This window comes from Wenzhouxiangella sp. XN201, from assembly GCF_011008905.1.
Classification (GTDB): Bacteria; Pseudomonadota; Gammaproteobacteria; order Xanthomonadales; family Wenzhouxiangellaceae; genus Wenzhouxiangella.
Genome location: NZ_JAAIVI010000021.1, coordinates 1 through 46112, shown reverse-complemented (window position 1 = coordinate 46112; position 46112 = coordinate 1). Strand labels below are relative to the sequence as shown.

Sequence of the window (46112 nt, the reverse complement as noted above, 5' to 3'; positions counted from 1 at the left end):
CAAGCTCTTTGGGCGAGTAACTTTTGTCAGTCGCGACAAAAGTCACCAAAAACGCTCTTAGAAGACGCGGTTGGTCCGCAGGACCAGAAGGCTCCTGGGCTTAACGGAGATACCGTTCGTGCCTTCGCTAGTGTTCGGTCGTGAAACATGGCGTTTTCGATAAGGCCCTGGCGTAGCCCGCACCCAGACAGCACGACCTCGATCGGGGTCGGCTTCGATTGATCGTGGAACAGTGGTTGGGGCTGGAACGCCACTCGAAGTCTTAGTGCCAGATGCGGGCCGCTGCAGGCGTCATCGCAAGCCAGCATGTTCCGCAGCCGGGCCCAAGCAAAGCCCCAGTCACAGTCCGTGAAGCCACTCCGCCTGAAGGATCTTGAGGCGCAACCGCCTGCTTTTAAGCGCGTTTTTTGGTGACTTTTTTCGCGCGGGAAAAAAGTTACCCGCCATCAGCCTGCGAAGCAGGCGGGCGGAACAGAAGTTGACTTGTCGAGGCCTCCACTGCGACAAGTGGCATCAGCCAGTCCAGTGCCCAACTTGCGAAGCAAGCCGGGCGAAACCGCCTTTGAAGTGTCGAGGCCCGCGCCGCGACCCGTGGCGTCAACCACCGATCAGGCATCGAGATCAGGAATCAACTGACTCTCATACCATGCAATCTGATCACGCAACCGCAATTTGCGCTTCTTGAGTCGCCGCAATTGCAGTTGATCGACGGAGGCGCTGTCGGCCATGCGCTCGATTGCCTGGTCGAGGTCGCGGTGCTCCTGGCGGAGCTCGTGCAGGCGAGCTGTCATTTCGGCGAAGTCTTTAGTCACTATTGCCGCTAGAATGAGATGCTTGGGAACAATTTCGGAGCGCCACCATGAACCGCGCCAGCCTGCCGCTGACCGTTGTCGACGACCAGCCGACCGACATACGCTCGCGCAAACGGCAATATAACACCAACAAGTTGATCAAGCGTCTGCGCCGCCAGGTCGGGCAGGCCGTGACTGACTACAACATGATTGCCGACGGCGACCGTGTCATGGTCTGCCTGTCCGGCGGCAAGGATTCCTTCGCGATGCTTGACCTGCTACTGGGACTCAAGCAAGCCGCACCGATTGATTTCGAGCTGACTGCCGTCAACCTCGACCAGAAGCAGCCGGGCTTTCCCGAGCACGTTCTGCCCGACTACCTCGAGTCGCTTGGCGTCGACTGGCACGTCATCGAGAAGGACACCTACTCGGTGGTCAAGCGCGTCGTGCCGGAGGGCAAGACCACCTGCGGACTGTGCTCGCGCCTGCGTCGGGGCACGCTTTATCAGTTTGCGCGCGATCACGGCATGACCAAGATCGCACTGGGTCACCACCTGGACGACATTGTCGAAACCTTCTTCCTCAACCTGTTCCACGGCGCCACGCTCAAGGCCATGCCGCCGAAGCTGCTCAGCGACGACGGCGACAACATGGTCATTCGCCCGCTCGCCTATTGCCTGGAAGCGGATCTGGAAAGGCTGGCCGAAGTACGGGAGTATCCGATCATTCCCTGCGACCTCTGCGGCAGCCAGCCCAATCTGCAGCGCCAGCAGATCAAGGCCATGCTGGCCGAGTGGGAACGTCAGCAGCCCGGACGGAAGATGTCCATATTCCGTGCCCTGGGAAAGGTGGCGCCGTCCCAGCTGTGTGACCGCGAGTTGTTCGACTTCGAGTCGCTGGCCCTGACGGGAGCATGACTTCAGGCACTGGCATGACAAGTGGTGTCAGTGCATGCTGGAGGGGTCAATTCAGGAGGTGCTTCATGCTCACACGACAACTGATTCCTTTTCTGGCGGCGGGACTGTTTGTTGCCGCCTGCGGGCCATTCAGCGAAGGCTTTGTACTCGAGGATGGCTCGGTCCTCAACAATGGCATTTCGGCGGTCAACGGCGCGGTGGAAATCGGCCGCGACTGCCGTGTGAACGGCGAGGTTTCGAGCGTCAACGGCAGCATCAGCATTGAAGGCGGATCAACTGTGGGGGGCATTGAAAACGTCAACGGCCGCATTCGACTGACCGAAGATGTGACTGTCGATGGCGGTATCGCGAACGTCAATGGACAGATTAACCTGGGGCCGGGCACTCATATCGAAGGCGATGTCGAAACCGTCAACGGCTCAGTCATGGCCGAAGAGAAGACCGTCATTACCGGACAAGTGGTCAGCGTCAACGGTCTGATCAGCCTCTCGGGCGTGCAGCTGGCGGGCATACAAAGTCAGAATGGCAGCATCCGGCTCGATGCCGGCACTGAGGTGAATGGCCCACTGACCATGAAGCGCTCGACGGGCTTCAGCCTGCAGATCGGCAGCCCGCCGGAAGTGATCATCGGCGCCGATGTGCGCGTCGAGGGGCCGCTGAACTTCGAGCGCGAAGTCCAGCTTTATGTGCACGAAAGCGCGACCATTGGCGAGGTGTCCGGCGCCGAGCCGGTAAGCTTCAGCGGCGACGAGCCTTAAGCGGAGCAGATCTTCCGCGGCGCGGGCCGCGTCAGTCGTAGAGCGTGCCGTTGTGGCGGATCCAGCCGCCGCCGCCAGGCTGCTCGGGATCATGATGCGTTCGAGCGAGCATGCCGCCGCGGCCGTTCCACTCGTAGCGGCCCTGGAATGCAACCGTGTCGCCCTGCTGCAGCGGAATCCGGTCGGAGGCCTCGACCGAGTGGCGGATGATCAGCGACAGGCCATCGCTGACACGCACGACCAGGCGCTGATGAATCTCGCCGTCGACGGTCTCATCGCCGATCAATTGGTTGACGGTGCCATGACCGCTGACCCAGATTCCCGTCCGCCCCTGTTCAAATGCCTCGATCAGGCGTTGGTTGTCGGGCAGGGCGTCACCGCCGCCGCAACCCGCGACCCCCAGGACGAGAAACATGACCAAGAGTACCCAATGCAGTCTTGTCATGAACTTCTCCTGTTTCCCTTTTCATGCAGAATACCAGATTTTCCTAATAGACCGCATCGAGGCAAAAAAATGCCCCGGTCCAGCCGGGGCATCCTGAAGATCAGCTATTCTGGGCCGGCGCGGCCGATTGATCAGCGCTTGAGCTGCTTGCGGAGCCGTTCCAGCGCTGCAAGCTGGGCCATCGCCTCGGCCAATTGCGCCTGGGCCTGTGCCACTTCCAGGTCCGCGGAGCGATCGGCAATGGCACGCTCGGCTTCTTCCTTGGCCTTCAATGCGGCCGCCTCGTCGAGGTCACTGGCTCGCAGGGCGGTATCCGACAGCACCGTCACCACGTGCGGCTGGATCTCGAGCATGCCGCCGGAGATGTAGTAGAACTCCTCACCACCCTCGGGCAGCATGACTCGCACCTGACCGGGCTTGAGCCGGGTCAGAAGCGGCGCGTGCCGGGGTGCGATGCCGAGCTCGCCTTCCTCGCCGGTGACCACCACCATGGTGACCTCGCCCGAAAAGATCTCGGCCTCGGCGCTGACGATGTCGCAATGAATCGTGGAGGCCATTCCTTAAGCCGCCTTCTCAGCCATCTTTTCGCCTTTCTCCACAGCCTCTTCGATGGTGCCGACCATGTAGAAGGCCTGCTCCGGCAGGTGGTCGTATTCGCCATCGACGATGCCCTTGAAGCCGCGGATCGTGTCCTTGAGCGACACGTAAACGCCCGGCGAACCGGTGAAGACTTCGGCAACGAAGAACGGCTGCGAGAAGAAGCGCTCGACCTTGCGTGCTCGCGCGACGGTCTGCTTGTCCTCTTCGCTCAGTTCATCCATGCCGAGAATGGCGATGATGTCCTTGAGCTCCTTGTAGCGCTGCAGCGTACCCTGCACCTTGCGGGCAACGTCATAGTGCTCCTGACCAACGACCAGCGGATCGAGCTGGCGCGAGGTCGAGTCGAGGGGATCGACGGCCGGGTAAATGCCCAGCTCTGCAATCTGGCGCGACAGCACGACGGTGGCATCGAGGTGAGCAAAGGTCGTGGCCGGCGACGGGTCGGTCAGGTCATCGGCCGGAACGTAGACGGCCTGGATCGAGGTGATCGAACCGGTCTTGGTGGAGGTGATGCGTTCCTGCAGCATCCCCATTTCCTCGGCCAGGGTCGGCTGGTAGCCCACCGCGGACGGCATGCGGCCGAGCAGGGCGGACACCTCGGTGCCGGCCAGGGTGTAACGGTAGATGTTGTCGATGAACATCAACACGTCGCGGCCTTCGTCGCGGAAGTACTCGGCCATCGTCAGGCCGGACAGGGCCACGCGCAGGCGGTTGCCCGGCGGCTCGTTCATCTGGCCGAACACCAGCGCCACCTTGTCGAGGACGTTGGAATCCTTCATCTCGTGGTAGAAGTCGTTGCCCTCGCGGGTTCGCTCGCCCACGCCGGCGAACACCGAGTAGCCGGAGTGCTCGATGGCGATGTTGCGGATCAGTTCCAGCATGTTGACGGTCTTGCCCACGCCGGCGCCGCCGAACAGGCCGACCTTGCCGCCCTTGGCGAACGGGCAGATCAGGTCGATGACCTTGATGCCGGTCTCGAGCAGCTCGTTACTGGCGGCCTGCTCGTCAAAGGCCGGCGCCTGGCGGTGGATCGACCAGCGCTCTTCTTCGCCGATCTCGCCGGCTTCGTCGATGGGATTGCCCATCACGTCCATGATCCGGCCCAGTGTCTGCTTGCCGACGGGCACGCTGATCGGCTTGCCGGTGTTGGTCACCGGAACGTGACGAGTCAGTCCGTCAGTCGAACCGAGTGCGATCGTGCGTACCACACCGTCACCGAGCTGCTGCTGGACTTCCAGCATCAGATCCTTGTCATCGACGGTCAGGGCATCGTAGACGTTGGGAACTTCGCCGCGGGGGTATTCCACGTCCACGACGGCACCGATAATCTGAACAATCTTTCCAGAACTCATGCTTCGACCTCAGTATATGTTTGGCGGCACTTGTTCGAGTACAGCCGGGTTTTCAATTCGTTTCACGTACCTTGAGCAGCCCATCAGACCGCGGCGGCACCGCCCACAATCTCGGAAATCTCCTGCGTAATCGAGGCCTGCCGTGCCTTGTTGTAGGCCAATTGCAGGTCGTCGATCAGGTCGCTGGCATTGTCCGAGGCGCTCTTCATGGCGACCATGCGCGCGGCCTGCTCGCTGGCCACGTTTTCCAGGGCGGCCTGGTAGATCAGCGACTCGACATAGCGCGTGAGCACGTCGTCGAGCAGCTGCTCGGCATCGGGCTCGTAGATGTAGTCCCAGTACTGCAGCATGGGCTCGTCTTCGGACGGCGGCAGCGGCAGAACCTGTTCAGCCACAGCCTGCTGGGTCATCGTGTTGATGAAGCGGTTGTAGCACAGGTAAACCCGATCGATCTTTTCTTCCCGGTAGCCGTCGAGCACCACCTTGATCGAGCCGATCAGATCCTCGAGGCGCGGCCTTTCACCCAGATCCTGGGTGGCCGCCGAGACTTCGATCTTCAGACGCCGGAAAAACTGTGCGGCCTTGCGCCCGATCAGCACGGTGGTGACCTCCACGCCCTGCTCCTGCCACTGCCGGAACTCGCCCAGCAGGGTACGGAAAAGGTTGGTGTTCAGCCCGCCGCACAGGCCACGGTCCGTCGCCAGCACGATGTAGGCGACGCGCTTGACTTCCTTGCGCTCGACCGTGAAGGGGTGGCGGTATTCGGGATTGGCGTGGGCCAGATGGCCGATCACCTGATGCATCATCCGCGCGTAAGGCCGCGAGGCTTCCATCCGGTCCTGCGCCTTGCGAATCTTGCTGGCCGAAACCATCTCGAGCGCACTCGTCACCTTGCGAGTGTTCTTGACGCTCTTTATCTGGCCGACGATCTCTCTTGATCCGCTCATATGCTTCTCAGTTTCGTGTTGGTTTCCTGGAACCGCAGATTTCGCAGATTGCCGCAGATTGGTACTTTCTCACTTGAATCGGCGTATATCTGCGTAATCTGCGGTTCCCAAAACTCCAGTTCGGTCAGTGACGCTTACCAGCTGCCGGTCTTCTTGAACTCGTCGCAGGCTTTTCGCAGCTCTTCCTTGAGCTCGTCGTTCCAGTCGCCGCTCTCGTTGATCTTTTTGATCAGATCTTCGTGTTCGGCATTCATGTGGTCGCGCAGCGCGGCCTCGAAGTCCGATACCTTGTTCAGCGGCAGATCGTCGAGGTAGCCCTCGTTACCCGCGAACAGGCTGACGGCCATTTCGGCGACCGACAGCGGCGAGTACTGCGGCTGCTTCATCAGCTCGGTAATGCGCTGGCCGCGCTCGAGCTGCTTGCGGGTCGACTCGTCCAGGTCGGAGGCGAACTGCGAGAACGCCGCCAGCTCGCGGTATTGGGCCAGCGCAAGGCGGACACCGCCGCCGAGCTTCTTGATGATCTTGGTCTGGGCCGAGCCGCCCACGCGCGAAACCGACAGGCCGGCATTGATGGCCGGACGAATGCCCGAATTGAACAGGTCGGTCTCGAGGAAGATCTGGCCGTCGGTAATCGAGATGACGTTGGTCGGCACGAAGGCGGACACGTCACCGGCCTGCGTTTCAATGATCGGCAGAGCGGTCAGCGAACCGGTCTTGCCCTTGACCTTGCCGCCGGTATTCTGCTCGACGAATTCGGCGTTCACGCGCGAGGCGCGCTCAAGCAGGCGCGAGTGGAGATAGAAGACGTCGCCGGGATAGGCTTCACGGCCCGGCGGACGACGCAGCAGCAGCGACACCTGGCGATAGGCCCAGGCCTGCTTGGTCAGATCGTCGTAGACGATCAGGGCATCTTCACCCTTGTCGCGGAAGTACTCGCCCATGGCACAGCCGGCGTACGGCGCGATGTACTGCAGCGCGGCCGAGTCGGAGGCATTGGCGGCGACCACGATGGTGTGTTCCATGGCGCCGTGCTCTTCGAGCTTGCGCACCACCGAAGCCACTGAAGAGGCCTTCTGGCCGATGGCGACGTAGACGCACTTGATGCCCTTGCCCTTCTGGTTGATGATCGCGTCGATCGCCACGGCCGACTTGCCGGTCTGGCGGTCGCCAATGATCAGTTCGCGCTGGCCGCGGCCGATCGGCACCATGGCGTCGATCGACTTCAGGCCGGTCTGAACCGGCTGGTCGACACTCTGGCGGTCGATCACGCCCGGGGCGATCTTCTCGATCGGCTCGGTGCGGTCGGTATCGATCGGACCACCGCCGTCGATCGGATTGCCCAGCGAGTCGACCACGCGACCCAGCAGCGCTTCACCCACCGGCACTTCCAGGATGCGGCCGGTGCAACGAACCGTGTCGCCTTCACTGATATGCGTGTAGTCGCCCATCACGACGGCGCCGACCGAATCGCGCTCGAGGTTGAGCGCCAGGCCGTAGGTATCGCCGGGGAATTCGATCATTTCCCCCTGCATGGCGTCGGCCAGCCCGTGCAGTCGGCAAATGCCGTCGGAGACGCTGACCACCGTGCCTTCGGTGCGTGCTTCGGAAGAGATTTCGAACTGCTCGACGCGCTTGCGGATCAGATCGGAAATTTCAGTCGGGTTGAGGGTCTGCTGCATCATTGCATCCTTGAACAATCAATTTATTTCGATCCGGCACTGGTGCCGGGACCGGTTCATCTATCCAGTCATCTGGCGGCCGAGCTGCTCGAGCCGACCGCGAACACTGCCATCGATCACCTGATCGCCGGCGCGAATGATCGCTCCGCCGATCAGGGATTCATCCACTTCGACGTCCATTTCGATCTCGCGGCCGAAGCGGGACTTGAGCCGGTCTGCGAGGCGATCGGTCTGCTCATCATCCATCGGCATCGCCGAGATGACCTGCACCTTGATTCGCGCATCCGCTTGACGGCGCTGCTCCTCGAACTGCTCGGAAATCTCCGGCAGCAACTCGAGCCGGCCATTGGCGATCGCGATACGCAGGAAATTGAGAAACGCCTCGTCGAAGCGATCCTTGCCCACTTCGATGAACACTTCCAGTACGCGCTCGCCGCCCATTCGCGGATCGCCCACCAGGTAATGCATTTCCTCGGTGCCCACCATGGTGGCGGCAAAGGTCAGTGCATCACTCCAGCGTTCGAGCGTATTGTCGGCGCTCGCCGCCTCGAAGGCGGCCCGGGCATACGGCCGCGCCAGTGTGGTTCGATTCAACATGGCTTAAACACCGTCAGAGGTCCGCCGCCAGCTTGTCGAGCATTTCGCGATGACGCTCGGTGTCGATTTCTTTCTCGATCACGCGGCTGGCGCCCGAGACTGCCAGGCCGGCAAGCTTTTCGCGCAGCTCTTCTCGCGCCTGATTGGTGGCCTGGCGGATCTCCGCCTCGGCTGCGGCAACCTGGCGATCGCGCTCGGCGATGGCATCCTGCTTGGCCTGCTCGACCAACTGATTCCCGCGCACGCTGGCCTGTTCGATGATTTCGCCAGCCTTGCGCCGCGCTTCACGAATGGCTTCGTCGGCTTCGGCATTCGCCTTCTCCAGGGCCCGCTCGGCTTCTTCCGACTGCGCCAGGCCGTCGGCAATCGCCTTGCGGCGTTCCTGCAAAGCGGCGGTGATGTGCGGCCAGACATAGGTCATCACGAACCACACGAACACCAGCATCGCGATGCTCTGGCCGATCAGGGTGAGATTAATGTTCATGCCCTTGCCTCCGTATCCAGTCGGTCGCGATCGGTCAGCCCGCCACCATGGCGACGAACGGGTTGGCGAAGGTGAAGTACAGCGCGATACCGACACCGATCATGGCCACGGCGTCGAGCAGGCCGATGGCAATGAAGAACTTGGTCTGAAGCATGGGCGCAAGCTCCGGCTGGCGAGCCGTGCCTTCCAGCAGTCGACCACCGAGGATGCCGACACCGATGCCTACACCGAGGGCACCCAGACCGATCAGAAGTGCAACTGCGATGGCAGTCATACCCACTACAAATTCCATAGTAATCTCCAGATAATTGTCAAAACGTACGGGTCAAGAAATTCCAGTTTTTCCGAACACCAGTCAGTGCTCCTGGCTCGCCAGGCTCAGATAAACCACAGTCAACATCATGAAAATGAACGCCTGCAGCGGCACCACAAGAATGTGGAAAATCGCCCAGACGAAATGCAACGGCAGCTGCCACAGCCCGACCAGCGCGATCAGGATGAAAATCAGTTCCGCGGCATACAGGTTGCCGAACAGTCGCAGCCCCAGCGAAAGCGGCTTGGCCAGCAAAGCCACGCCTTCCAGGATCAGATTGATCGGCATGAACAGAATCTTGATGATCGGGTTCTTCGCCGAAAACGGCTGCAGCGTCAGTTCGCCGACAAAGCCGGACACGCCCTTGAACTTGAGGCTGTAGAAAACGATCAGCACGAACACCGTCAGCGACATACCCATCGTGACGTTGACGTCGGTGGTCGGAACCACCTTCATGTAGACATGGTGCGGGTCGAGCCCGAGCACATTGGCGCCCAGCACCTGGGCGAGGACCGGCAGCCAGTCGACCGGCACCAGGTCCATCACGTTCATCAGCAGAATCCATACGAACAGGGTCAACGCCAGGGGCGCGATCAGCTTGCTCTTGCCGTGGAAGGACTCGCGCACGGTGTTGTCGGCAAATTCGACCACGGCCTCGACCGCGTTCTGTACGCCACCGGGCACGCCTGCAGTCGCCCGCCGGGCAACCCGCCAGAACAAGGCGATGAACAAGACGCCCAGCCCCACCGACCAGAACATGGAATCCACGTGAATGGCCCAGAATCCCATTTCCTTGGCTTCAGCGGCGCTATGCGCGAAGCCCCACGAACCGTCCGGATGACGCCCGTAGGTAAGGTTCTGCAGGTGGTGCTTGATGTATTCGCTAGTGGTCTGACCGGCTTCCGCCATAATCCATTCCAGACTGTCGTTCAGGCCGGGCGTCCTGCTTCCCGGACAATCAGGTTCAACGGTGTCGGGCGAGGACGGCCAGCGTGGTCAATTGCGCGGCTATGAAGCCGCCAATCAGCCACAAGACCATCACGTCCCGGTAACCAATAAAAACCGCCGCAAACAACGCGGCGGTCAGAATCCACTTGCCGGCGTGCCAGGCAAGCATGCGGCCGACGGTGACTTCCCGTCCGGCCAGCCGCCAGGCTCTGTATCGCCCGGTGGCAAGTAAAGTTGGAATCAGACAGATGCCGCTACCGATCAGAACCGCGATGACCGCTTCTGCCCCCGCAACCATCGCAGAGACCGTTCCGACTACAGCGAGCTGGCCAATTGAAGCGGCCCACAGCGTCCGGACATCGATCAGGCCGTCCGAACTCACGTGACCTACGCTCCGTCTCGTCCAAATCGCATCAATTATAGCAGGTGATTGCTTTTTGCGGCAAGACTGAGCCCGTTTCGATGACGCATGGGCCGGAGAAAAGGGGCCCGCCCGCGGAGCTGGCGGGCCCGGGTCGGCATTCGAGGGCTTAAAAGCCGGGCAGGAGGGTCTGCATCAGAGCCGATACCGCCTTCGGCTCGGGCAGATCGGCTTCGATCGTGATGCGCTCGCCGTCGCGCATGACTTCCAGCGTGACGGTCTCGCCGCCCTGGCCCAGCAGGGCCCGGCCAATTTCCACCGGACGCGAAACCGACTCGCCGTCGATGCTGAGCACGACGTCGCCGTCCTGAAGCTGGAGCGGGTTGTCCGCGTCGATGCGCAGCACAACCACGCCTTCGGCCGTGCCGAAATACGGTTCGAGGCCGGCGTGATTGCTGATCATGTCGCTGTGACGGCCCAGGCCAGCCAGGCGCCGTGGCAGCGGCGGTGCCGGACTCCGGGGGCCCTTGCCTTCCAGGACGATCACTTCCCGGTCAATGGCGGGCGCATCCGGGGCACCCGGCGCGTGTGGCGGCCCGTAAATGTTATGCGTAATCACGCGAAAATCGCGAGCCGGAGAAGAGAGTTCCACATCGAAGGTCATGCGACTGCCATCGCGCTCGATCTCGACGGGGACCGTGTCGCCCGGTTCAAGGCCCTCCATTGGCGCGCGGAGGGTCTCGGGGTTCTTGCCATCGACCACCTCGCCGTTGATCGAGATCAGCCGATCTCCTGCCTCGATGCCCGCCTTGTCGGCCCCGCTGCCGGGCGTGACGCCGGTGATTTCACTGGCGTCATCCCCGAGCAATACACCGAGGCGGGGCCGAGTCAAGCGCAGACCCCTGATGACTTCGCGATGGATGCGCTCTTCCATGCCGGCAAGCTCGCCTTCCAGGCCCTCGATAGCCTCGAGCCGTTCGGCGCGGATATCGAAGGCTTTGGTATCGGCCAGCTCACGCTGAATACGCGCCATTTTTCGGGCCGCTTCGGCCACCTCGCGGCGCGCCTGTTCGAGCTCCGCTCTCAGCGCTTCGTGCTCGACACGTTCTTCCTCGGCAACGGCCTGGGCATCTTCCTCCGTCTGGGCCATGAGGGCTTGTGGAACGCCCAACATCAGGGTAATCAATACAATTAAAAGTGTGCGCATTTTCAGGTACCTCTGTGGGTTGAATTCAGGTCGGTTCAGACGCTGGCCAGCAGCAGGTCGTGCCGCCAGTCGCCTTCGGCGTAGCGCCGGTTGAGCTCCTGCAGCAGCACGATCCGCTGCCGCCAGAGATCACGGTCGGCCGGCGAATCGGCCAGCTGCTCGTCGAGCCAGGCCAGTTCGGTCTCGAGCCAGAGCAGTGCTTCCAGCTCGATGCCCTCGACCACGCTCTGGCGCTGGTCGGCCAGCCGGGATTCGAGTTGCGCCGACGTCGCCTGCAGGTCGGCAAGCGTCACGCCCGCGGGCTGTGCGGTCGGGCCATCACCTGGCGCAGGTGGGGCAGGCATCTCCACCATCACCGTGGCCAGCACGACCACGGCGACCATCGCGGCCACCGCCGAGAAGCGCCGCAGGAAACGCTGTTTCCCGCGCCGGTCGAGATCCTCGGCAATCGCCGGCCAAAGGTCCTCGGGCGGACCGGTTTGCTGCATTCGGGTGAAGTCGATGCGCTCATCCATGTTCCATGCTCCTGACCGGCGCTTCGCCGGCCGTCAATTGCTTCCTGAGCTTTTCCCTTGCCCGCGCCAGCCGCGACTTGGACCAGGACACGGTCTGCCCGGCCAGCTCGGCGATCTCGGCGTGCTTCATGCCCTCGGCGTCGTGCAGCCAGACCACCTGGCGGTCGAGCGCGTCGAGTTCCGCGAGGGCCCGCTCCAGGTCCAGTGCCGAATCGTGATCGCGAAATGCGCCCGCCTCCTCGATTTCCGGCTGCTCGCTCGCCCGGCGTCGATGCTGATCCATGACCTGGTTGACAAGGATGCGGCGCAGCCAGAAGCCGAACTGCTCGGCGTTTCGAAGCTGGCCGACGCGTTCGAAGGCCAGCACGAAGGCCGACTGCACCGCATCCCAGGCCCGCGCCTCGCAGCCGCTGAGGCGGACCGCAAGCGTCCACGCCGGCCGTGAGTACTGGCGGTAGACCCGCTCCTGCGTGCGCCGACAGCGTCGCTTCAGGGCGGCCAGGGCCAGGTCGTCAATGGGGCTCGAGAGGCTCATGTCGGTGTATAGACGCCCGGGCGGGCGAAAAGGTCGCAAGAGAATCGAGTGTTGGCTGGTTAACGGGCCACTTCAGGGGCACCGCCTCGTTTCCAGAATTGACTATTTGAGCCGCTCGCCCGGCCCTTTGCCTACGCGGCCGGCCTGCTTCGCGAGCGAACAGTGAGAAATACCTTCTGCGCTCACCGATTTGAATGGTTCATCAACCCGGAAGCAGTCCCGGCCGGCGGCTTTGGCCCGGTACAGTGCCTGATCGGCGCGTCGGAGCCAGCTGTCGGCCGTTTCCCCAGGTTCGAGGCAGGCCGCCCCGGTCGAAACCGTCACAGACTGGCCCAGCTGTTCGAAGCCCCGGGCCAGTGCGGCGTGCAGCTTGGTCAGGGCTGCCGCGACGCCTTCGTGCGGCGTCCCCGGGAACACGATCGCGAACTCGTCTCCACCGAATCGATAGATGCGATCGCCCGAACGAAGGGCCTGACCGGCCATCTCGACCACACTGACCAGGACCCGGTCTCCAAATTCGTGCCCGAACGAATCGTTCAAGTGCTTGAAATTGTCGAGATCGAGCAACGCAATGGCACACGACTCTCCACGAGCACGGCTTGCCACCCGAACCTGAATATCCAGCTCCAGTGAGCGCCGGTTACCGGCACCGGTCAGCGCATCACGGCGCGCCAGTATGTCCAGCTGATAATGCTGACGATTCCAGTGCCACGAGAATAGGAGCGACAACAGGACAAGGCAGATTAATGCCATCACGAAGGCGATTTTTTCATTGCCCACCACCGCGGAAGGAGTGTCCAGTACCAGGAACACCACCATGATGGCTGCGAGCACGATAGCCAGCCGCGCATGGGTGACGAAGAAGTTGGCCATGATCACCGGAATGGCCAGAGCCCAGGCACCCGGCAGGCCGTTAGAATCGAGCGCAAGGGCTATGGTGACGGCTGCGCTGGCCACCACGGCCACAGCCATGCCCGTCAGATGGATACGGTTTGTCTGCCGCACGAAAACCGCGGCACCGGCAAAAAACAGCACCAGCAGGAGCATCCCGATCAGGATCCAATCGAGCCCACCCTGAGTCCACTTGATCGCCGCAAACGATGTAATGCCCAAAAGCGCGATCAGGCAACACCCCGTCAACAACAAGGCGTCGGATGACGGCCAAAATGACTGCAGCCGGTCAAAGGCCCGCTCCTCATTGAAGACCCTACTGAGAAGCCGCCGCCAGTACCGCCAATACCTACGGCAGCGCATTGGTTTGGTATTCACCGCAGGTTCGACCAAATTAACGAACTGATCTTTCTGGCATCACTCGCCAGTCTGTTAATCCTTTTGGTGCACCTGGACGACGTAGTCCACGGCGCGATCCTGCGGTCCGGAAAGTCGCAGTTCATAGTCACCCGAACTCAGCCCTTCCATTTCCAGCCGGCGTCGATTCCCGGTTTCAGCGGTCTCGATACGCTGGCCGTCTGCATCATGCAAGGCAATACCAATGTCTTGGTTGCCGGGATGGTAAGTCAGAATGGCCGAGAAACCGGCACAAGCCTGCTGGAACGGGATGGACGCCGAGGCGCCCGGCTCGATCAGGCCCGCCCAGCGCTCCTTGAAGCCCGCGGAACAATCCGCACCCACTGCGCCGTCGCCAGGATCGGCCTCGCTGTCGTCTCCTTCGTCCCGGGAGTCGGGGCCGGCCACGAAATCGCGCCCGGATGCCGAATCGGCATTGAGCAGCAACCCGCCGGTCAGGCTACTGCCGATCAGGATCTGGGCACTGGCCTCGGTGCTCGTCGCCGTCGTCCCGAAGACGTCGAAACCAACCGCTGCGCTGATGCGATCGAGCGCCAGTTCAACCACCAGGCGGTTGCCCGTGACGCGGCCGGCGTCGGCCGGACCCAGGTTGGTCTGGGTATTGACGCCGGTATCCGGGTCCGGCGCGATGGTGCCGTAGGTGTATTCGAGCTCACCGGTTTCGGTGACGTTCGACGATACAAATACCCGGGTATCGCCAAATTGCGCACTCTGGGTCCAACGCGAATTGGGCGTGCGCTCGGACAGGTCGCCCATCTCGAGTTCGAACAGCAACCGTTCGCTGCCATCGTCAAATCGGAAACGGCCATTGAGAATGTCCTGGGCCTGGGTGCCGATCTGGTCGTTGCGCGAATCGACGATCTCGGGAGTGTCGGGGCCGGGAATCAGGTTCGCCGGGGCTTCCACGGCTGAAAGGCCCATGGCGCTACGGACCGCATTGTGCGCATCGACATACCCGGCGCCGACCACGCGTTCTTCGAACGGCATCGGCATGGCGGTATCTCGCAGGATTTCCATGATCTCCTGTGGCGTGAGCATGGGATTGGCCTCGAGCATCAGGGCGACCACCCCGGCCACGTGGGGTGCGGCGAAGCTGGTGCCCTGCGAGGTGGTGTAGAACGGCAGGAATCCGGGCGGAATGTCATTGTCCTGTAGCAGGGCGGTACCGGCCAGGTTGGTGACGCCCGCGCCCTTCGAGCGGGTGCTCTTGATGTTCGCGCCGGGCGCGGTGATGTCGGGGCGCAGGTTGGGCGCCTGGTCCGGATCGGCAGGGTGCGGTGCCGAATCGACGCCGCTGCCGTTGTCCTCACCGCGCGAGGAGAAACTCGCCGGCGTGCCCAATCCTTCCTTTTCCCCGGCCGCCACGGAAATGACCCAGGGCGCCACAGCCAGCCGGTTGATCGCGCCGGGCACATCGCCGCTGTTTCCGGCGGCGAAGACAACGGCGATGAAACGGTCGTGCATCTCGCGCGTGCCGACGTTGATGGGGTCGTAGGGGTCGTAGTTCTCAGCACTTCCGAGATCGGAGCCGAACGAGTTGTTGACCACCCGGATGTTGTAGCGAAACTGGTTGACCAGAATCCAGTCGTAGGCAGTCACGATGGCAAAGGTGGAGAGCCCGGCATCGTTGCCGGCGACCAGACCGATCAGATCGGCACCGGGCGCGACGCCGCCGTAGAAATTGCCCGATGCGGCGCCGGTAGCGCCAACCGCGCCGCTGACGAAGGTGCCGTGGCCGCCCTCGATATCGGTCATTGGCTGATCCTCAAGGGCCGCCGGCGGAACCAGTCCGGAGGGCGGACTCAGCGGCACGTCGGCGAGCGGAAAGTAGACGTTCTGGACGACGTTGTTGCCCAGCTGCAGGTCCGGATGGGTGGCGTCCAGGCCGGTATCGACGACGGCCACGCCGACGCCGGCGCCGCTGACCGGCATGCCGCCGTTGTCGGCGGTGACCTCGCGGTCGCGCATCAAGGCCGCCTGGCCGATGAATTCCCGGCTGGCGTTGGTGTAGGGCTGATGAATGCGGTTGCCGTAGAGCGAGACCACGTCCGGATGATCACGCAACCACTCGTACTGGCTGGCGTTGATATGGGTGAGCACCATGGGTAGCTGTTCGAGCACGTAGCCATCGATGATGCCGCCCAGCTGCAGATCCAGCAGCGTGGCATCGCCGGGCTGGTGTTCGAAGGTGATCACGACAGGATGATGGTCGAGCGGCGATTGCTCGACGGCCGTGCGCAGTTCAGGGTCGATCGAGATCGCGGCCAGCGCTTTCGCACCGAGGAGCAACAGCAGCGGCAGCAACAGATAACGCTTCATGGTCGGGCCCTCCAAATGGATTCATGCATACCCCGAAAGGAGAACAGATCTGCATCGGGCCGGGAACCCGGGGGTTCCCTCATTCAGCTTGGGGGAAATCCCTCACAAAAAGGCCGGCCTCCGAGTGGAGGCCGGCCAACCGGCCGGGCTAGAGGGCACGACCCCCGGCCGATTAATTACCCTGGCGATAGCGGTCGAAGAAGTTGACCTTGGCGAAGGCGTAGCCGGCGCGGCTGACCGCATCAAGCGGTTCGAACCAGGCCTTGAGCGTCGGCTGCAGGTCAAACGGACCCTGCTCCAGCTCGAAGCGTGCGCCCATGACCTCCAGGTCGAGCGCCAGCTGCACATGGCCGCGGAAGCCCGCCGGAACCTCGGCATCGTCTTCCAGCGCGATGCGCTCGCCGTTGACTGCGACCGTGATCGGATCGTCGCCCAGCGCAGCCTCGACCTCGGCCGCTTCGGCCTGCAGACCGAGCGACTGGATCAGCCCGTAGGCCAGCTCGGCGCGTAGTACCGCGCCCTCGGGCTCGAACTGGCCGGAAGCGTCGGCCAGCACCACCGGGTCCTGCACCTGGACCCTGTCCTTGAGCGCAGCGCCGCGGGCCGCGCCGGACTCGGCGGTTGCCAGGTCCAGTCCGAACACATCGAAGAAGCTGTCGGTCCCGTCGGTGGGACGGATCTGGCGCATACCGGCACCCATGGTCAGGTACTCGGCCGTCTCGGCGCGGGTGATCGAATCATCCGGCTCGAACACGCCGCCGGCACGACTGTCGGCCAGGCGGTTGGCCACGGCGAACTCGATCATGCCCCGGGCGGGATGGCCGTCGACATCATCCAGACCGGTAAAGCCGTCGACGCGCATGAAGTCGACATCGGCATCGACCGTGCCCGGCACAGCCGTGCCGTTGGTCAGGCCCAGCGGATCGAGCACGACACCCGAGACCGCGCCGATGCCGCGCACTGTGATCGTCCACTCACCGGGGCGCGCCGGGGCGGTCACGGCAATCGACGGACCCAGCAGCGGCAGCGAGATGGCCGAACCGTAGCGGTTGCCGTCGGGGTCGGTCAGCACCAGGGCCACGGTGTTCTCCGAGACGTTGGCGCTGGCGATCACCGTCGACAGGCCCTCGGCGACCGTGAAGGTCTCTTCGTCGGACTCGAGCAGCGGATCGAAGTACAGCTCGAAGTCCGGACCTTCGATGCGGCTTTGCTGCACGTTGGCGTTGAACTCGCGCAGCATGTTGACCGTCTGGCCGTAGTCGTCGCGTGCGCCGGCGGCCATGGCCACGGCGGCGTGGGCGTTGACCATGCCGGCACCGACCTCCCAGTCCTCGCGGCCGGGGATGTTGGTGGCGGTCGCCTCGAGAATCTCGATCACTTCCGACCAGTGCAGGCGCGGGTTGGCTTCGAGTATCAGCGCCACGATCCCGGCCACGTGCGGGGCCGACATCGAGGTGCCGCTGAGCGAGGTGTAGCCCAGATTGCCGTCGGTGGTGGCCAGCGGGTCGGTCTTGGCCTGGGTCGATACGATGTCGACGCCCGGCGCGGTCACCGTGGGCCGGTCGAACCAGGTGAAGGTCTCGCCGTCGATTTCCACGGTGCCGCCGCCGTCGCGCTTGCCGCGCGAGGAAAAGTCAGCCAGGGTCGCGTTCTTGTTGGCGGCCGCAACGCGCACGATCCACGGCGCCTTCTTGAAGTTGCCGGTGATGGTGTTCTCGCCCGAGCCGGAGTTGCCGGCGGAGAAGACCACCACGATGTTGCGGTCAGCAAGCATCTTGGTGGCGATATTGGTCGGGTGATCCGGGTCGAAGTCGGTACCGGTGTCACTGGGGCTGCCGAACGAGTTGGTCACCACGCGGATGTTGTAGCGGAACTGGTTGACCAGGGCATAATCGAAGCCGCCCAGCGTGTCGAGAATGAACAGGCCGGCGCCCGAGCCGTAGCCGATGATGTCGGCGCCAACGGCCACGCCCGCGTGGTCGCCGCCTGAGAATGCACCTGTGCCGCCGACGGTTCCCGCAACATGGGTGCCGTGTCCGCCTGCGATATCCGTGTCGGGCACGCCCTCGAGATAGGTGATCGGCAGCATTTCGTCGGTGGCGTTCAGGTTGGTCTGGGCGGCGACGTTCTGCACCACCTTTTCACCGAACTGAAGGTCCGGATGGTTGCCGTCGACGCCGGAGTCGTTGACCAGCACGCCAATGCCCTTGCCGGAATAGGGCAAGCCTGTGGCGTTGCGCAGGTTGGCATCGGTACGCATCCGGTCGACCCCGGTCAGGTCGCGGGCGTCGGCGTTGTCATATTCCAGCCGTTCATTGAGCCACACCGACTGAACGCCGTCGAGATCGGCGATTGCCAGCACCTGTTCCGGGGTGGCCACCACGCCGGCCATGGGCAGAACCTGGAAGGCCAGACCGCTCACGCCGACCGGGGCGAGGGTGTCGACCATCCGTTGCGGTTCGCCGGCATGCGCGCGGTCGAAGCTGACGACGACCTCGATGCCGTCATTAAGCGAAGCGGAATCAAGCCGGTCAAGCAGGCTGTCACCGATGACCGCTGCCGTCACCGGGGTCGATGCCAGCACGGTGATCAGCAAGACGGCCAGCAGGCCTGAAATGGATCGTGGAAGGGGGTTCATGGATAACTCCTCTCAAGTGTCAGTTGACGTATCGTCATGAGACGTGATCGCGGATCGGGAAGCCATCCGGGACTTTCCTCATGGACTGGCGGGGAAAACCCCCAGCCCATCGTCGAGGCATGCCCTGGACGGCCGGAGCGGATGGCAGGAAGGCCCGGGCCGTGCCCGGGGCCTTCCAACGGGCCTCACTGGCCCTGGCGATAGCGGTCGAAGAAGTTGACCTTGGCGAAGGCGTAGCCGGCGCGGCTGACCGCATCAAGCGGATCGAACCAGGCCTTGAGCGTCGGCTGCAGGTCAAACGGACCCTGCTCCAGCTCGAAGCGTGCACCCATCACCTCCAGGTCGAGCGCCAGCTGCACATGGCCGCGGAAGCCCGCCGGCACCTCGGCATCGTCTTCGAGCGCGATGCGCTCGCCGTTGACCGCGACCGTGATCGGATCGCTGCCCAGCGCAGCCTCAACCTCGGCGGCTTCGGCCTGAAGACCGAGCGACTGGATCAGCCCGTAGGCCAGCTCGGCACGCAGCACCACGCCCTCGGGCGCGAACTGGCCGGAAGCGTCGGCCAGCACCACCGGATCCTGCACCTGGACCATGTCCTTGAGCGCACCGCCGCGGGCCGCACCGGCCTCGGCGCTTGCCAGGTCCAGACCGAACACGTCGAAGAAGCTGTCGGTCCCGTCGGTGGGACGGAACTGGCGCATGCCGGCACCCATGGTCAGGTACTCGGCCGTCTCGGCGCGGGTGATCGACGCATCCGGCTCGAACACACCGCCGGCACGACTGTCGGCCAGGCGGTTGGCCACGGCGAACTCGATCATGCCCCGGGCCGGGTGGCCGTCGACATCATCCAGACCGGTAAAACCGTCGACGCGCATGAAGTCGACATCGGCGTCGATCGTGCCGGGCACGGCAGTGCCGTTGGTCACGCCCAGGGGGTCGAGCGTGACACCCGAGACCGCACCGATACCGCGCACCGTAATGGTCCACTCACCGGGGCGAGCCGGGGCGGTCACGGCAATCGACGGACCCAGCAGCGGCAGCGAGATGGCCGAACCGAAGCGGTTGCCGTCGGGGTCGGTCAGCACCAGGGCCACGGTGTTCTCCGAGACGTTGGCACTGGCGATCACCGTCGACAGGCCTTCGGCGACCGTGAAGGTCTCTTCGTCAGACTCGAGCAGCGGATCGAAGTACAGCTCGAAGTCCGGACCTTCGATGCGGCTTTGCTGCACGTTGGCGTTGAACTCGCGCAGCATGTTGACCGTCTGGCCGTAGTCGTCGCGTGCGCCGGCGGCCATGGCCACGGCGGCGTGGGCGTTGACCATGCCGGCACCGACCTCCCAGTCCTCGCGGCCGGGGATGTTGGTGGCGGTCGCCTCGAGAATCTCGATCACTTCCGACCAGTGCAGGCGCGGATTGGCTTCAAGTATCAGCGCCACGATCCCGGCCACGTGCGGGGCCGCCATCGAGGTGCCGCTCATCAACCCGTAATCGAGCGTGACCGGATCGGCCAGGGCGTTGGTATTGGACATGGTCGAGAGAATGTCGACGCCCGGGGCGGCGACATTCGGACGGTCATGCCACTCGAACGTCTCGCCGTCGACCGCCACCGTGCCGCCACCGTCGCGCTTGCCGCGCGAGGAAAAGTCGGCCAGGGTCGCGTTCTTGTTGGCGGCGCCGACAGTGACCACCCACGGCGCCTTGATGAAGTTGCCGCCGATGGTGTCTTCGCCCGAACCGGAATTTCCGGCAGCGAATACGATGACCACGTTCCGGTCGGCCAGCATCTTGGTGGCGATATTGGTGGGATCATCCGGGTTGAAATCGGTACCGGTATCGCCGGGACTGCCCCAGGAATTGTTGATGACACGAATGTTGTAGCGGAACTGGTTGACCAGCGCATAATCGAAGGCACCCAGCGTGTCGAGGATGAACAACACGCCGCCGGAACCGTAGCCGATCAGGTGGGCACCCGGTGCCACGCCGGCATAGTCGCCGCCCGAAGCCGCGCCGGTGCCCGCGACCGTACCGGCCACATGCGTGCCGTGGCCGCTGCCGATATCGGTATCGGGCACGTCTTCCACCCAGGTGATCGGGAGCATGCCGTCGACCGCGTTCAGATTGGCCGTGGCGAACACGTTCTGTACCGTTTGCTCACCCAGCATCAGGTCCGGGTGCGTGGCATCGATCCCCGAGTCGTTGACCATGACGCCGATGCCCTTGCCCGAAAACGGGAAACCCATGTCATTGCGCAGATTGGCATTGGTGCGCGCCCGGTCGACGCCGGTGAGCGCCCGCGCTTCATCGTTGGTCAGCTCAAGGCGTTCATTGAGCCAGAGCGAGCGCACGTCCTCGACCTCGCTCAAAGCCAGGATCTGCTCGGGCGTGGCCAGCACTCCGGCCATCGGCAGGGCCTGGAAGTAGATGCCATCCAGGCCGTGCTGCGCCAGGGTCGCGACCTGCCCCGAATCCAGCGGGCCCTGGCCGTCGAAGCTGACAATGACCTCCAGGCGATCGTCGGCATCGCTGTGCTCGATCGAGTCGAGCAGGCTTTCGCCGATGGTCGCGGCAAGGCTGAACGGGGAGACTGCCAGCAAGGCCAGCAGCCCGAACGCTTGCAACGCGCGCCACGGGCTCTTTGGGTGATTTCGGCATGGATTGAACATGTTGATCCTCCGTCAGATGTCGAATCCTGACAGGAGAACCGATCGGGCGCCGCGGGGAAATCCGGGATTTCCCATTCATTCCAGTGGGAAAACCCTCAGGGATCCGGTGCGACGGCATCACGCCATGCAGATTTGCTCGGGGGGGGGGGGGCTTCCTAGTCGATCAGCCCCCGGCGGGCCGCGTAGCGCACCAGTTCGGCGGTATTCCTGACATCGAGCTTGTCGAGCACCCGGCCGCGATGGTTTTCCGCGGTCTTGACGCCAATCCCCAGCGTGCGCGCCACTTCCTTCGTACTCTTGCCCTCACACACCAGGTGCATGACCTCTCGCTCGCGCGCGGTCAGCGACTGATAGGGATCCTCGATCGCCTGGTCACGCGGCTCGCGCTGTGCGCGCGCCAGCGCTGCCGCGGCCTGCGGGCCAAACACGCTGCCCCCCGAGGCCACGCATTCGACCGCGCGGCGCAGTTCCTCGCCCGGCGTGTCCTTGACCAGATAGCCATGAGCACCGGCACGAACCAGCGGCAACACATACTCGGGTTCATGGTGATGGGTCAGAACCAGGATGCGCAACTCCGGCAGCGACTCGGCGAGCCGACGCACCACTTCCAGGCCATTGAGCCGAGGCATGCTCAAATCGACTATGGCCAGATCCAGCGGCAGCTCCTGCGCCTTGGCAATCGCCTCCATGCCGTCGCCGGCCTGGGCGATGACCCGGCACAAATCGTCTTGTTCGAGCAGCGCCTTGAGACCGTCACGGACGATGGTGTGATCGTCAGCCAGGAAAATTCGGATCGGTTTCATGGGCTGCCAGCGTCCATCGACGATTGTGAATCGAGACGCACCGTGACCGTAATGGCGGTGCCTCGCCCGGGGGCACTGCTGATCGCCAGTTGGCCGCCAAACAGCCGGACGCGGTCGCTCATGCCGGCCAGGCCGATGCCGCGTTCTTCGTCAACTTCCTTCCGGTCGGGTTCGAAGCCAACGCCGTCATCGCGAATTCGAAGCTCGAGGGAGTTGCCCGAGCGGGTCAGCGACAAACTGGCCTGGCTGGCGCGGGCGTGCTTGACGACGTTATTCAGGGCTTCCTGCGAGATGCGAAATAGCAGGGATTCCAGATCGGCGTCCCGGCTTTCCTCGGGCAGGCCTTCAACCGACACCGAGACTTCGATACCGGCGGTTTCTCCGGCGCGACGCCCCAGCCATTCGAGCGCGGCACCGAGCCCCAGGTCGTCCAGCACCTGGGGTCGCAGCACCCTCGACAGCTCGCGCGTGTCCTCCAGCGCCTTGCGCGCCAGTTCCACGCTTCGAGCCCGGTCTTCGGGCGAGCGCTCCAGGCTGTGCACCAGTGCGGTCAGCATCTGGCCGAGATGGTCGTGCAGCTCCCGCGCCAGATGACGACGCTCGTCCTCCTGGACTCGCCAGGTGCTTCGCGCCAAGTGCGAGAAATCCCGCTGCATGTCCTCCAGCTCGGAAAACAGGCGTTGGTTTTCGTGTGCCAGCGCTTCGACACGTTCCTGCAGGGAATCCTTGCGCCGACGCCTGCTGAATAGGCCGTGAAAGTGTGCCATGGGTCGATCATAAGCCATGCATCTCCCGGAAAGCCGTTTGTAACTCCGGTGGCATCTGACTGGCCAGCTCGAGCAGCAGGGTCCGGGACAGGGAATCGCCTTCCGACAACGCTTCCGACGGGCTTTCAGTCCGTTCCAGGATGGCATGAAGCTGCCAGTTACCCACCCAGGGGTCGAGCTCCAGCGGGGGCCGCAACGCCTGCGATACGGTTTGCTGCGCCTGCAACACGCTGCCGGACTCGAGCTGATTGTCCGCCAGCAACGTCAGCGCCTGAAGCTGCATCGGGCGGTGTCCGAGTTGCTCGGCACTGGTCGCCAATTCCTCGAAATCGGCCGGATTGCCGCCCAGTCGGCGCAGGCGGCTGATCCGGATCATGAGCGCCGTCGGTTCGCTGCCGCTGGAACGCGCCAGTTGCAGCGCTTCGTCAAAAACCGCGGCCGCCCCCGATGCATCCTCGGGCGCACGCAAGGCCGCTTCGATGCGCACCAACCTGGCACGCTGCGACAGGTTGGCCTGGTCGGCAAAGTATTCCTGGGCTCGCTGCCATTGCGGCCGGGCATGCGCCAACAAATCGAGCGACGCAAGCACCTCGGCCGTCCGCAAGTGGTACTCGGCCAGCCCGCGCCGGTCATCCAGCGGCTCGAGCAGTTCGATGGCGGTATCGAAAGCGTCCAGCGCCGCATCGATACGGCCCTGATAGCCTGCCAGCAAGCCGATCGAGCCGTGCGCCGTCGCCTCGCCGAACGGGTTGCCGAGCTCCCGCGCCATCTCCAGTGAGCGCAGCAGGCTGGCCTGTGCTGCGCTCCAGTCGCCGCGCGCCATTTCCAGTTCTCCGGAAACGTGCAGACTCGACATCAACCCCTGCGAGTCGCCCGCTTCGGCTTGCTGCTCCTTGGCGCGTTGCGCGAAGGCTTCGGCCGTTTCGTACTCACCCAGCATCAGGTGCATGAATGCCAGGCTGGTGCGAACGCCGGCGGTGGCGTGACCGCTTCCCAGTTGCTCGAATGTGCGCAATGCATCCCGATAGTGGCCGCGCGCTGCATCGTAGTGGCCGACCTCCTCTTCCAGCACGCCCAGTTCGTTGTAGGTTCGCGCCAGCCCCGCCAGGTCGCCGATCTCTTCACGGATGTCGAGCGCCCGGTCGATGGCATCCCGGGCCAGGTCATAACGGCCGCGAATCATGTTCAGACGACCGACGTTGGACAGGCTGGCGGCATGGCCGCGCCGATCGCCGGCCTGCTGGCGCAGCTCCGCCGCATCACCGTAGTAATCATTGGCGACATCGAGCTCACCGAGTCGTTCGTGGGCGATACCCAATCCGTTGAGCACCTCGGCCCGACCTTCGATATTGGCGAGCCGGTTCTGTATCACCAGCGCCTTGACGAAGTAGTCTTCCGCTGCGCGCTGCACATTGCCGGACATCACGGCAAACTTGCCCAACAGGAACCATGCGCGCGGGTGATTGGCGTCGATCTCCGAAACCTCTTCGGCCAGCCGGGCTGCCTCCTGGAGCTGGCCCTGATCGGCCAGGAGTTCGGCCAATGCCAGCTTGGCGTCCGTGTCGGACGGGTATTGTTCGACCAGGCGGGTGAAACGCTCAATCGCTCGCTCGGTCTGCCCAGCCAGCGCCGATAATCGGGCTCTTGCCCAGGCCTCGGCGCGACCACCCTGGCCTTCCAGCAGTTCGGCCGCGCGTTCAGCGGCATCCAGCGCCTCGTTGTAGTACCCGGCCGCAGCGCGCGCATCGGCCAGGCGCGCCCAGGCCATGCCAAACGCGTCGTCCATTTCCACGGCCCGCTCCAGGGCATCGAGGGCGCGCTGATGATCGCTGCGTGCCAGCGCGTCGATGCCGTCGTCGAACCGGGCCAGGGCGTCGAGATCGTTCGACATGGGCAATCGCTCTGCATCACCGCCCGCGGGCACCTCCAGCAAAGCGACGATACGCTGCACGGCCTGGTCCGCACCGTCCAGAATTGCATCGGGTTCCAGTTTGATCTGGAACTCTGAGCTATCTGCATCTGCCGAGTCGAATACATTGACCTGAAACCGCAATTCGGGTGCATTGCCGAGCAGTGCAGCCTGCACGATCCAGTCAGCACCCAGCAACTCGGCGAGCTGCGCCAGCCGGCCCTGGTCAAGCTCGGCGACGGTCAGGCGCAAATCGGCCAGTGTGCGTCGAACCCGTAACGGTTCCACCACCATCAGATTGCGATTTTCCGCCAGCCGCCCGGCGGTGATTTCGGCCAGGCTGTTTCTTGCCCAATCAAAGTCTTCGCTGCCGGTTCCGTTGACGATCGGGAGAATGGCCACACTGGGTGCTGCAGCGGGCATCGGAGTGTGGGAATCCAAGAAATCCGGCAAATACATTGCCGCCACACCGACCAGGCCAGCAATAAGTACCGCCCAGGCCGACCGGCGCACCGTGCGGCGCCAGTTCAGACGGGTCTGGCCCCGGGTAAGGTCATCGGCAAAGGCTTTTGCATCGGCGTAGCGGTTGTCCGGATTCGGCTCCAGCGCGCGACGCACGGTGCGCCTGAGGCTGCGCGGAACGGACTCCTCGCCGGGGAGGACAACCGGCGCGGCCGGATTCATGCGCCGGGCGATGGTTTCGTCTCGCGTTTCGCCTTTCAACGGGGTCTTGCCCGTGAGCATCTCCCACAGCACCAGGCCCAGGGCATATAGATCGGCGCGCGCATCCACAGCCTCTCCCCGAACCTGCTCGGGTGCCATGTAGGCGACCGTGCCGATGGTCTGGCCGGCTTCGGTCAATTGTTGTTGGTCGAGCGCCCGGGCAATGCCGAAATCGGTCAACCACGCCCTGCCGGAGTGGTCGACCAGGATGTTCGATGGCTTGATGTCGCGGTGGACGATACCGTGGCGGTGCGCTTCCGCAAGCGCTCCGGACAACTGGATCGCGATCCCGACGGCCTGGTCGGCACTCAGCGGGCCATCGGCAAGGTGCTCTACCAGAGTCCGGCCAGGCACCAGATCCATGGTCATGAAGACCAGGTCCCCATCGGTGCCGATATCGTGGATGCGAACGACGTTGGGATGACTGATCTGGCGCGCCAGCCTGATCTCGCGACGAAACCGCTCAAGCGCGACCGGATCGGCCGCCAGCTGCTCGGACAACAGCTTGAGCGCAACTTCTGTATCGAGCGAATCGTCGTGGGCGCGGTAGACGATCCCCATACCACCGACGCCCAGCACTTCGACAATCCGATAACGGCCGTCCAGAAGCGTGCCGGCAGGCAGCATTCGGCGCGTACCAGTCATGGTACGGGTTTCGGTTTGCCGGAGATCGTCCTTTTTGTCACTCATCGAGCGCAATCTCCGGTGCTCGCCCGCCCCTTTCCCCGACTGAGGATCACGTTACAGCCAAACGGCACGGCCGATCAAGCGGTACGGCCCGGCGGCACGCGTTTACAGGCTCCGCTGTATGGCGTGTATGTTGTCTCGTACCCATGCCGTATCCAGAAGCAGTTTCAGCTGCCTGATGACGGCCTCCAGCAGATCGGCGTCGTGCCGGGTAAAGAGCTTGCCGGGCTCGAGGCTGTCGGCGTAGGCAACGGCGATGACTTGCTCGCCCCGAAAAATCGGCATGGCCAACAGGGCCCGGATTCCTCCGGTCGAAATGCTCTCGCTACCGGCCAGCGCCCGGGCGCCGTCGGTATCGGAGCAAAATTCACTGATGCCCTCGATCGCCGCGCGGCGAATCGCTGTCATGCTCGGGGCCGGTTCGGCATCGCCCAGCTGCACGACAGGTCGACATCCGCCATCTTCCAAAACTTGCCAGAGACCGGCCCGCTCGCAGCCCGAAAGCCGGGCGAGTTCCCGTACGGTGTGATCGAGCGCGTCGGAATTCGACTTGCCCCAGTCGGGCCCGGGTTCGACACCGCCGTCGCCGTGACCGGAGCGTCCGGCATCGCCCGATTCTGCCGCCGCGGGCCTGACCAGCAAGGGAATACCACCGGCTTCGAGCCAGCCGGGTGACGAAATCACGGCCCGGTCTATGGGGCGGCCGTCCAGGCGGGTACCATTCTTGCTGACCTGGTCGGTTGCCAGCCAGCCGCTCCCGGCGTCCTCGAGCAGCAGGTGAATACGCGACACACTGGCGTGATCAAGACAGACGTCGGCGTCGGGCGAGCGGCCAACGGCATATCGACGGCCAGGCTCGAGCCAGTGCAACTGCCCGGGCTGCCCGGGCAGGAAAGCGGTCAGGCAGAGCCCGTCGTGATCGAAGCGCTCGTCCTTAGCCGGCAAGGCCGAGACTGTAGCGAAGCGTGCTGGCGCGAGCGCGCAGCATGCCCTCATGGTTGTCCAGGTCTCGAGCCGAGCGCCACACCTTGGGCACCAGTCCGGCATCGGCGGCCGACCGGACTGCGGCTTCGAACTGAACCAGTTTCTGAACCGCTCCCGAGACATCGTCGAGCAGCCAGGCAGCGTAGGCATCATCAACCAGGAGCTGCAAGTCACCGAAAGTGCCCGAATCGAGATCACCCGAGGCATCCGAAAGGGTGTCCTGCAGACCGTCGAACTTGTCCTCGATGGTCTGATCCAGCAGCCGTGTGTCGGCAAGGATCAGGAAGTCCGACCACTGGCCGCCACTGCCTCTGACCCGATAGCTGCCGGCCGCGGTTTCATCCGTGATGTCCCGAAACGGCGCGCCATTGCTGCTCTTGAAAAGCCGCAACGGTGTAGCAGGCGAGTAGTGCAGCGCGGTGGTGTAGATCTCGACCTCGGCGACGCCCTCGAAGCTCAGCCCGCCGTCCACCGGGGGATCGATGGTGATCATCAGGGGAAACCCGGACGGCACCGTGATCTCGGTGGCATTCGGCAGCCGGCCAAGCAAGGCCGGCGACAGCGGATTGACCTGGGAGACCGACAGGCCGAGGCTCTGCTCGCTCAACCCGACCACTTTCTCGAACCGGATGGTCAGATCGGCAGTCGCGACACCGACCAGCTCGATGCGCGCATGTGCCTCGTTACCGTCGATCGATAGATCAATCGTCTGGGCCGCAGCAAAGCTGCTCGAAAGGGCGGCGGCGACCGCGAAAATCAGCGTCAGAAGCCTTTTCATCTAGAAATCTCCCTGCAGTGGGGATAAATGAGCGTTCTCTAATCAACCTAATAAGCTAGCAGCATTCCGCGCGCGACGCAATCCGGAAACGTCCCCGGCTCGGGAACGCCGACAATCCCGGAACCCTACCGCCTGAATCGCTCGAGCAGGCCGTCGAGCTCGTCCAGGCTGGTGTAGCGAATGGTGACCTGGCCCTTGCCGGAAGCCGAGTGCTTGACGCTCACCGGTGCGCACAGGGTTTCGGTCAGCTCCTGCTCGAGCCGCTCGATATCGGCCGGCTTGTCGGACGTCGTCTTCTTTTTCGCCGGAGTGCCTTCGCGCAGGCGTCGCACCAGGGCCTCGGTCTGGCGCACCGACAGGTCCTTGTCGACCACCTCACGCGCGGCGCGAATCTGGTCGGAGCGTTCGAGGGTGAGCAGGGCGCGGGCGTGGCCCATGTCGATCTGCTTGCTGTCGACCAACTCGCGTACTTCCGGGGCCAGCTCCATCAGCCTGAGCAAGTTGGTCACCGAGGTACGCGAGCGGCCCACGCTCCTGGCCGCCTGTTCGTGGGTCAGGCCGAACTCGTCGATCAGGCGCCTGAGCGCGACGGCCTCTTCGAGCGGGTTGAGGTCCTCACGCTGGATGTTCTCGATCAGGGCCAGCGCCAGGGTGGCCTCGTCGGCAATCTCGCGCACCAGCGCCGGGATGGTCTCCATGCCGGCCATCCGGCAGGCGCGCCAGCGGCGTTCGCCGGCGATCAGCTCGTAGCGCCCCTGCTTCGCCAGGGGGCGCACCACGATGGGCTGCACCAGTCCCTGTTCCCTGATCGAATCAGCCAGCTCTTCCAGGCGATCCGGATCCATGGCCGATCGGGGCTGGTAGCGGCCGGGCTCGATCACGTCGAGCGGCAACTCCTTCAGCCCGGTCAGCTCGCCTTCGGGGCTGGCCTTCTCGGCCGCGGCCCGGGTCTTGCCCAGGAGGGCATCGAGGTTGCGGCCCAGGGGTTTCTTCTTGCGTGACGCTGCCATGTCTGAATCCTGTATCAGGCGCTGCCGCTTTCGGCAGCCAGGTCCTGCGGGGTGGATGACGGCGCCCCGCGCGCCGCCTCGCCCATGCGGCGCAGGTATTCGCCGGCCAGGCCGAGATAGGCCACGGCGCCGCGCGATTCACGGTCGTAGTGAATCACCGACTGGCCGTAGCTCGGCGCTTCGGCCACGCGCACGTTGCGTGGAATCACGGTGGCGTAGAGCTTGTCGCCGAAATGTTCCGAGAGCTGGCGCGAAACCGCGCCGGAGAGATTGTTGCGGACGTCGAACATGGTCCGAACCAGGCCTTCGATTTCGAGCTCGGGATTGACCGAGTCCTGGATCTGCTCGATGGTGCTCAAAAGGGCGGTCAGGCCCTCGAGCGCGTAGTACTCGCACTGCATCGGAATCAGCACCGAGTCGGCCGCGGTCAGGGCATTGAGCGTAAGTACGCTCAGCGACGGCGGGCAATCGATGATGATGTGGTGATAGCGCGAAGCCGCGTTGGCCAGGGCGGCACGCAATACAGTGGCGCGATCGTCTTCGTCCATCAGCGCGACTTCGGCGGCGGTCAGGTCGCCGTTGGCCGGCACCAGGTCAAAGCCCATGGCCTCGACGTGCACGGTCGCCTCCGTGACACTGCACTCACCGAGCAGCACCTCGCAGAGCGTGTTCTGCCCGTCCTCGAGTTCGACCCCCGAGCCGGTGGTGGCATTGCCCTGCGGATCGATATCGACCAGCAGGACGCGGCGCTCGAGCTCGGCCAGCCCGGCGGCGAGGTTGAGCGCCGTGGTGGTCTTGCCCACGCCGCCCTTCTGGTTGGTCACGGCCACGATGCGGGCCCGTCTTTGAGTCATTGGCGTTCCACGATGGCCAGGCTGCGGACACCGTCCGCTCCGGGCACCTTGAGTTCGATTCGATCGACATTGTACGCATCCCCGACGGCGGCGCACTCCTCCGGGGTCAGTCGGCCCTTCATCGCCAGCAGGCGCGCACCATCGTCGATGAAGCGTCCGAGCTGCGCGAGCAGCCGCGGCAGGGGCGCCAGGGCACGTGCCACGATCTCGTCCGGTACCGTTTCCGGCACGAATTCCTCGAGACGGGCCTGCACCGGCTCGATATTGTCCAGTCCGAGCTCGCGTCGCACCTGGCGCAGGAAGCGGACCTTCTTGCCGTTGCTGTCGACCAGCACGAAGTGCCGATCGGGACAGGCGATGGCCAGCGGCACCCCGGGCAGTCCGGCGCCGGTGCCGGCGTCGACAATGACTTCACCGGTGATCCACGGCAGGATGCTCAGGCTATCGAGCAGGTGACGATCGACCATCGCCGGCAGTTCGTCGACGGCGGTGAGATTATAGGCCCGATTCCAGCGCGCCAGCAGTTCGAGGTAGGCCAGCAGCTGCCCGACCTGGCCATCGTCTAGCTCGAGTCCGAGTTCACCCAGTCCGGCAATCAGGCGCTGGCCGATCCGCTCGTCGCTCACGACTCGGTCGAGGCCTCCGGCTCGGGCAGGTTGCCCTCGGGCAGTTCACGATGGTGATGGCAGGCGACCTGGTGACCGTCGTCGAGCGTTTCCAGCTCGGGTACTTCGCGCACGCAGCGCTCGGTGGCAAACGGGCAGCGCGTGCTGAACACACAGCCCTTGGGTGGATTGAGCGGCGAGGGCATGTCGCCCTTGAGCGCGCGCCGGGCACGGGCCCGTTCGCGCACCGGATCGGGAATCGGTACCGACTCGATCAGCGCCCGGGTATAGGGGTGGCGCGGCTGGTGATAGATGCTCTCGCGATCGGCCAGCTCCATCACCTTGCCCATGTACATCACCAGAACGCGGTCGGAAACATGGCGCACGATCGACAGGTCGTGGGCAATGAAGATCAGGGACAGTTGCAGCTTCTGCTGCAGATCCTTGAGGAGATTGACGATCTGCGCCTGGATGGACACGTCCAGCGCGCTGACCGGCTCGTCGCAGACGACCAGGCGCGGATTGACCACCAGCGCCCGGGCAATGCCGACGCGCTGGCACTGCCCGCCGGAGAACTCGTGCGGGTAGCGGTTGATCTGATTGCTGCTCAGACCGACCATCTTGAGGATGCCGCTGACCCGCTCACGAATCTGCAGCCGGGACATCGACGGGAAGAAGGTCTTGAGCGGTTCGGCGATGATGTCGCCGATGGTCATGCGCGGGTCGAGCGAGCCCTGCGGGTCCTGGAAGATCAACTGGATTTCACGGCGCTTGCGACGAAACGTCTCCTCGCTGGCCCGGGCCAGATCCTCGCCCAGCCACAGAATCTCGCCACTGTCGGAGCGCTGCAGGCCGAGCAGGGCACGGGCCAGGGTCGACTTGCCGCAGCCCGACTCGCCGACGATGCCCAGGGTTTCGGCCGGGTAGACATCGAAGCTCACGCCATCGACGGCACGGATCTGATGGTAGTCGTGGCGAAAGATCGAGCCGGTGTCGACCCGGAAACTGACCTTCAGATCGCGCACCTGCAGTACCGGATTGCGCATCAGCCGGCCTCCTTTTTCGACGGCAGGGCGTCGAGGTGGCAGCGCTTGAAGCGGCCTTCGACGACTTCCTCGAAAGGCGGCAATTCACGGCACTTGTCCCAGGCGTAGGAGCAACGATCGCGGAAGGGACAGCCCTCGGGCACTTCGAGCAGGTTGGGCGGGTTGCCCGGAATGGCGTGCAGGATGCCGGACTGGTCGCGGTCGAGGCGCGGCACCGACTCGAGCAGACCCTCGGTATAAGGATGGCGCGGATCGGCGAACAATTCATTGATGCCGGCCAGCTCCATTTCCTTGCCGGCATACATCACCAGCACGCGATCGCACAGGCCGGCAACGACGCCCAGGTCATGCGTGATCAGGAGAATCGCCGTCGACGACTGGGTCGAGAGTTCGCCCATCAGTGAATTGATCTGTGACTGCACGGTCACGTCCAGCGCCGTGGTCGGTTCGTCGGCGATCAGCAGGTCGGGTTGACACAGCAGCCCCATGGCAATCATCACGCGTTGGCACATGCCGCCGGAAAGCTCGTGCGGATATTGGCGCATGCGCTGCTCCGGATCGCTGATCTGCACCAGCCTGAGCATCTCGATGGCGCGCGCACGCGCTTCCTTGCGTTTGAGATTGCGATGATGCGTCAGCACCTCGACGAGCTGATCGCCGATGGTCAGATAGGGATTGAGCGAGGAAACCGGGTCCTGGAAGATCATCGAGATCTTCGAGCCACGCACGCGCGTCAACTCGGACAGGGACATACCCAGCAGTTCCTGGCCGCGGAACTTCACCGAACCGGTGGCGCGTCCGTTTTCCGCCAAAAGGCCCATCAGGGCCAGCGCCGTCTGCGTCTTGCCCGAACCGGATTCGCCCACCAGGCCCAGGGTCTCGCCGGGCTCGAGATCGAAACTGATGCCGTTGACCGCGTGCACCACGCCGTCGGGGGTGTCGAAGGAGACGGTCAGGTCGCGGACTTCAAGCAAGGCCATGGCACATTCCTTCGGATTTCGTATTTCGAATTTCGTGCTTCCTCATAGCCGATCCTTCGGATCCAGCGCATCCCTGAGTCCGTCGCCGAGGAAGTTGAAGGCAAACAGGGTCACCGCCAGGAACGTGGCCGGGTAGAGCAGCGACCAGGGGGCGGTTTCGAGTTCCTGGGCGCCTTCATTGACCAGTGCGCCCCAGGAGGTCAGCGGCTCCTGCACGCCCAGGCCGAGAAAGCTCAGGAAGGATTCGACCAGGATCACCTGGGGAATGGTCAGGGTGACGTAGACGATGACCACGCCGAGCAGGTTGGGCACGATGTGGCGCCGGATGATCTGCCATTCGGTCGCGCCGCAGGCGCGCGCGGCCTCGACAAAATCCTTGTTCTTGAGGCTCAGGGTCTGGCCGCGCACGATGCGCGCCATGTCGAGCCAGTTGATTGCGCCGATGGCGATGAAGATCAAGAAGATGTTGCGCCCGAACACCACCATCAACAGGATCACGAAGAACATGAAGGGCATGGCATAGACCGCGTCGACGATGCGCATCATCACGTTGTCGGCCCGTCCACCGACATAGCCGGCGAAGGCTCCCCAGGTGACACCGATGATCAACGACACCAGCGTGGCGACCAGGCCGACCAGCAGCGAAATCCGCCCGCCAATCAAGGTGCGCACGAACAGATCGCGTCCCAGCGCATCGGTCCCGAACAGGTGGCCCTTCTCCAGCGACGGTGGTGTCGAGTAATTGTCCCAGTCCGGGATCTCGTGGTCCCAGTTCGACAACATCGGACCGAAAGTGACCAGGGCGATAAGCACGATCAGGATGGCCAGGGCCGCCACCGCCGCCTTGTTCTTGAGCAGGCGGTGCCAGGCATCGACGTAGAGCGAGCGCCCGCGGACGTCGCGCGTGTCCAGCGCCTGATCGAAGGCATCGCGGGTGGTCTCATTCATGATTCGGTTTCACCGTCGTCGTAGCGAATGCGCGGGTCGAGCCAGGCATAGAGCAGATCAACCATGAAATTGAACAGGATGATCAGCACACCGTAGAGAATGACCACGCCCATGACCAGGGTGTAGTCGCGGTTGAGCGCACCCTGCACGAAATACGAGCCGATGCCGGGAATGGTGAAGATGCGCTCGACCACGACCGAACCGGTCAGGATGGCCGCCGCCGCCGGCCCGAGATAGGAGATGACCGGCAGCAGGGCCGGTTTGAGGGCATGGCGAAAGATCACTTCATTTTCCGGCATGCCCTTGGCGCGCACGGTCCGGATGAAACTCGAGTGCAGCACCTCGATCATCGATCCGCGCGTGATGCGGGCGATGTAGGCAATCATCGGCAGGGCCAGGGTCACGACCGGCAGTACCATGCGATCGAGACTGAACTCCCAGCCGCCGGCCGGCAGCCAGCCGAGCGTGATGGCAAACAGCAGGATCAGCAGCGGCGCCATGACGAAATTGGGCACCGATATTCCGATCATGGCGATGCTCATCACGGTGTAATCAGCCGGCCGGTTCTGCCTGAGCGCCGCCCAGGCGCCAATGGTCACACCGAACAGCAATGCCAGTACCAGCGCCGCCAGGCCAAGCGTGAACGAAACCGGCGCCCCCTGGATGACCAGGTCGTTGACGGTCCAGTCGCGGTAATGGAACGAAGGCCCGAGATCGCCGCGAACGATCTGCCAGAGATAGCGCCCGTATTGAAACACCAGCGGCTCGTCGAGATGGTACTTGGCCGCCAGGTTGGCCTCGATCTCCGGCGGCAGCGCCCGCTCCGAATCGAACGGCCCACCGGGAGCTACGCGAATCAGGAAGAACGCGAAAGTGATTAGCAGAAACAGCGTCGGAACCGCCGACCCCAAGCGCCTGAGCGAATACTTCAGCACAAGCGCCTCCATGGAGCGCTGACTTGCCTCACGCCAAGACGCGAAGGCGCCAAGTTCGCCAAGAAATCAAGATTCATCGAACTGGTTAACCACTCGGCTGATTCCGTGTTTCATGAGTTCCTCGGAGAAGTTCAGCAACAAGCCCACGCGCAACTCCGAGAGCTTGAGATAGGTGAGCAACTGCTTCTTATGCGCTCGAGTCAATTTCTCGACCGCCTTCAATTCAAGTATTACCTTCTCATTGACGACGATATCCGCTCGGAAAGCCTCCTTGAATTTGATTCCTTCATAGACGAGGGGGACGGAGACTTGCCTCTTTACCTGCATTCCCTGATCTGTAAGCCGCTTGGCCAATACAGCTTCATATACCGACTCAAGAAGGCCAGGCCCCAGATCGCGATGAATCTTCACAGCCTCATCGACTGCAGCACTCACTATTACATCTTCTTCAGGTCTTCTTGGCGACCCTGGCGCCTTCGCGCCCTGGCGTGAGGCAAACCTACTCCGCACGATCAGACTCCTCAGAAGCCTCTTCCGCCCCGACCTCTCGGGACCTCACCAGGTACATATAGCGCGTCAAATGGTAATCCATGACATTTTCTTCCCAGCCTTTCAGGCGCGGGTCGATCAGGCGCTTGGTGACGTAGTGGTAGACGGGAAGGATGACCTGCTCGGCCAGGATCATGCGCTCGGCTTCGGCCATCAGGTTGCGGCGGCTAGCCGGAATTCGCTCGGACGCGATGCGCTCGAGCAGGCGATCGTATCGTGCGTTGTCAAAGCCGGCGTCGTTGCGGCCGTGCTCGGAGTGGAACAGCTCGAGAAAGGTAAAGGCGTCCATGTAGTCGCCGATCCAGCCCGAGCGGAAGACTTCGGTGACGCGCCGCTGAGCGCGGTTCTGCAAAAAGACCCGGAATTCCTCGTTGACCAGCCGCGTTCGCACGCCCAGCACCTGCTTCCACATGGCCGACATCGCCACGGCAATGCGGCGGTGGTTCTCCGAGGTGTTGTAGCGCAGTTCGACCTCCAGCGGCCGATCCTCGCCGTAGCCGGCCTTGCGGTAGAGGCGGCGGGCCTCTTCCTCGCGTTCCTGCTGGGTCCAGTCGGCCCACTCGGGCTGTGGCGATTCGTAGTCGGGCAAACCCGGCGGAATCAGGTTGAAGGTCGGGATTTCGCCGTAGCGGCTGACCCGTTCGGTCAGAATCTCGCGGTCGATGGCCAGGGTCAGCGCTTGCCTGAGCGCCAGGTTTTCCTCGAAAGGTTCGCGCGTCAGATTGAACGAGAAGAAGTACGTGCCGAACCAGGGCGCGACCATCAGCGCCTCGGGCATTTCGCGCTTCAGCCATTCGAACTGCCCCGATGGCAACTGGTAGGTCCAGTGCAGGTCGCCGGCCCGAAAACGATTGAACTCGGTATTCTCGTCCTCGAAGGGATAGTAGACCACGCGCTCGACGATGACGTCGTCGACGGCCCGGAAATGGGGATTCTTCGTCAGTTCGATACGCGAGCGTACCTGCCACTCGGCCAGCTCGAAGGCGCCGTTGGAGACGAGATTGCCGGGGCGGACATGGCTGTCGCCATGGGCCTCGAGCGACGGCCGCCAGACCGGGTAGGTCGTGGGATGGGTCAGCAGGCCGAGAAAATAAGGCGTCGGATCCGATAGCTGTACCTGGAAGGTCGTTTCACTGAGCGCCGTCACGCCCAGCTCATCGGGCGGCAGTTCGCCGGAAAAAATCGCCTCGGCATTGCGCACGGGCGAGAGCATGCGGCTGTAGGACGCGCCGGTTTCCGGGTCGACCGCACGCTGCCATGACCAGACGAAATCCTCGGACGTGACCGGCTCGCCGTTGCTCCAGCGAGCGGCCGGGTCGAGAAAGAAGGTGTAGGTCAGACCGTCGCGGCTGATGTCCCAGTGCCGGGCCGCTCCGGGCACGACGCGGCCGTCCGGTGCGGTCGTGGTCAGGCCCTCGAACAGATCGCGCAGAATATTGGCGGAAGGGACGCCCTCGGCCAGGTGCGGATCGAGCGTCTGCGGTTCATCGCCGTTGCCGCGGTGTACCACCTGAATTTCTGCCAGCACTTCGGGCAACGGTTGACCCGATTCGTCGAAGACCACCTCGACCGGCTGCGACAGTTCCGGCGCCGGCAACGGCTCGGATTCACCGGATCCGCCGCTGCACGCAGCCAGCAGTAATAGCGAAAGCGCCGGCAACAGCCGCCTCACGGCAGCGTCATCCAGCGCGACAGGTGCACGTCCATCGGGTTGTCCTTGAATCCGCTCACTTCGGGTTTCACCAGATGCCTGGAGACATAGTAGTACAGGGGAATGATCGCCTGTTCCTCGAGCAGCCGGCTTTCTGCCGCGCGCAGCATCTCCAGCCTTTCGGGCCCACGCAGCCGGGTCGCCCGGCCCATCAGCTCGTCATAGCGCTGATCGTCGAAGAAGGTGTAGTTGCCCGGGTGATCACTGACGAACAACTGCAGGAAGTTGGCCGCGTCGCGCCAGTCGGCGATCCAGCCGCCGCGGAACACTTCGGTCAGGCGACCCTGGCGACGGTTGGTGACGAATACCTTCCATTCCTCGTTGACCAGGCGGGTCTGCACGCCCAGGTGCAGTTTCCACATCGCGGCGATGGCAGCCGCCATGCGCCGATGGGTGAGCGAGGTGTTGAAACGCAGTTCCACTTTCAGCGGCCGGTGCTCACCGTAGCCGGCGGCGCGATACAGACGCTCGGCCTCGGCCAGGCGCTCGGCGGCCGGCAACGGCGGTTGGCGGCCTTCGGACCAGCCGGGCATGCCCGGCGGCACCAGTCCCCAGGCCGGGATTTCACCCGAACCCAGAACCCGCTCGGTGATCAGTTCCCGGTCGATGGCCAGGCTTAGTGCGCGCCGCAGTCCGGGTGATTCGGCAAACGGCTCGCGCGCCAGGTTGAAGCCCAGATAGAAACTTCCCAGATAAGGCGAGATCCTGAGTTCCTCGCCGAACTGCTCGCGCAGCCAGTCGACCCGCCCGGGCGGAATCGTCTCGGTGACGTGCAGCTGGCCGGCCCGGTAGCGCGCCAACTCGACGTTGGGCTGTTCGATGACGTGCCAGATCAGGCCCTCGAGCGCGACCGTGTCGGCCGCTCGCCAGGCGGGGTTCGGAAGTAGTTCAAGGTGTGCTCCCGGGACCCGCTCGGCCAGAACGAACGCCCCGCTGTAGCGCTCGCCGCGATCACCCGGCCAGGGGTAGGTCACGGGATGGGTCAGCAGCTCGTCGAACCAGGCCAGGGGACGGACCAGACGCACCTCCAGCCGGTGCCGGTCGACCGCCTCGACGCCGAGCGACTCGGCATCGGCCTCGCCACTGCGAACGGCTTGGGCATTGGTGACCACGTCGAGCAGAGCGGCCGTCGGCGAGGCGGTCGCCGGGTTCAGCGCGCGGCGCCAGCCGGCCACGAAATCCGCAGCAACGATCGGTTCACCGTCGGACCAGCGCGCTTCGGGGTCGAGCCGGAAGGTCCAGGTCTTCCCATCCTCACTGACGGTCCAGGATTCGGCCACGCCGGGCACCAGTTCGGCGCCTGCATCGAAGGTGATCAGGCCTTCGTGCAGATCGCGCAGTACGTTGAGTGCCGACAGGGTCTGCGCGGTGTGGATGTCGAGCGAGTCCGGCTCCGGCCCAACGCCACGGTGCAGCGTGGCGGCTGTTGCCGCATTGGCGGCGAGCATCAAGACAAAGAAGACTGGAACCACGGAAGACACGGAAAGCACGGAACGAAAGCGTTGGAAGACGCCTTGCTCCCCGCAGCGATACGCCATGCTCGGGAATGGCGACCCTCGCTCCAGCGTTGGTTCAGAATCCATCATTCCGTGACTTCCGTGTTTTCCGTGGTTCCAGATTTGTTCCGGACGCTCATGCAGCACGGAAACAAAAAAGGGATAATTGGCGCCTCATTCTAGCCGGCTGTCCCGCCTTGAAGCCCGACACCATTCTTACCGACAAGCGCGAGCTCGCCGCCTGGCTCGAATCCGGATGCAAGCCGGAATCGGACTGGCGCATTGGCACAGAGCACGAGAAATTCGGCTTCTGCCTCGAAAGCTTCAAGCCGCTGCCCTACGCCGGCGAGCGTTCGATTCGCGCCATGCTCGAAGGCCTGGCCGAGCGCTTCGACTGGGAACCGGTGCTCGAAGACGGCCTGCCGATTGCACTCAAAAAGGACGGCTGCTCGGTCACGCTCGAACCCGGCGGCCAGCTGGAACTGTCCGGCGAACTGCTCGATAACCTGCACCAGACCTGCAACGAGGTCAATGCCCACCTGGCCGAGGTGCGTGCCGTGGCCGAACCGCTCGGCATCGGCTTTCTTGGCATGGGGTTTCATCCGACCGCCACGCTCGACGACATCGACTGGATGCCCAAGAAGCGCTACGTGATCATGCGCAACTACATGCCGAAAGTGGGGCGCCACGGTCATGACATGATGAAACGGACCTGCACGGTGCAGGTCAATCTCGACTACGCCAGCGAAGCCGACATGGTCGCCAAGTTCCGCGCCTCACTGGCCCTGCAGCCAATCGCCACGGCCCTGTTCGCCGACTCGCCCTTTGTCGAGGGGCGCCCGAGCGGCTATCTCAGCTATCGCAGCCAGGCCTGGACCGATACCGATCCCGACCGTACCGGCATGCTGCCGTGGGTGTTCGAATCGGGCATGGGCTTCGAGCGCTATGTCGACTGGATGCTCGACGTACCGATGTACTTCGTCAAGCGCGGCGACCGGATGATCGACTGTGCCGGGCAGAGTTTTCGCGATTTTCTGGCCGGTCGCCTGCCGGCCCTGCCGGGCGAGCAGCCCACCCTGGCCGACTGGGAAGACCACCTCACCACGGCTTTCCCCGAGGTGCGGCTCAAGCGCTTTCTGGAGATGCGCGGCGCCGACGGCGGTCCGTGGCGGCGACTATGCGCCCTGCCGGCATTCTGGGTCGGCCTGCTCTACGACGCCGACAACCTCGCCGCCTGCCTGGAACTGACCCGCGACTGGAGCACCGAGGAGCGCCAGCGCCTGCGCGACGATGTTGCCCGCATCGGACTGAAGGCCGAAATCCACGGCCGCAGCGTGCTCGAAATTGCTCGCGAACTGCTCGACCTGGCCCGCAATGGCCTGGCGCGCCGCCAGCGCCTCGACGGCTCGGGCGATCACGAGGGCGGCTTTCTCAACTCGCTGCACAAGGTGGTCGACCGTGGCACCACGCCGGCCGAGGTCAAGCTCGATGCATTCGAGCACCGCTGGGACGGCGACCTGACCCGCCTGTTTCGCGAATACGCCTACTAGAACAAGGCGACTGAAGCGCGATCGTCAGTACGGCAGTTTCAAGGTCGGTTCGAGCGCCAGCAGCTGTTCGCGAAAGCGGCTGCGAACCTGGCCCAGCGCGGCAGCATCGTCGCCGCCGAAACGCAGCAGCAGGTGACCGGTCTCGAGGTCGACGCGCGCCAGCCCCCAGCAATTTTCCCAGTCCACCCGCACGCCGCCAACCCGCGTGACGCGGGCATCACCGAATTCGCCCTCCTGCGCCAGTCGGTCAAGCAGTTGCCGACTCTGTTCTGATTCGGTGAGAACCGCCAGCTCGGGACTGCCCGTGAATTCAGGCAGCTCGTCGACGATCTCGTCGGCCGAACGGGAGTCGGCCGCGAACAGGGCCATCAATCGCGCTGCGGCATGGATGGCATCGCCGAAGGCATACCAGCCGTCGGCGACGATGACATGTCCGTCCCATTCTCCACCCAGCGGGGCTTCGAGTGCCTGGAGTTTCTCGGCCAGGGGCAGCTCACCGACGGCCGTCATGACCGCTTGTCCGCCGAGCTGCTCGACCCAGCGCGTCAGGTGACCCGAACAGCGCGCGTCGAAGACCACCGATGCACCCGGGTGCCGACCGAGCACGTCCCGCGCGAGCAGCATGAGCATCCGATCGGTCCAGACGATCTCGCCGGTGTTGGCCACCAGTACCAGCCGGTCGGCGTCGCCGTCGAAAGCGATGCCGAGATCGGCATGGAAGTTGCGCACGCACAAGCGCAGGTCCTCGAGCGCCTCGGACGCGATCGGGTCGGGCAAATGATTGGGGAAACTTCCGTCGACGTCGCAGTAGAGCGGAATCAAATCAGCCCCGATGGCCTCTGCAAGCTCGGGAACAACGGTGCCGCCGATGCCGTTGCCGCAGTCAATCACGACCTTGATCGAGCGCTCAAGCTGGACTTCAGCGCTCAAGCGTTCGGCGTAACGGTCGCGGATGTCCTGTTGTTCGTAGTCGCCCTCTTCGCGACCCTCGGCGACGTCCCCTTGTTCGACGCGCTGCGCCAGTTCTTTCGTTGAAGCCGCGTCCAGCGGGCGACCGCCAATGTGGATGAGAAACCCATTGCGCTCAGCCGGCTCGTGCGAGGCGGTGACCATGGCACCACAGCCGTCGGCAAGCTCGGCGGCGGCGAACCACAGCAACGGGGTGGGCACGGCCCCGGTCTCGATCACATTGATGCCGCTGTTGCGCAGGCCCCGGATCAGGGCCGAGAGCAGAATCGGGCCGCTGACCCGCCCGTCGCGCGCCACGGCGATGCGACCCTGGCCGCGCTCATGCAGCATGGCACCGAGCGCGCGGCCGATGGCCGTGGCCGATGCCGCGGTCAGATCCTGCTCGAAGGTGCCGGTGATCCTGCCGGAACGATACAAGCCGCCGGGTGCCTCGACGGCTGTTTGCAGGTCTTCCGGCGCGTCTTCTGTTGCCGCCGCTTCGGGAAGCTCAGGCTCGGTTGAAGCGGCCGACGCCGCCGTCGGTTCCGGCTCGGATTCTTCCGACGTTTCGTGGCCACGTTCATCTTCGGTGATCGAGCTACTGAAGGCGAAGTCCAGATCCAGTTCGCTGGAGGATTTTTCCGACGCCTGCTCCGAATCATCGTCGCTCGGGATCTCGGCGACCTGTTCGGCAGTGAAATCGAGATCATCGTCTTCGGCGGCGTCGCCTGGTTGCGCCTGGACCCGTTCCTTGTCCGGAGCGTCCGCGGCCGGAGCTTCCTCGACCTCATCGGCCTCGGTATCCGCCCCCTCGTCCGCACCGATGGCACCCTCATCCTCGAAGGGGTTCTCATCGTCGAAATCGAGCTCCTCGCCCAGCAGCCCGGCATCGCTCTCGTCCAGATCCAAATCGAGTTCCGGCTCGGACTCGGCGGCGAGCTCTGCATCGGGGGGCAGGCTTGACTCCTCGTCCAGCTCCACCCCCTCGGATTCAATCTGTTCGAGAATGGTGTCGAGATCCGGCACGTCGAGCAGCGAATCGTCGCTGCTCGTCCCGGCTTCCGTCGATTTCGCCGGAGCATCCTCCGGTTGCTCGGCCGGCTTCGGCATGTCGGCAAAGGGCCCGGCCGCTTCCTCAGCCCGCTCCTCGTCGAGCATCCAGTCGGGCAGATCCTGCTTCGGCTCGGCCGCCTTCTTGCCCTCCGCTACCGGCTTGGGCTCGTCCGGTGTCCGCGCGGTCGATTTCTGTCCTTCCTGTCGCGGCGCCGGAACGGTCGGCGAGTCCGGCTTGCGCCAGACCCACAGTCCAATCAGCAGCAGCAATACGCCACCGACGGCGATACCCATGACCATCGGATAGGCGATACCGTCCAGCACTCCGGTCCGTCCCGTCAGCAGACGCAACTGTGATCCGGCCAGTGGGAATTCATTGTCGGCTTCGATCTCCTCCGGCAGTTCACCCGCGCTGGCGATGATGCTGTCATCCTGCTGCAATGCCAGCCACTGCCGCTCGGCCGCCTCGCCGATGCGGCGGGCAACGAGGCTGACGGGCAGTCGCACGAGCAGGTAACCGGCCGGCGCATCGGCATCAACTCCCGCCTCGGGGATAGCCGCGGCAAGGACCAGGTTCTCGTTGGCCGTGCCCGAATAATGCACCTGGGCCGGTGCCAACCCCTGCCGCCGCGCCTCGATCAGCATGTGAAGCACGGCAAAATCCGGCTCCGGATAGCTGCCGAGCGCGATGTCTTCCAGCGGCGGTGAATAAACCTGCGCATCGATCACGTTGGCCGCACCCGCCGAACGCAGGGGCCGCCGCAGGGCCTCGGCACTGCCGCCGGCCAGTACCGAGCGAGCCGCCTCGATCACTTGCGGATCCTGCAGAATCTGACGGGCCTGATCGATGGCCGACTCCATGGCGTCCACGCTCTCGGGCGGGGGCAGCTCGGAGCCACCGCCCGAAACGAACTTCACTCCGGCCAGCAAAACGCCCGCCAGCAGCACCGCAGCGCCCACAAACACAACGGCGACACCGATCCTTCGCTGGTTCATGAACCCGTCTCCTTTCGATCTGTCGGCCCGAACTGAGTCATGTCAGTGCACTCCCGTGTGGCCAATCCCGCCCTCGGCGCGCTCGCTGACCTCGAAGGCATCAACGATCTCGAGTTGCACCTGGACCACCGGCACCACGACCAGCTGGCAGACACGCTGGCCAGGCTCGATCCGGATCGATTCGCGGCCGCGGTTCCAGCAGGAGATCCTGACTTCGCCCTGATAGTCGCTGTCAATCAGCCCGACCAGGTTGCCCAGCACCAGGCCCTGCTTGTGACCCAGGCCCGAGCGCGGCAACAGCACTGCTGCCAGACCGGGATCCTGCAGGTGAATGGCCATGCCCGAAGGGAGCAGGGCCGTCTCGCCCGGCTCGAGCGTTAGCGCTTCATCCAGGCAGGCGCGCAGGTCCATCCCGGCCGAGCCTTCGGTGGCGTACGCCGGCAGGGGCCAGTCGCGGCCCAGGCGCGGGTCGAGAATCCTCACCTTGAGGTCATTCATTGGCTGTGCTGCTCCCTCAGCGGCATTCGTTCGGCGATGATAGCAACTAGCTCGCGCGCCAGCTCCGGCTTGGGGCGAGCCGGCAGCGACCAGTGTCGGTCGGCGGCGTAGATCTCGAGTGCGTTGTCGGCCTGCTCGAAACCGCGATCATCACCGACCTGGTTGGCCGCGATCAAATCCAGCCCCTTCGCCTCGAGCTTTCCACGCGCGGCCGCCTCGATGTCCCGGGTTTCGGCGGCGAATCCGACCACCAGGGCCGGGCGTTCAGCCAGGGCCGCGACTTCGGCCAGGATGTCGGGATTGGGTACCAGTTCGACCCGCAGCGCGCTGTCCGACTTCTTGATCTTGTCGCCGGCCACTTCCGCCGGCCGGTAATCGGCCACTGCCGCCACGCCGACGAAGCCGTCGGCACCTGCGATACGGGCCATCACAGCCTCGCGCATTTCGATGGCCGTACGAACGTCCACACGCCGCACTCCCGGCGGCGTGGCCAGGGTGCTTGGCCCGGCCACCAGGTCGACATCGGCACCGGCCTCGGCCAGTGCGGCAACCACGGCAAAACCCATTCGTCCGGAAGACCGATTACCGATAAAGCGCACCGGATCGAGCGGTTCGTGGGTCGGTCCGGCAGTGACGACAAAACGGCGACCGGCCAGCGGACCCTCCGCGCCGACCGCTGACAACGCCGCAACAAGTTCAGCCGGTTCGAGCATGCGGCCCTGACCTTCCTCGCCACAGGCCTGGGAACCGGAGCCGGGGCCGAGCAGGCGCACGCCGCGTTCGGCCAGCCGGGCGGCATTGTCGCGTACTGCCGCGGCATCCCACATGACGCGATTCATCGCCGGCGCCAGCCACAACCGTGCTTCGCTGGCGAGCACCAGAGTGGCCAGCAGATCGTCGGCCAGGCCGTGGGCCAGGCGGGCAATGACGTGCGCGGTGGCCGGGGCAACAAGGATGTCGTCGGCCCAGCGCGCCAGTTCGATATGGCCCATGCCGGCCTCGGCTTCGGGATCGAGCAAATCGCTTCGCACCCGGTGGCCGCTGACCGCCTGCAGGGTCAAGGGCGTGATGAAGGCTTCGGCACCGGCGCTCATGATCACGCGCACCTCCGCGCCGGCTTCGCGCAGCCGCCGCACCAGTTCCGGCGTCTTGTAGGCGGCGATACCGCCGGTTACGCCGACGAGGACCTGTCTTCCTGCAAGGCTGCTCATGGTCGCTTGAGTCGATTTCCTACCGGGTTCGGAGTCAGTTGGCGATGGTCTTTGGGGCCGGGCGCTGCCCAGAATAACGGTTCCGACCGACAAGTGGAACGATGCCATGCGAATCGCCGACTGGCCAATGACCGAAAGACCGCGCGAGCGCCTGCTGGACAACGGGCCGACTGGGCTGAGCGATGCCGAGCTGCTGGCCATCCTGCTGCGCACCGGCGCGCGCGGACGCTCGGCGCTGGATCTCGCCCGCCACCTGATCAATCGCCATGGTGGCTTGCGCGGTCTGCTCGAGGCCGACTGCGAAGTCTTCTGCGATACGCCGGGACTGGGCCCGGCCAAGTATGCCCAGCTGCAGGCCGCTCTCGAACTGGCCCGGCGCCACTTACGCGAGAACCTGGAACGCGGCCGGCCGCTGACCAGCCCGCAGGCCACGCGCGAATACCTGCGCGCCGCCCTCAGGGACCGACCGCACGAAGTCTTCTGCGCCCTGCACCTCGACACCCGCCACCGGGTCATCGCCTTCGACGAACTGTTTGCCGGCACCATCGACTCGGCCCACGTGCATCCACGCGTGGTGGTCGAGAAGGCCCTGTCGCGCCGCGCCGCGGCCCTGATCGTCGCCCACAACCACCCTTCCGGCATCGCCGAGCCCAGCCAGGCCGACCTGGCGATCACACGACGGCTGCGCGATGCGCTGGGGCTGGTGGATATCCGCCTGCTCGATCACTTCATCGTCGGCGACGGTGAAGTGGTGTCACTGGCCGAACGCGGCCTTGTTTGACGCCGTTCAGGCGGATTCGCGACGGATGGAACAATCGAGGGACTCGAGCAGGCCATCCTTGAGGCCGTAAATCAGGCCGTGCACGGCGATGTCGTCGCCGCGCGACCAGGCGCGCTGGATGATCGGTGTTTCGGCTACCCGGCTGACGCCCTCGATCACATTGAGCTCGGCCAGCCGGTCCAAGCGACTTTCGCTGTCACCCAGCGCATCGAGCTCGTCGGCCTTCTTCCGCGCGACGCGCCGGATCGGCTCGACCCAGTGATCGGCCAGGCCGTGCACCATGTCCTCAGTCGCCGCACGCACCCCGGCGCAGCCGTAGTGACCGCAGACCACGATATTGCGAATACCCAGGCCCTCGACGGCGAACTCCAGGCAGGAGAGCAGGTTGAGATCGGCCGGATGGACCACGTTGGCAATATTGCGATGCACGAAAATCCGCCCCGGATCCCGACCGGTGACCACGTTGGCCGGAACGCGCGAATCGGCACAGCCAATCCAGAAGTAGTCCGGTTTCTGGACCGCGGCCAGGCGCTCGAAGTAGTCGGGGGATTCGTCGCGGATTCCTTCCGCCCAGCGGCGATTGCCGCGAATCAGGTCATCTGGCATTGCTCTTTTTTCATTTTGGGGGGTGAGGCATTGTAGCCTGCGGGTTGGCGGGTGCGCACGGGGTGCGGGTGCTGGAATGGTCATTGCCACGGGTTGCCGTGGGGGCCTCGACACGTCAAAGGCGGTTCCGCCCGCCCGCTTCGCGGGCTGATAGCGGGTGGTTCGTCTGCTGCTCTGTCGCTAGGCTGTGTGTCGCTACCGCCGGGTTGGCGGGCCTCGACAAGTCAAAGGCGGTTTCGCCCGGCTTGCTTCGCAAGCTCTTTGGGCGAGTAACTTTTGTCAGTCGCGACAAAAGTCACCAAAA

Annotated in this window: 41 protein-coding genes; 4 read left to right on the top strand and 37 right to left on the bottom strand. The window is 64.2% G+C overall.

Annotated features, from left to right (window positions below; genetic code table 11):
• Positions 1 to 608: 608 nt before the first annotated feature.
• A complete protein-coding gene (locus tag G4Y73_RS11850; RefSeq protein WP_205596632.1) occupies positions 609 to 791 on the bottom strand; it encodes a DUF465 domain-containing protein in 183 nt (60 codons plus the stop codon).
• A gap of 68 nt (positions 792 to 859) precedes the next feature.
• On the opposite strand from G4Y73_RS11850, the gene ttcA reads away from it, so the two are divergent.
• Both ttcA and G4Y73_RS11840 read left to right on the top strand, forming a co-directional pair.
• On the top strand, positions 860 to 1708 hold the full coding sequence (ttcA, locus tag G4Y73_RS11845; protein ID WP_164231870.1) for a tRNA 2-thiocytidine(32) synthetase TtcA: 849 nt from the start codon (positions 860 to 862) through the stop codon (positions 1706 to 1708).
• Between the two features lie 65 nt (positions 1709 to 1773).
• The gene (locus G4Y73_RS11840) at positions 1774 to 2466 is read left to right on the top strand and encodes a hypothetical protein (protein WP_164231869.1); all 693 of its coding nucleotides are present in this window, start codon (positions 1774 to 1776) and stop codon (positions 2464 to 2466) included.
• 31 nt (positions 2467 to 2497) lie between these two features.
• On the opposite strand, the gene G4Y73_RS11835 is transcribed toward G4Y73_RS11840, so the two are convergent.
• The 32 genes from G4Y73_RS11835 to G4Y73_RS11680 all read right to left on the bottom strand — a co-directional run bounded on the left by G4Y73_RS11835 (position 2498) and on the right by G4Y73_RS11680 (position 38141).
• Positions 2498 to 2911, bottom strand: coding sequence for a DUF3465 domain-containing protein (locus G4Y73_RS11835; protein ID WP_164231868.1), 414 nt, complete (start codon positions 2909 to 2911; stop codon positions 2498 to 2500).
• Between the two features lie 131 nt (positions 2912 to 3042).
• Positions 3043 to 3468 carry a F0F1 ATP synthase subunit epsilon gene (locus G4Y73_RS11830; protein WP_164231867.1) on the bottom strand — a complete coding sequence of 142 codons (426 nt, stop codon included), beginning with the start codon at positions 3466 to 3468 and terminating at the stop codon, positions 3043 to 3045.
• Between the two features lie 3 nt (positions 3469 to 3471).
• Complete coding sequence (gene atpD, locus G4Y73_RS11825; RefSeq protein WP_164231866.1) at positions 3472 to 4863, bottom strand: F0F1 ATP synthase subunit beta; 1392 nt, start codon at positions 4861 to 4863, stop codon at positions 3472 to 3474.
• 83 nt (positions 4864 to 4946) lie between these two features.
• Positions 4947 to 5810, bottom strand: coding sequence for a F0F1 ATP synthase subunit gamma (gene atpG, locus G4Y73_RS11820; protein ID WP_164231865.1), 864 nt, complete (start codon positions 5808 to 5810; stop codon positions 4947 to 4949).
• A 134-nt stretch (positions 5811 to 5944) separates the two neighbouring features.
• Positions 5945 to 7492 carry a F0F1 ATP synthase subunit alpha gene (gene atpA, locus G4Y73_RS11815; protein ID WP_164232173.1) on the bottom strand — a complete coding sequence of 516 codons (1548 nt, stop codon included), beginning with the start codon at positions 7490 to 7492 and terminating at the stop codon, positions 5945 to 5947.
• A 60-nt stretch (positions 7493 to 7552) separates the two neighbouring features.
• Positions 7553 to 8089: a F0F1 ATP synthase subunit delta gene (locus G4Y73_RS11810; protein ID WP_164231864.1), complete on the bottom strand. Its 537-nt coding sequence runs from the start codon at positions 8087 to 8089 to the stop codon at positions 7553 to 7555.
• A gap of 13 nt (positions 8090 to 8102) precedes the next feature.
• Positions 8103 to 8573, bottom strand: a complete 471-nt coding sequence (locus G4Y73_RS11805) for a F0F1 ATP synthase subunit B (protein WP_164231863.1) — start codon at positions 8571 to 8573, stop codon at positions 8103 to 8105.
• Positions 8574 to 8607: 34 nt separating this feature from the next.
• On the bottom strand, positions 8608 to 8865 hold the full coding sequence (gene atpE / locus G4Y73_RS11800) for a F0F1 ATP synthase subunit C (RefSeq protein ID WP_164231862.1): 258 nt from the start codon (positions 8863 to 8865) through the stop codon (positions 8608 to 8610).
• A 63-nt stretch (positions 8866 to 8928) separates the two neighbouring features.
• Positions 8929 to 9795: a F0F1 ATP synthase subunit A gene (atpB, locus tag G4Y73_RS11795; RefSeq protein WP_164231861.1), complete on the bottom strand. Its 867-nt coding sequence runs from the start codon at positions 9793 to 9795 to the stop codon at positions 8929 to 8931.
• A 55-nt stretch (positions 9796 to 9850) separates the two neighbouring features.
• Positions 9851 to 10216 carry a hypothetical protein gene (locus G4Y73_RS11790; RefSeq protein WP_164231860.1) on the bottom strand — a complete coding sequence of 122 codons (366 nt, stop codon included), beginning with the start codon at positions 10214 to 10216 and terminating at the stop codon, positions 9851 to 9853.
• 148 nt (positions 10217 to 10364) lie between these two features.
• Complete coding sequence (locus G4Y73_RS11785; protein ID WP_164231859.1) at positions 10365 to 11402, bottom strand: PDZ domain-containing protein; 1038 nt, start codon at positions 11400 to 11402, stop codon at positions 10365 to 10367.
• Positions 11403 to 11437: 35 nt separating this feature from the next.
• Entirely contained in the window at positions 11438 to 11917 is a 480-nt protein-coding gene (locus tag G4Y73_RS11780; protein ID WP_164231858.1) for a hypothetical protein, read from the bottom strand.
• Entirely contained in the window at positions 11910 to 12452 is a 543-nt protein-coding gene (locus tag G4Y73_RS11775) for a sigma-70 family RNA polymerase sigma factor (protein WP_164231857.1), read from the bottom strand. The genes G4Y73_RS11780 and G4Y73_RS11775 overlap by 8 nt, the downstream gene beginning before the upstream one ends.
• 102 nt (positions 12453 to 12554) lie before the next feature.
• Positions 12555 to 13721 carry a GGDEF domain-containing protein gene (locus G4Y73_RS14305; RefSeq protein WP_164231856.1) on the bottom strand — a complete coding sequence of 389 codons (1167 nt, stop codon included), beginning with the start codon at positions 13719 to 13721 and terminating at the stop codon, positions 12555 to 12557.
• A 54-nt stretch (positions 13722 to 13775) separates the two neighbouring features.
• Positions 13776 to 16079 (bottom strand): S8 family serine peptidase, encoded by a 2304-nt coding sequence (locus tag G4Y73_RS11765; RefSeq protein WP_164231855.1) that lies wholly within the window; start codon positions 16077 to 16079, stop codon positions 13776 to 13778.
• Positions 16080 to 16251: 172 nt separating this feature from the next.
• Positions 16252 to 18717: a S8 family serine peptidase gene (locus G4Y73_RS11760; protein WP_164231854.1), complete on the bottom strand. Its 2466-nt coding sequence runs from the start codon at positions 18715 to 18717 to the stop codon at positions 16252 to 16254.
• A 185-nt stretch (positions 18718 to 18902) separates the two neighbouring features.
• Complete coding sequence (locus G4Y73_RS11755; protein ID WP_164231853.1) at positions 18903 to 21380, bottom strand: S8 family serine peptidase; 2478 nt, start codon at positions 21378 to 21380, stop codon at positions 18903 to 18905.
• A gap of 155 nt (positions 21381 to 21535) precedes the next feature.
• Entirely contained in the window at positions 21536 to 22183 is a 648-nt protein-coding gene (locus G4Y73_RS11750; protein ID WP_164231852.1) for a response regulator transcription factor, read from the bottom strand.
• On the bottom strand, positions 22180 to 22950 hold the full coding sequence (locus G4Y73_RS11745; protein WP_164231851.1) for a sensor histidine kinase: 771 nt from the start codon (positions 22948 to 22950) through the stop codon (positions 22180 to 22182). The genes G4Y73_RS11750 and G4Y73_RS11745 overlap by 4 nt, the downstream gene beginning before the upstream one ends.
• A gap of 7 nt (positions 22951 to 22957) precedes the next feature.
• On the bottom strand, positions 22958 to 26272 hold the full coding sequence (locus G4Y73_RS11740) for a serine/threonine-protein kinase (protein ID WP_164231850.1): 3315 nt from the start codon (positions 26270 to 26272) through the stop codon (positions 22958 to 22960).
• Positions 26273 to 26374: 102 nt separating this feature from the next.
• Positions 26375 to 27214, bottom strand: coding sequence for a GAF domain-containing protein (locus G4Y73_RS11735; protein WP_164231849.1), 840 nt, complete (start codon positions 27212 to 27214; stop codon positions 26375 to 26377).
• Positions 27204 to 28031 (bottom strand): DUF6689 family protein, encoded by an 828-nt coding sequence (locus G4Y73_RS11730; protein WP_164231848.1) that lies wholly within the window; start codon positions 28029 to 28031, stop codon positions 27204 to 27206. The genes G4Y73_RS11735 and G4Y73_RS11730 overlap by 11 nt, the downstream gene beginning before the upstream one ends.
• Positions 28032 to 28156: 125 nt before the next feature.
• Positions 28157 to 29041, bottom strand: coding sequence for a ParB/RepB/Spo0J family partition protein (locus G4Y73_RS11725; RefSeq protein WP_164231847.1), 885 nt, complete (start codon positions 29039 to 29041; stop codon positions 28157 to 28159).
• Positions 29042 to 29055: 14 nt separating this feature from the next.
• Positions 29056 to 29895 carry an AAA family ATPase gene (locus G4Y73_RS11720; RefSeq protein WP_164231846.1) on the bottom strand — a complete coding sequence of 280 codons (840 nt, stop codon included), beginning with the start codon at positions 29893 to 29895 and terminating at the stop codon, positions 29056 to 29058.
• Complete coding sequence (gene rsmG, locus G4Y73_RS11715) at positions 29892 to 30521, bottom strand: 16S rRNA (guanine(527)-N(7))-methyltransferase RsmG (protein WP_164231845.1); 630 nt, start codon at positions 30519 to 30521, stop codon at positions 29892 to 29894. The genes G4Y73_RS11720 and rsmG overlap by 4 nt, the downstream gene beginning before the upstream one ends.
• On the bottom strand, positions 30518 to 31546 hold the full coding sequence (locus tag G4Y73_RS11710) for an oligopeptide/dipeptide ABC transporter ATP-binding protein (protein WP_164231844.1): 1029 nt from the start codon (positions 31544 to 31546) through the stop codon (positions 30518 to 30520). Before G4Y73_RS11710 ends, rsmG begins: the two co-directional genes overlap by 4 nt.
• Positions 31546 to 32526, bottom strand: coding sequence for an oligopeptide/dipeptide ABC transporter ATP-binding protein (locus G4Y73_RS11705; protein WP_164231843.1), 981 nt, complete (start codon positions 32524 to 32526; stop codon positions 31546 to 31548). Before G4Y73_RS11705 ends, G4Y73_RS11710 begins: the two co-directional genes overlap by 1 nt.
• Before the next feature lie 42 nt (positions 32527 to 32568).
• Positions 32569 to 33474 (bottom strand): ABC transporter permease subunit, encoded by a 906-nt coding sequence (locus tag G4Y73_RS11700; RefSeq protein ID WP_164231842.1) that lies wholly within the window; start codon positions 33472 to 33474, stop codon positions 32569 to 32571.
• Complete coding sequence (gene oppB / locus G4Y73_RS11695; RefSeq protein WP_164231841.1) at positions 33471 to 34409, bottom strand: oligopeptide ABC transporter permease OppB; 939 nt, start codon at positions 34407 to 34409, stop codon at positions 33471 to 33473. The genes G4Y73_RS11700 and oppB overlap by 4 nt, the downstream gene beginning before the upstream one ends.
• A 66-nt stretch (positions 34410 to 34475) precedes the next feature.
• Positions 34476 to 34844, bottom strand: a complete 369-nt coding sequence (locus G4Y73_RS11690; RefSeq protein ID WP_346426855.1) for a GxxExxY protein — start codon at positions 34842 to 34844, stop codon at positions 34476 to 34478.
• A gap of 64 nt (positions 34845 to 34908) precedes the next feature.
• Positions 34909 to 36630: a peptide ABC transporter substrate-binding protein gene (locus tag G4Y73_RS11685; RefSeq protein WP_164231839.1), complete on the bottom strand. Its 1722-nt coding sequence runs from the start codon at positions 36628 to 36630 to the stop codon at positions 34909 to 34911.
• Entirely contained in the window at positions 36627 to 38141 is a 1515-nt protein-coding gene (locus tag G4Y73_RS11680) for a peptide ABC transporter substrate-binding protein (RefSeq protein WP_164231838.1), read from the bottom strand. The genes G4Y73_RS11685 and G4Y73_RS11680 overlap by 4 nt, the downstream gene beginning before the upstream one ends.
• 221 nt (positions 38142 to 38362) lie before the next feature.
• Here G4Y73_RS11680 and G4Y73_RS11675 point away from each other — a divergent pair, with 221 nt between their 5' ends.
• Positions 38363 to 39715, top strand: coding sequence for a glutamate--cysteine ligase (locus G4Y73_RS11675; RefSeq protein ID WP_240451332.1), 1353 nt, complete (start codon positions 38363 to 38365; stop codon positions 39713 to 39715).
• Positions 39716 to 39739: 24 nt separating this feature from the next.
• Here the strand turns inward: G4Y73_RS11675 and G4Y73_RS11670 are convergent, their stop codons facing one another.
• From G4Y73_RS11670 to coaBC, 3 genes are read right to left on the bottom strand one after another with little or no spacing between them, the layout of a single operon-like run.
• Positions 39740 to 42712, bottom strand: a complete 2973-nt coding sequence (locus G4Y73_RS11670; RefSeq protein WP_164231836.1) for a phosphomannomutase/phosphoglucomutase — start codon at positions 42710 to 42712, stop codon at positions 39740 to 39742.
• A gap of 42 nt (positions 42713 to 42754) precedes the next feature.
• Positions 42755 to 43210: a dUTP diphosphatase gene (gene dut / locus G4Y73_RS11665; protein ID WP_164231835.1), complete on the bottom strand. Its 456-nt coding sequence runs from the start codon at positions 43208 to 43210 to the stop codon at positions 42755 to 42757.
• Positions 43207 to 44421 carry a bifunctional phosphopantothenoylcysteine decarboxylase/phosphopantothenate--cysteine ligase CoaBC gene (coaBC, locus tag G4Y73_RS11660; protein ID WP_164231834.1) on the bottom strand — a complete coding sequence of 405 codons (1215 nt, stop codon included), beginning with the start codon at positions 44419 to 44421 and terminating at the stop codon, positions 43207 to 43209. The genes dut and coaBC overlap by 4 nt, the downstream gene beginning before the upstream one ends.
• A 106-nt stretch (positions 44422 to 44527) precedes the next feature.
• Here coaBC and radC point away from each other — a divergent pair, with 106 nt between their 5' ends.
• A complete protein-coding gene (radC, locus tag G4Y73_RS11655; protein ID WP_164231833.1) occupies positions 44528 to 45202 on the top strand; it encodes a DNA repair protein RadC in 675 nt (224 codons plus the stop codon).
• Positions 45203 to 45208: 6 nt separating this feature from the next.
• Here the strand turns inward: radC and G4Y73_RS11650 are convergent, their stop codons facing one another.
• A complete protein-coding gene (locus G4Y73_RS11650; protein WP_164231832.1) occupies positions 45209 to 45808 on the bottom strand; it encodes a carbonic anhydrase in 600 nt (199 codons plus the stop codon).
• Positions 45809 to 46112: the final 304 nt, after the last annotated feature.

Bases quoted from the DNA above. Each gene is read 5' to 3' on its own strand.
- G4Y73_RS11850 (WP_205596632.1), bottom strand. From the start codon at position 791: ATGACAGCTCGCCTGCACGAGCTCCGCCAGGAGCACCGCGACCTCGAC.
- G4Y73_RS11670 (WP_164231836.1), bottom strand. From the start codon at position 42,712: ATGAACCAGCGAAGGATCGGTGTCGCCGTTGTGTTTGTGGGCGCTGCG.
- atpE (WP_164231862.1), bottom strand. From the start codon at position 8,865: ATGGAATTTGTAGTGGGTATGACTGCCATCGCAGTTGCACTTCTGATC.
- atpD (WP_164231866.1), bottom strand. From the start codon at position 4,863: ATGAGTTCTGGAAAGATTGTTCAGATTATCGGTGCCGTCGTGGACGTG.
- G4Y73_RS11810 (WP_164231864.1), bottom strand. From the start codon at position 8,089: ATGTTGAATCGAACCACACTGGCGCGGCCGTATGCCCGGGCCGCCTTC.
- dut (WP_164231835.1), bottom strand. From the start codon at position 43,210: ATGAATGACCTCAAGGTGAGGATTCTCGACCCGCGCCTGGGCCGCGAC.
- G4Y73_RS11730 (WP_164231848.1), bottom strand. From the start codon at position 28,031: ATGAAAAGGCTTCTGACGCTGATTTTCGCGGTCGCCGCCGCCCTTTCG.
- ttcA (WP_164231870.1), top strand. From the start codon at position 860: ATGAACCGCGCCAGCCTGCCGCTGACCGTTGTCGACGACCAGCCGACC.
- G4Y73_RS11840 (WP_164231869.1), top strand. From the start codon at position 1,774: ATGCTCACACGACAACTGATTCCTTTTCTGGCGGCGGGACTGTTTGTT.
- G4Y73_RS11745 (WP_164231851.1), bottom strand. From the start codon at position 22,950: ATGGCACACTTTCACGGCCTATTCAGCAGGCGTCGGCGCAAGGATTCC.
- G4Y73_RS11780 (WP_164231858.1), bottom strand. From the start codon at position 11,917: ATGGATGAGCGCATCGACTTCACCCGAATGCAGCAAACCGGTCCGCCC.
- G4Y73_RS11760 (WP_164231854.1), bottom strand. From the start codon at position 18,717: ATGAACCCCCTTCCACGATCCATTTCAGGCCTGCTGGCCGTCTTGCTG.
- G4Y73_RS11805 (WP_164231863.1), bottom strand. From the start codon at position 8,573: ATGAACATTAATCTCACCCTGATCGGCCAGAGCATCGCGATGCTGGTG.
- G4Y73_RS11785 (WP_164231859.1), bottom strand. From the start codon at position 11,402: ATGCGCACACTTTTAATTGTATTGATTACCCTGATGTTGGGCGTTCCA.
- G4Y73_RS11755 (WP_164231853.1), bottom strand. From the start codon at position 21,380: ATGTTCAATCCATGCCGAAATCACCCAAAGAGCCCGTGGCGCGCGTTG.
- G4Y73_RS11835 (WP_164231868.1), bottom strand. From the start codon at position 2,911: ATGACAAGACTGCATTGGGTACTCTTGGTCATGTTTCTCGTCCTGGGG.
- G4Y73_RS11710 (WP_164231844.1), bottom strand. From the start codon at position 31,546: ATGCGCAATCCGGTACTGCAGGTGCGCGATCTGAAGGTCAGTTTCCGG.
- G4Y73_RS11650 (WP_164231832.1), bottom strand. From the start codon at position 45,808: ATGCCAGATGACCTGATTCGCGGCAATCGCCGCTGGGCGGAAGGAATC.
- atpB (WP_164231861.1), bottom strand. From the start codon at position 9,795: ATGGCGGAAGCCGGTCAGACCACTAGCGAATACATCAAGCACCACCTG.
- G4Y73_RS11700 (WP_164231842.1), bottom strand. From the start codon at position 33,474: ATGAATGAGACCACCCGCGATGCCTTCGATCAGGCGCTGGACACGCGC.
- G4Y73_RS11720 (WP_164231846.1), bottom strand. From the start codon at position 29,895: ATGACTCAAAGACGGGCCCGCATCGTGGCCGTGACCAACCAGAAGGGC.
- G4Y73_RS11750 (WP_164231852.1), bottom strand. From the start codon at position 22,183: ATGAAACCGATCCGAATTTTCCTGGCTGACGATCACACCATCGTCCGT.
- G4Y73_RS11705 (WP_164231843.1), bottom strand. From the start codon at position 32,526: ATGGCCTTGCTTGAAGTCCGCGACCTGACCGTCTCCTTCGACACCCCC.
- radC (WP_164231833.1), top strand. From the start codon at position 44,528: ATGCGAATCGCCGACTGGCCAATGACCGAAAGACCGCGCGAGCGCCTG.
- G4Y73_RS11775 (WP_164231857.1), bottom strand. From the start codon at position 12,452: ATGAGCCTCTCGAGCCCCATTGACGACCTGGCCCTGGCCGCCCTGAAG.
- G4Y73_RS11830 (WP_164231867.1), bottom strand. From the start codon at position 3,468: ATGGCCTCCACGATTCATTGCGACATCGTCAGCGCCGAGGCCGAGATC.
- G4Y73_RS11765 (WP_164231855.1), bottom strand. From the start codon at position 16,079: ATGAAGCGTTATCTGTTGCTGCCGCTGCTGTTGCTCCTCGGTGCGAAA.
- atpG (WP_164231865.1), bottom strand. From the start codon at position 5,810: ATGAGCGGATCAAGAGAGATCGTCGGCCAGATAAAGAGCGTCAAGAAC.
- G4Y73_RS11725 (WP_164231847.1), bottom strand. From the start codon at position 29,041: ATGGCAGCGTCACGCAAGAAGAAACCCCTGGGCCGCAACCTCGATGCC.
- G4Y73_RS11740 (WP_164231850.1), bottom strand. From the start codon at position 26,272: ATGAGTGACAAAAAGGACGATCTCCGGCAAACCGAAACCCGTACCATG.
- atpA (WP_164232173.1), bottom strand. From the start codon at position 7,492: ATGCAGCAGACCCTCAACCCGACTGAAATTTCCGATCTGATCCGCAAG.
- coaBC (WP_164231834.1), bottom strand. From the start codon at position 44,421: ATGAGCAGCCTTGCAGGAAGACAGGTCCTCGTCGGCGTAACCGGCGGT.